At 46.1% G+C, this 57671-nt stretch carries 56 protein-coding genes (1 of these 56 running past the window's edge); 35 read left to right on the top strand and 21 right to left on the bottom strand.

The window, feature by feature from the left end; translation table 11 throughout:
• Together AC1DYT_RS04850 and AC1DYT_RS04845 are read left to right on the top strand one after the other, a co-directional pair.
• Nucleotides 1–199 carry the 3' portion of a hypothetical protein gene (locus tag AC1DYT_RS04850; RefSeq protein ID WP_477468516.1) on the top strand. Its footprint begins 530 nt before the window's first position, so only the last 199 of its 729 coding nucleotides appear in the window; its start codon lies beyond the left edge, outside the window; it ends in the stop codon at nt 197–199.
• A gap of 9 nt (nt 200–208) precedes the next feature.
• A complete protein-coding gene (locus AC1DYT_RS04845) occupies nt 209–922 on the top strand; it encodes a hypothetical protein (protein WP_477468515.1) in 714 nt (237 codons plus the stop codon).
• Between the two features lie 48 nt (nt 923–970).
• Here the strand turns inward: AC1DYT_RS04845 and AC1DYT_RS04840 are convergent, their stop codons facing one another.
• Nucleotides 971–1471 (bottom strand): FKBP-type peptidyl-prolyl cis-trans isomerase, encoded by a 501-nt coding sequence (locus AC1DYT_RS04840; protein ID WP_477468514.1) that lies wholly within the window; start codon nt 1469–1471, stop codon nt 971–973.
• A gap of 84 nt (nt 1472–1555) precedes the next feature.
• Nucleotides 1556–3589 (bottom strand): thioredoxin domain-containing protein, encoded by a 2034-nt coding sequence (locus tag AC1DYT_RS04835; RefSeq protein ID WP_477468513.1) that lies wholly within the window; start codon nt 3587–3589, stop codon nt 1556–1558.
• A 109-nt stretch (nt 3590–3698) separates the two neighbouring features.
• On the opposite strand from AC1DYT_RS04835, the gene AC1DYT_RS04830 reads away from it, so the two are divergent.
• Together AC1DYT_RS04830 and AC1DYT_RS04825 are read left to right on the top strand one after the other, a co-directional pair.
• Complete coding sequence (locus AC1DYT_RS04830) at nt 3699–4571, top strand: Rpn family recombination-promoting nuclease/putative transposase (protein WP_477468512.1); 873 nt, start codon at nt 3699–3701, stop codon at nt 4569–4571.
• An 18-nt stretch (nt 4572–4589) separates the two neighbouring features.
• Nucleotides 4590–4769: a hypothetical protein gene (locus AC1DYT_RS04825; protein ID WP_477468511.1), complete on the top strand. Its 180-nt coding sequence runs from the start codon at nt 4590–4592 to the stop codon at nt 4767–4769.
• 32 nt (nt 4770–4801) lie between these two features.
• Here AC1DYT_RS04825 and AC1DYT_RS04820 read toward each other — a convergent pair whose 3' ends face one another.
• Nucleotides 4802–6274 (bottom strand): phytoene desaturase family protein, encoded by a 1473-nt coding sequence (locus tag AC1DYT_RS04820; protein ID WP_477468510.1) that lies wholly within the window; start codon nt 6272–6274, stop codon nt 4802–4804.
• Nucleotides 6275–6397: 123 nt separating this feature from the next.
• On the opposite strand from AC1DYT_RS04820, the gene AC1DYT_RS04815 reads away from it, so the two are divergent.
• The 6 genes from AC1DYT_RS04815 to AC1DYT_RS04790 all read left to right on the top strand — a co-directional run bounded on the left by AC1DYT_RS04815 (nt 6398) and on the right by AC1DYT_RS04790 (nt 13231).
• Nucleotides 6398–6793, top strand: a complete 396-nt coding sequence (locus AC1DYT_RS04815; RefSeq protein ID WP_477468509.1) for a hypothetical protein — start codon at nt 6398–6400, stop codon at nt 6791–6793.
• Nucleotides 6794–6974: 181 nt separating this feature from the next.
• The gene (locus tag AC1DYT_RS04810; RefSeq protein WP_477468508.1) at nt 6975–7289 is read left to right on the top strand and encodes a DUF6660 family protein; all 315 of its coding nucleotides are present in this window, start codon (nt 6975–6977) and stop codon (nt 7287–7289) included.
• Between the two features lie 60 nt (nt 7290–7349).
• A complete protein-coding gene (locus AC1DYT_RS04805) occupies nt 7350–9536 on the top strand; it encodes a TonB-dependent receptor (RefSeq protein WP_477468507.1) in 2187 nt (728 codons plus the stop codon).
• A 281-nt stretch (nt 9537–9817) separates the two neighbouring features.
• Nucleotides 9818–12112, top strand: coding sequence for an ATP-dependent helicase (locus tag AC1DYT_RS04800; protein WP_477468506.1), 2295 nt, complete (start codon nt 9818–9820; stop codon nt 12110–12112).
• Nucleotides 12113–12268: 156 nt separating this feature from the next.
• Nucleotides 12269–12640, top strand: a complete 372-nt coding sequence (locus tag AC1DYT_RS04795) for a helix-turn-helix domain-containing protein (protein WP_477468505.1) — start codon at nt 12269–12271, stop codon at nt 12638–12640.
• Between the two features lie 297 nt (nt 12641–12937).
• Nucleotides 12938–13231, top strand: coding sequence for a hypothetical protein (locus AC1DYT_RS04790; protein WP_477468504.1), 294 nt, complete (start codon nt 12938–12940; stop codon nt 13229–13231).
• A gap of 10 nt (nt 13232–13241) precedes the next feature.
• Here AC1DYT_RS04790 and AC1DYT_RS04785 read toward each other — a convergent pair whose 3' ends face one another.
• Nucleotides 13242–14681, bottom strand: a complete 1440-nt coding sequence (locus AC1DYT_RS04785; RefSeq protein WP_477468503.1) for a tetratricopeptide repeat protein — start codon at nt 14679–14681, stop codon at nt 13242–13244.
• 330 nt (nt 14682–15011) lie between these two features.
• Between AC1DYT_RS04785 and AC1DYT_RS04780 the strand changes: the two genes are divergently transcribed.
• The 7 genes from AC1DYT_RS04780 to AC1DYT_RS04750 all read left to right on the top strand — a co-directional run bounded on the left by AC1DYT_RS04780 (nt 15012) and on the right by AC1DYT_RS04750 (nt 16585).
• On the top strand, nt 15012–15152 hold the full coding sequence (locus tag AC1DYT_RS04780) for a hypothetical protein (RefSeq protein WP_477459191.1): 141 nt from the start codon (nt 15012–15014) through the stop codon (nt 15150–15152).
• 21 nt (nt 15153–15173) lie between these two features.
• The gene (locus AC1DYT_RS04775; RefSeq protein ID WP_477468502.1) at nt 15174–15317 is read left to right on the top strand and encodes a hypothetical protein; all 144 of its coding nucleotides are present in this window, start codon (nt 15174–15176) and stop codon (nt 15315–15317) included.
• Nucleotides 15318–15397: 80 nt separating this feature from the next.
• Nucleotides 15398–15586 (top strand): hypothetical protein, encoded by a 189-nt coding sequence (locus AC1DYT_RS04770; RefSeq protein ID WP_477459193.1) that lies wholly within the window; start codon nt 15398–15400, stop codon nt 15584–15586.
• A 54-nt stretch (nt 15587–15640) separates the two neighbouring features.
• On the top strand, nt 15641–15832 hold the full coding sequence (locus tag AC1DYT_RS04765; protein ID WP_477468501.1) for a hypothetical protein: 192 nt from the start codon (nt 15641–15643) through the stop codon (nt 15830–15832).
• 61 nt (nt 15833–15893) lie between these two features.
• Nucleotides 15894–16085, top strand: a complete 192-nt coding sequence (locus AC1DYT_RS04760) for a hypothetical protein (protein WP_477468500.1) — start codon at nt 15894–15896, stop codon at nt 16083–16085.
• Between the two features lie 59 nt (nt 16086–16144).
• Nucleotides 16145–16336: a hypothetical protein gene (locus tag AC1DYT_RS04755; protein WP_477468499.1), complete on the top strand. Its 192-nt coding sequence runs from the start codon at nt 16145–16147 to the stop codon at nt 16334–16336.
• Between the two features lie 57 nt (nt 16337–16393).
• Nucleotides 16394–16585, top strand: a complete 192-nt coding sequence (locus AC1DYT_RS04750) for a hypothetical protein (RefSeq protein ID WP_477468498.1) — start codon at nt 16394–16396, stop codon at nt 16583–16585.
• Nucleotides 16586–16752: 167 nt separating this feature from the next.
• Here the strand turns inward: AC1DYT_RS04750 and AC1DYT_RS04745 are convergent, their stop codons facing one another.
• The gene (locus AC1DYT_RS04745) at nt 16753–17265 is read right to left on the bottom strand and encodes a hypothetical protein (RefSeq protein WP_477468497.1); all 513 of its coding nucleotides are present in this window, start codon (nt 17263–17265) and stop codon (nt 16753–16755) included.
• A 98-nt stretch (nt 17266–17363) separates the two neighbouring features.
• Between AC1DYT_RS04745 and AC1DYT_RS04740 the strand changes: the two genes are divergently transcribed.
• On the top strand, nt 17364–17918 hold the full coding sequence (locus AC1DYT_RS04740; protein WP_477468496.1) for a GNAT family N-acetyltransferase: 555 nt from the start codon (nt 17364–17366) through the stop codon (nt 17916–17918).
• A gap of 146 nt (nt 17919–18064) precedes the next feature.
• Entirely contained in the window at nt 18065–18277 is a 213-nt protein-coding gene (locus tag AC1DYT_RS04735) for a hypothetical protein (protein ID WP_133235335.1), read from the top strand.
• A 69-nt stretch (nt 18278–18346) separates the two neighbouring features.
• On the opposite strand, the gene AC1DYT_RS04730 is transcribed toward AC1DYT_RS04735, so the two are convergent.
• The gene (locus AC1DYT_RS04730) at nt 18347–18829 is read right to left on the bottom strand and encodes a CYTH domain-containing protein (RefSeq protein ID WP_477459201.1); all 483 of its coding nucleotides are present in this window, start codon (nt 18827–18829) and stop codon (nt 18347–18349) included.
• Nucleotides 18830–18931: 102 nt separating this feature from the next.
• Here AC1DYT_RS04730 and AC1DYT_RS04725 point away from each other — a divergent pair, with 102 nt between their 5' ends.
• From AC1DYT_RS04725 to AC1DYT_RS04710, 4 genes are all read left to right on the top strand, one after another.
• Entirely contained in the window at nt 18932–21658 is a 2727-nt protein-coding gene (locus AC1DYT_RS04725) for a carboxypeptidase regulatory-like domain-containing protein (RefSeq protein ID WP_477468495.1), read from the top strand.
• Nucleotides 21659–21775: 117 nt separating this feature from the next.
• Nucleotides 21776–22336, top strand: coding sequence for a hypothetical protein (locus AC1DYT_RS04720; RefSeq protein ID WP_477468494.1), 561 nt, complete (start codon nt 21776–21778; stop codon nt 22334–22336).
• Nucleotides 22337–22423: 87 nt separating this feature from the next.
• Nucleotides 22424–23035: a hypothetical protein gene (locus AC1DYT_RS04715; RefSeq protein WP_477468493.1), complete on the top strand. Its 612-nt coding sequence runs from the start codon at nt 22424–22426 to the stop codon at nt 23033–23035.
• 40 nt (nt 23036–23075) lie between these two features.
• Nucleotides 23076–24029, top strand: a complete 954-nt coding sequence (locus tag AC1DYT_RS04710) for a lipid A deacylase LpxR family protein (RefSeq protein ID WP_477468492.1) — start codon at nt 23076–23078, stop codon at nt 24027–24029.
• A 141-nt stretch (nt 24030–24170) separates the two neighbouring features.
• On the opposite strand, the gene arfB is transcribed toward AC1DYT_RS04710, so the two are convergent.
• Nucleotides 24171–24581: an alternative ribosome rescue aminoacyl-tRNA hydrolase ArfB gene (gene arfB, locus AC1DYT_RS04705; protein ID WP_477459205.1), complete on the bottom strand. Its 411-nt coding sequence runs from the start codon at nt 24579–24581 to the stop codon at nt 24171–24173.
• A 289-nt stretch (nt 24582–24870) separates the two neighbouring features.
• Here arfB and cmk point away from each other — a divergent pair, with 289 nt between their 5' ends.
• A complete protein-coding gene (gene cmk / locus AC1DYT_RS04700) occupies nt 24871–25545 on the top strand; it encodes a (d)CMP kinase (RefSeq protein ID WP_477459206.1) in 675 nt (224 codons plus the stop codon).
• Between the two features lie 101 nt (nt 25546–25646).
• Here cmk and AC1DYT_RS04695 read toward each other — a convergent pair whose 3' ends face one another.
• Together AC1DYT_RS04695 and AC1DYT_RS04690 are read right to left on the bottom strand one after the other, a co-directional pair.
• Nucleotides 25647–26096, bottom strand: coding sequence for a deoxycytidylate deaminase (locus AC1DYT_RS04695; RefSeq protein WP_477468491.1), 450 nt, complete (start codon nt 26094–26096; stop codon nt 25647–25649).
• 119 nt (nt 26097–26215) lie between these two features.
• Nucleotides 26216–27679 (bottom strand): MFS transporter, encoded by a 1464-nt coding sequence (locus AC1DYT_RS04690; RefSeq protein ID WP_477468490.1) that lies wholly within the window; start codon nt 27677–27679, stop codon nt 26216–26218.
• 191 nt (nt 27680–27870) lie between these two features.
• Here AC1DYT_RS04690 and AC1DYT_RS04685 point away from each other — a divergent pair, with 191 nt between their 5' ends.
• Complete coding sequence (locus AC1DYT_RS04685) at nt 27871–28536, top strand: LysE family translocator (RefSeq protein WP_477468489.1); 666 nt, start codon at nt 27871–27873, stop codon at nt 28534–28536.
• Nucleotides 28537–28628: 92 nt separating this feature from the next.
• Complete coding sequence (locus AC1DYT_RS04680; RefSeq protein ID WP_477468488.1) at nt 28629–29078, top strand: DUF1569 domain-containing protein; 450 nt, start codon at nt 28629–28631, stop codon at nt 29076–29078.
• Between the two features lie 89 nt (nt 29079–29167).
• On the opposite strand, the gene AC1DYT_RS04675 is transcribed toward AC1DYT_RS04680, so the two are convergent.
• Together AC1DYT_RS04675 and AC1DYT_RS04670 are read right to left on the bottom strand one after the other, a co-directional pair.
• A complete protein-coding gene (locus AC1DYT_RS04675; protein WP_477468487.1) occupies nt 29168–29620 on the bottom strand; it encodes a hypothetical protein in 453 nt (150 codons plus the stop codon).
• Between the two features lie 172 nt (nt 29621–29792).
• Nucleotides 29793–31697, bottom strand: coding sequence for an amidophosphoribosyltransferase (locus AC1DYT_RS04670; protein ID WP_477459212.1), 1905 nt, complete (start codon nt 31695–31697; stop codon nt 29793–29795).
• Between the two features lie 194 nt (nt 31698–31891).
• On the opposite strand from AC1DYT_RS04670, the gene AC1DYT_RS04665 reads away from it, so the two are divergent.
• The 3 genes from AC1DYT_RS04665 (at nt 31892) to AC1DYT_RS04655 (ending at nt 34627) form a co-directional block, all read left to right on the top strand.
• Entirely contained in the window at nt 31892–32758 is an 867-nt protein-coding gene (locus AC1DYT_RS04665; protein ID WP_477468486.1) for a sugar phosphate isomerase/epimerase family protein, read from the top strand.
• Nucleotides 32759–32966: 208 nt separating this feature from the next.
• A complete protein-coding gene (locus AC1DYT_RS04660; RefSeq protein ID WP_477468485.1) occupies nt 32967–33746 on the top strand; it encodes a carbon-nitrogen hydrolase family protein in 780 nt (259 codons plus the stop codon).
• A gap of 50 nt (nt 33747–33796) precedes the next feature.
• The gene (locus AC1DYT_RS04655) at nt 33797–34627 is read left to right on the top strand and encodes an endonuclease V (RefSeq protein WP_477468484.1); all 831 of its coding nucleotides are present in this window, start codon (nt 33797–33799) and stop codon (nt 34625–34627) included.
• Between the two features lie 10 nt (nt 34628–34637).
• On the opposite strand, the gene AC1DYT_RS04650 is transcribed toward AC1DYT_RS04655, so the two are convergent.
• The 4 genes from AC1DYT_RS04650 to AC1DYT_RS04635 all read right to left on the bottom strand — a co-directional run bounded on the left by AC1DYT_RS04650 (nt 34638) and on the right by AC1DYT_RS04635 (nt 41122).
• Entirely contained in the window at nt 34638–34988 is a 351-nt protein-coding gene (locus tag AC1DYT_RS04650) for a hypothetical protein (protein WP_477468483.1), read from the bottom strand.
• A 56-nt stretch (nt 34989–35044) separates the two neighbouring features.
• Entirely contained in the window at nt 35045–37027 is a 1983-nt protein-coding gene (locus tag AC1DYT_RS04645) for an amidohydrolase family protein (protein ID WP_477468482.1), read from the bottom strand.
• A gap of 76 nt (nt 37028–37103) precedes the next feature.
• Entirely contained in the window at nt 37104–39599 is a 2496-nt protein-coding gene (locus tag AC1DYT_RS04640; protein WP_477468481.1) for a glycosyl hydrolase family 95 catalytic domain-containing protein, read from the bottom strand.
• A gap of 215 nt (nt 39600–39814) precedes the next feature.
• Nucleotides 39815–41122 (bottom strand): ammonium transporter, encoded by a 1308-nt coding sequence (locus tag AC1DYT_RS04635; RefSeq protein ID WP_477468480.1) that lies wholly within the window; start codon nt 41120–41122, stop codon nt 39815–39817.
• 323 nt (nt 41123–41445) lie between these two features.
• On the opposite strand from AC1DYT_RS04635, the gene AC1DYT_RS04630 reads away from it, so the two are divergent.
• Nucleotides 41446–47277 carry a carboxypeptidase-like regulatory domain-containing protein gene (locus AC1DYT_RS04630; protein ID WP_477468479.1) on the top strand — a complete coding sequence of 1944 codons (5832 nt, stop codon included), beginning with the start codon at nt 41446–41448 and terminating at the stop codon, nt 47275–47277.
• A 137-nt stretch (nt 47278–47414) separates the two neighbouring features.
• On the opposite strand, the gene AC1DYT_RS04625 is transcribed toward AC1DYT_RS04630, so the two are convergent.
• From AC1DYT_RS04625 to AC1DYT_RS04600, 6 genes are all read right to left on the bottom strand, one after another.
• Nucleotides 47415–48275: an AMP nucleosidase gene (locus tag AC1DYT_RS04625; protein ID WP_477459223.1), complete on the bottom strand. Its 861-nt coding sequence runs from the start codon at nt 48273–48275 to the stop codon at nt 47415–47417.
• A 144-nt stretch (nt 48276–48419) separates the two neighbouring features.
• The gene (clpX, locus tag AC1DYT_RS04620) at nt 48420–49658 is read right to left on the bottom strand and encodes an ATP-dependent Clp protease ATP-binding subunit ClpX (RefSeq protein WP_477468478.1); all 1239 of its coding nucleotides are present in this window, start codon (nt 49656–49658) and stop codon (nt 48420–48422) included.
• A gap of 86 nt (nt 49659–49744) precedes the next feature.
• Nucleotides 49745–50473, bottom strand: coding sequence for an ATP-dependent Clp endopeptidase proteolytic subunit ClpP (gene clpP, locus AC1DYT_RS04615; protein ID WP_477459225.1), 729 nt, complete (start codon nt 50471–50473; stop codon nt 49745–49747).
• A gap of 497 nt (nt 50474–50970) precedes the next feature.
• A complete protein-coding gene (tig, locus tag AC1DYT_RS04610) occupies nt 50971–52323 on the bottom strand; it encodes a trigger factor (protein WP_477468477.1) in 1353 nt (450 codons plus the stop codon).
• Between the two features lie 535 nt (nt 52324–52858).
• Complete coding sequence (locus AC1DYT_RS04605; protein WP_477468476.1) at nt 52859–53584, bottom strand: head GIN domain-containing protein; 726 nt, start codon at nt 53582–53584, stop codon at nt 52859–52861.
• Between the two features lie 125 nt (nt 53585–53709).
• Complete coding sequence (locus AC1DYT_RS04600; protein ID WP_477468475.1) at nt 53710–54303, bottom strand: GIN domain-containing protein; 594 nt, start codon at nt 54301–54303, stop codon at nt 53710–53712.
• A 282-nt stretch (nt 54304–54585) separates the two neighbouring features.
• On the opposite strand from AC1DYT_RS04600, the gene AC1DYT_RS04595 reads away from it, so the two are divergent.
• From AC1DYT_RS04595 to AC1DYT_RS04575, 5 genes are all read left to right on the top strand, one after another.
• Complete coding sequence (locus AC1DYT_RS04595) at nt 54586–54990, top strand: hypothetical protein (protein ID WP_477468474.1); 405 nt, start codon at nt 54586–54588, stop codon at nt 54988–54990.
• A gap of 227 nt (nt 54991–55217) precedes the next feature.
• Complete coding sequence (locus AC1DYT_RS04590; protein ID WP_477468473.1) at nt 55218–55934, top strand: hypothetical protein; 717 nt, start codon at nt 55218–55220, stop codon at nt 55932–55934.
• 3 nt (nt 55935–55937) lie between these two features.
• Complete coding sequence (locus AC1DYT_RS04585; RefSeq protein ID WP_477468472.1) at nt 55938–56525, top strand: class I SAM-dependent methyltransferase; 588 nt, start codon at nt 55938–55940, stop codon at nt 56523–56525.
• Nucleotides 56525–57028, top strand: a complete 504-nt coding sequence (locus tag AC1DYT_RS04580) for a hypothetical protein (protein ID WP_477468471.1) — start codon at nt 56525–56527, stop codon at nt 57026–57028. The genes AC1DYT_RS04585 and AC1DYT_RS04580 overlap by 1 nt, the downstream gene beginning before the upstream one ends.
• A gap of 19 nt (nt 57029–57047) precedes the next feature.
• The gene (locus tag AC1DYT_RS04575) at nt 57048–57404 is read left to right on the top strand and encodes a diacylglycerol kinase family protein (RefSeq protein WP_477468470.1); all 357 of its coding nucleotides are present in this window, start codon (nt 57048–57050) and stop codon (nt 57402–57404) included.
• Nucleotides 57405–57671 lie beyond the last annotated feature (267 nt).

Below are 57671 nucleotides of genomic sequence, written 5' to 3'. Positions count from 1 at the left end.
GAGTCCCGGCGGCAGACTAGCGGACATCAAGGTGAACATCAATAACGGGGCGGAAGATCACTATATCCGGCTGAAAGCCGACCTGCTGCCACCCGAAGACAAGGTATTTACGCCGGCCACCCTCAACGGCGAGCCTGTGGCCTGCCGCATCATCATCAGGGTGTATATAACAGAAGATGGCGGGATAGATTTTTACTAAAGATATTTTATGCTGAAAAATTGCTTATTGATAGCCGTGGCGATACTTGTGGCAAATATTGCCCTTGCGCAGGACACCAAACAAAAAACCGTTCGGTTAACCGATTCGGTTTACGAGGTTTACCACGTGCTCAAAACCAACAAAGCCATAAAGCATGGGCTTTACCACGCGCGTTACGGGGAAACAATACCTGTGGCATCGGGTAATTTCGATAATGACGTAAAATTAGGTACCTGGCGTTTTTTCGACACACGGGGGCATTTGCTGCAGGTATATAATTATGACGCCAAAAAGCTGGAATACGAAGCACCCGAAGTAGCGGGCAGCGACCTGCATTATTTTGTGGACCAGACTATCGACAGTACAGACGTGGTTACCAAGCCAATAAAAATCGGCGGCAGATATTATGGGTATATACCCTACCTTAACTTGTTCAGGCTACCGGAAGACATTTGGGATATAAATCGTATAAAATACACGGCGGTAGTAGAATTATTGATAAGCCCCCTGGGGAGGCTGGCTTACTATAAAGTTACTATTTTGGGTAAGGATGGTTATGAGCGGGTAATCAATATGAACTTAAACCTGCCCAACCAGGAGGATAAAATATTTTTTCCTGCAAAAAAGAATGGTGAGCCGGTGGCCTGCCGCATCATGATAAATGCCCGCATTACTGATATCGGCCGGCTTGATTTTGCCACAAACAACACAGGCGCACCGTAAACATACGATGCGCCTGTTGTGTTTTCTTTCAGACTTCCGTCTTCCGGCTTAGTGATGGTGATGGCCATCGGGGCCGTGTGCGTGGCCGTGAGAAAGTTCCTCTGGCGTAGCAGGGCGAACGTTCAATATCTCGCCTTTAAAGTGCAGTTCCTGGCCGGCCATAGGGTGGTTAAGGTCTACAATTACCGAATCTTCGGTAACCGATACTACCTGGCCCTGGAAACGGTTGCCGTTGTTATCCTGCAAAGGCAATACTTCGCCAATTTGCGGTATCTCGGTACCCTGGAACATTTCTTTCGGCAAATTAGCTACTGCTTCTTCGTCGAATTCGCCGTAGCCTTCTGCTGCGGATATACGGAAATCATAGGTATCACCTGTTGAAAGGGTGCTTAAGTTCTCTTCGAATCTTGGTATCATTTGGCCCGCGCCGAACAAAAAGGTTAAGGGCTGCTCCTGCGTTGCGCTTTCTGCCAGGCCTTCGCTGCCGTCTTCTTGTTTAACATACAAATCGTATGTTAATGATACTACGTGTTGTGGTTCAATTTTCATTATGATGATTATTCGTTAACGATTGGATTAACGGAAATTCATTGCCGGTTGTTGTTTAAGGCAATGGTTTCGCTTGCTGTTTATTTATATAATGGAATCTTTATTTATTTGTTTTAAAGCATCCGCCGTATTATCAACCGGCAGGCTGCAGGTTTTGTCCCTGCAAACATAAATCCGGCTCATATCCCCCGGCTTATCTGCCAGCAAAGGTAACGTTCCTTTTTTACCGCCCAACATTATTTTATTGGGGATGTAGTTTTGTTCCATCTGTTTACGCAGCGCAGCGGCGTTATCGCCGGTAATGGCTACTTCGTAGGTGCCGTGCAATTCATCCAGCAGAAAGGCCGTCCAATTACTGTAGCCGGTACTGTATTTAGCCAGATGCGGCACAATGTTGCGCAGCATTTGCGCCGCGATTTCATGATAGGCTTCGTGGTCGAAGAACAGCCCAAGCTTTTTAAGGTTGCGCGCCATTACCGAGTTGGACGCAGGTATCACGCCATCCATCATCTCGTATTTGCGGGCTATGAGGTGCTCGTCATCGTCGGCGGTGTAAAAGAACATGCCGCTGGGCTCATCGTAATAATGCAGAATGGCGTAATCGGCAATGCCTTTGGCGGTAGTAAGCCAGGCTTCATCAAAGGTTACTTCATACAGGGCGATAAAGGCATCAACAATGTTGGCGTAATCATCTAAAAAGGTAGCTATGGGCTCGTGATCGCCATTGGGGAGCAGTACGGGTTCTTTGAATATCCGTAGCAATTTATCGCCCGATAGCATGTTGTTGCTCAGGAATTCTGCATTCCGCAGGGCGAGGTCAAGGTAAGCCGGCTCATCGAAAGCACGGTAGGCATCGCACAGCCCTTTTAGCATCAAGCCGTTCCACGAGGCTAATATTTTATTATCCAGTCCCGGCCTGATGCGCTTATCCCTGGCATCGAAAACCTTTTGACGCGCAAGGTCTATACGACTCCGCAACTCGCCGACCGGCAAACCTAAAGTGGCCGCCAACGCCTCATCATCTTCCCTGCGGAAGAACACGTTAGAATGTTCTTCTTCCCAATTACCGGCATCGGTAGCATGGTAATAAATGCAGAAGAGTTCTGTCTCATCGGCTAATATCTCCTCCAACTCGACTTTGGTAAAAATATAGTATTTGCCCTCCTTGCCCTCGCTATCGGCATCAAGCGCCGAATAAAAACCATATTCGGGCGAGGTTAGCTCGCGTTCTACGAAACTGATAATTTCATCGGCGATGGTTTTATAAAGCGGGTCGGAGTTCCAGGTGTAGGCTTCAGCGTAAAGGCTGAGGAGCTGGCCGTTATCGTACAGCATCTTCTCGAAATGGGGCACATGCCAAACGCCATCCACCGCGTAACGGGCAAAGCCCCCGCCGATATGGTCATAAATACCACCGTAAGCCATTTTCTTTAACGTGAGTTTTGCCACTTGGGCAATCTGCTCATCCTGCATTAAATGGGCGTAACGTATCAAAAACAGCCAGTTGTTGGGCATGGGGAATTTCGGCGCGCCGCCGAGGCCGCCCTCCTCTTCGTCGATATAACGCTTCCAGTTTTTGAGGATAGGCGCAAGGTCGGCTTTGGTATATTCGGGCTGTTCGTGCACAAAGGCTACCGATTCGTATTGTTTGATGCCATCGGTAAGGCGTACGGCGTATTCTTCGGCCTCCAGGGGCTTGGTTTTATAGAAATCGGCGAGGTTGAAGAGCAGGCTCGTCCAGTCGTTTTTGCGGAAGTAGGTGCCGCCGTAGATAGGGCGTTGATCGGGCAGGCAGATGCAGTTGAGCGGCCAGCCTCCCCTGCCGCTCATTAGCTGAACGGCGCTCATGTATATCTGGTCAACATCGGGGCGTTCTTCACGGTCTACTTTGATGCATACGAAATACTCGTTCATTACGGCTGCCACGGCGTCGTCCTCAAAACTCTCATGCTCCATTACGTGGCACCAGTGGCATGCGGAGTAGCCGATGCTCACCAGTATCAGCTTGTTCTCTTCCTTGGCCTTATGCAAAGCCTCAGGTCCCCAGGGGTACCAGTTAACCGGGTTATTGGCATGCTGCAGTAAATATGGGGAGGTGGAGGTGGCGAGGCGATTCATGAGGAGGATGTTTTCAGAATAAACGGCTAAAGTGTTAATTGTTTTTACAATGTGCAAATCAAAAACGAAAGGTAATTTGCACGTGGCTGACAAAGCATTATATTTGAATATGCCCGAAACTAAGCCGCCAGCAGCCGGAAGATATATCGACCCATTAGTTGACTTCGCTTTCAAGAAGATATTTGGCAGTGAGCCTAACAAAGACCTGCTGATTGCCTTTTTAAACGTGGTGTTCCGCGGGCGTAAACATATTGCGGATCTTGTTTACAATAAAACCGAACACCACGGAGATATAAAACAAGAGGGCACTGCAATATTTGACCTGCTTTGTACCGGCGATAAAGGCGAGCGTTTTTTGATAGAAGTACAACGAGCCAGGCAAGGATACTTCAAGGAAAGGGCACTGTTTTATACATCCAGATTGATCAGCGAACAAGCGCCCAAAGGCAAGCGAAATGCTTGGGGATACAACATTGACGAAGTATATCTGGTAGCACTATTAGAGGATTTTAGTTTAGAGGGTAGCCCCGCCAACGCTTACCTGCACGATATTTGCTTATGTAACCGCGAAACAGGCGAAATATTTTACGATAAATTGGGTTATACATACATAGAATTAGGTAAATTTGTGAAAGAGGAAGCTGAGTTAATGAGTGACCTTGACAAATGGCTTTATGTTTTAAAAAACATGAGCCGTATGGACAAGATACCGCTTTACTTGCGCAAACCCATTTTCGAAAAACTATTCAGTATTGCTGAATATACAAATCTTACAAAGGAGGAAAAAGACATGTACGATAGTAGTTTAAAACATAAATGGGATAACCAAAATGTGTTGGAGTATGCTGTTTCGACAGCGGAAGCAAGAGGTGAACACAATAAAGCCATTGCAATTGCCCGTGAGCTTAAAAAAGAAGGCTTGGCGGTTGACTTTATTGCCAAGACAACTAAACTATCTATCGAAGAAATCGAAAAACTCTAATCGATTCCCCCACCGAGCATGTACGATAGCAGCTTAAAATATAAATGGGATAACCAAAATGTATTAGAATATGCGGTGAAAGAAGCTAAACACAATAAAGCATTAGACATTGCCCGTGAGCTAAAAAGAGAAGGGTTAGCGATTGATTTCATAGCTAAAACGACGAAATTGGCTATTGGAGAAATAGAAAAACTGTAGTAACCTCTGTAACTCTTATTTTCTCTTATAAATCATCTCTTCAACAGTTGCTCTGCCACTATCCTACTCCCGAGGATGCAGGCCACAGTCCCCAATCCCGGCCAGGTGGTATCGCCCACCATCCTGAAATTTTTAATACCGATATCATGCGGCATAGCCTTGAAGTTTGAATTGCTAAGATTTTGCCTTGCCCCACCCACTGCGCCGCCTACCCTGTTGGTGAATTTCTCATAGCTGCGGGGCGTACCGATTTCGTAAACCAAGGCGTTCTTGCCAAGCTCCGGGTAAACACGCCTGGCTAAATTCAGGAGGTGGCACCCAATTTCGTTTTTCTTGAGTTGATACGCATCTTCGGTAAGATTTTGCCAACCGGCCAGTTTGCAATGCGTTGATATCATTACCGACCGGTACCCTGTGGGGGCGCTTGCCTCATCGCCGGGTGCAGATACAGAAATGAACATATTATTGCCATCGCCCAAAGGCGAATCGTAATCGTGGAATAGTTGATGGTGCCTAAGCTCCGGGCAGGCCACCTCCGCTTCGGGCACGCCCAAAAACATGACCAGGGCGCTTTCGTAGCGGGGCCTGTCGCGCTTTACATAGCGGCCCAATGCTGTCTGTATATCGGCGGGAGCAATCTTCATCGTATTTTCGGCGGGTATCGCACTCACTACCTGCCGGGCAATAAAAGTACCTTTACGGGTAATAACCCTGAATGCATCACCGGCCCGTTCAAGCTTTTCAACCCGTTGTCCAACCATCAATACGCCGCCGAGCGTTTTGTAACGGGCGGTTAAATGCTGCCAGAAACCCCTCATGCCGCCCACAGCCCTCCGCAAACCGGCACCGCGGATAGTTATGCCCAAGGCAGCATTTATTGCCGGGGCCTCATCTAAAGTGCTGTTAACGGTATCTTCTACCAGCATGCTCAATACGGCTTTCAATTCGATATCAGCATCCAGTTTGTACTTCCTTAAAACATCCATCATGGTGTAATTTGCAAAGCGGGCCAGGGGCAAATTGCTTATACCGATAGCCTTCACTGCGTTATAACCATCCCTTAAATTTTGCAGCGGAAGTTTAATACCGGCGCGACTCGCTTTCCAGAACACATAGGCCAACTTATCCATCAACGCCCAGAAAGCGCGGTGTGCCGGCGTATTGCCCAGTTTTTCGGCCCGTTCGCGGTGCCATTTATCTTTGTCGCAAGGCAGGTATATTGATTTGTCGGGCAGCCAGAGCCGATAATCCAGCACCTCCGATGGCGGCATGGTCAAGCCAACGCTTTTAAAAAATTCGCCCCCTACTCCATCAGGTCCAAAATCCACCAGGGTAGTTGCACCCACATCGAAACTGAAACCCTTTTTTGAGAAATACCCGGCACATCCGCCCGGCTGCCCGTGCGATTCTAATATCAGGGTAGACCGCCCCGCAGCCTGTAGCCGCATTGCCGTTGCCATGCCTGCAATACCGCCTCCAATTATTGCTACATCGTATTTGTGCATTTGCTTAAGATTAGGTTAACTAAAGTTCTACTCCGCAAATGTAATTTAATTTTCAATATTATTTGAAAGTTTAGTATTTTCATTAAATTTGTATCGGAAAATATTCACCAAACCTCTTGTCAGATGCAAGCTATTACCAAACTTCGTTACGCCAAGGCCATCATGTTTTTGGCGGCCCTGTACAATATCTTCTGGGGATTAGTCATCTCGGCTTATCCGCAGATACTGCTGTTCGGCAACCCGCCTACAGATTTCCTGCTGATTATCCTCCGCTGCGTGGGCATGCTGGTTGGGGTTTACGGCATAGCCTACTACTTCGCCTCCCGCGACCCGAACGCCTACTGGCCGCTTATTTTGGTAGGCTGGATAGGCAAACTACTTGGGCCTATTGGGTCGGTTTATTACATCTTACTGGGCAAACTAACCCCATCATTCTTTTGGGTGAATGTTTTCAACGACGTGATTTGGTTGGTGCCGTTTGGTTGGGTGATTTATGTGGCAGTGAGGAAAAGGTTGTAGTGCATATTTTTAACCACAAAGAGCGCAAAGAAAAAAACACAAAGCTTTTTAAACCGGCTAAGAATAAAGTTGCCAAATAAGCCTACAATTTTTATTCTTTGTGCTTCTTTGTGTATCATCTTATTGCAAATCTTTGTGATCTTTGTGGTTAATCGTACCATCGTTCTCCTATATTTGCCCCGTGAAATTCCTTTGCATCCTTTTTTCGGTATATGTGCTGCTGCTTTCGGTAAGGCCATGCTGCGCCGACGACTGCATCGCGAAGCCTATCACCAAAAAAGAAACAGCGAGCCAAAAACAGCAAAAAGAAAAGAACTGTGAAGGCTGCTCTCCGTTTTTCTCCTGCGGTACCTGTGCCGGTTTCACCCTTGCAAAACCGGTTCTGACTGTAGAACGCATCGCAACCGAAATTAGCGTTGAACACAATTCCACCTACAAACAACCGGCCCTAACGCCCGTTACCCTATCCATTTGGCAACCGCCACGGTTAGGTTAATACTATTCAATAAGCCCTTTGGGCAATTCTATCGTATTAATTTAACACCCATTCATTTCAATGAAAAAACTTATCGTGCTGATAACGGCACTGCTTTATACTGCTATAGCTTATTCGCAAAATACTTTCAGGGCCACCATTAAAGATGCCAAAACCAACCTGCCACTCATTGGTGCTACGGCGCTGCTGCAAGGCAGCGGCAAAGGCGCATCGTCAGATACCGCCGGACTGGTTACTATAACCAATATCCCCAACGGGCAACAGGTGATTGTGTTTAGATATGTAGGTTACCAAACGCTTACTGATACTTTAGATTTCCCGCTTGCGCAAACAGAACCCATGCTAATCCAGCTCCTGCCCGAAGGCAAAGGCGATGGTGAAGAACTGGAAGAAGTGGTTGTAGGCGCTACCCGCAGCAGCCGCACTATTGCCGGCATCCCCACCCGCGTAGAGGTAATTGCCGGGGAGGAGATAGACGAGAAAGGCAATATGAAACCCGGCGACATCCGCATGATACTGGCCGAAAGTACCGGCATACAAACCCAGCAAACATCGGCCACCAGCGGCAATGCCAGCATACGCATACAAGGGCTGGATGGCAAATACACCCAAATCATCCGCGATGGCTTCCCGTTATACTCCGGATTTTCGGGTGGATTAGGCCTGCTGCAAATTGCCCCGCTGGACCTAAAGCAGGTGGAAGTAATTAAAGGCTCCTCCTCTACCCTGTATGGCGGCGGCGCTATTGCGGGCCTGGTAAACCTGGTTTCAAAAGTGCCAACTACAGAAAGGCAACTCAGCATCCTGCTAAACGGCACGTCTGCTTTAGGCTTAGATGTAAGCGGTTTTTACGCCCAAAAGTTCAGGAAAACAGGGCTTACCATTTACGCCGCATACAATCATGGCTCGCCTTACGACCCGGCAAATATCGACCTCACCGCTATCCCCAAATACAACCGCTTTACGCTCAACCCAAAATTGTTCCTCTACCTCAACGATAAAACCGACCTCAGCATCGGCATCAACAGCACCATAGAAAACCGCATCGGCGGCGATTTGCATTACATTGAAGGCAATGGAGATGCACAGCATACCTATTTCGAGCAAAATAAAACCAGCCGCCACAGCACGCAAGCCATGCTCAACACCCGACTGAACGATAAGGAAACGCTGCAATTCAAAAACAGCGTAAGCTATTTTAACCGTACCATCAACCTGCCCGATTATACCTTCCGGGGCGTTCAGCTTTCCACCTACAGCGAAGCCAATTACACCTACAAAAGCGCCAAAACCGATTGGGTGGCCGGCATCAATTACCTGGGCGACGACTTCAGCGAGGATAAAACCAGCAGCTTCGCCCTACGCAGCTATAACTATAAAACCATCGGCGCATTCGTGCAAAACACCTGGGATATCAGCGATAAATTCATCCTGGAATCGGGCCTTCGGGGCGACCATCATAACAAATACGGCTTCTTCTTCCTGCCGCGCATTTCGGGTTTGTGGAAGATAAGTCCGCAGATTTCGACCCGCCTTGGCGGAGGCCTGGGCTATAAGGCGCCCAACGTTTTCACTGAAGATGCCGAGCGCATCCAGTTCCGTAACGTATTGCCCATAGATGTTGCCAACACCCGGGCCGAACGCTCTTATGGTGCCAGTTATGATATCAATTACCGTACAGGTTTATTTGATAACAAGGTAAGCTTCAGCCTCAACCAGTTATTTTTCTACACGCGCGTAGAGCACCCCATCCTGCTCACCGCATTGCCAAACGGAAACCTGCAATACCAGCAGCCGCCAGGCGACCTGAACACCAAAGGCACCGAAACCAACGTTAAGCTCACCTATAACAACTTTAAGCTTTTTGTGGGTTATACTTTTGCCCACGTTACGCAACATACGGGCAATAGCATCAACACATACCCATTGGTATCAAAACACAGGCTTAACAATGTGTTGCTGTACGAAATACCTGATAAACTGAAGATAGGTTTGGAGGCTTATTATTTTAGTCCACAGTTATTGAACGACGGCAAAACCGGCAAAAGCTACTGGACCACCGGATTGATGGCGGAGCGGATATGGGCTCGGTTTTCCCTGTTCATCAATTTCGAAAACCTGACGGATACACGGCAAACCAAATTCGATACTATTTACACAGGCAGCATAACTAACCCCGTTTTCCGGGATATATACGCGCCGCTGGATGGTTTTGTAGTGAATGGGGGGATTAAGGTGCGGTTGTGATTCTGGTGCTCATCGTTATTTAACCGCAAAGAACGCAAAAGAAAAACCGCAAAGAACGCAAAGCCTTTGAAGCTGATTTGTGAGGTATAATTTTATAAGGCGTTACCTGTTTAATCTTTGCGTTCTTTGCGAATAAACGCATTGAAAATCCTTTGCGTTCTTTGCGGTTACTAACCAACGTTGCAAGCTGTATCAATACTGTTAGCATTTTTTACCCGCCTTTATCTTCCCCTTTCGCCCTAAAACCTTAATTTCGCTTTTTAAGAAAAGAGGAAAAGGATTTGGATTATTTAGCTGGGTTAAACCCCGAACAAAAGGCCGCCGTACTGCAAATTAAAGGCCCGGTGATGATTATCGCTGGCGCAGGATCGGGCAAAACACGCGTTATTACTTACCGGGTTGCCCACCTCATCCGCAGCGGGGTAGATTCGTTTAACATACTGGTACTTACCTTTACGAACAAGGCCGCCCGCGAAATGCGCGAGCGTATAAACCACATCTGCGGCCCCGAAGCCAAGAACATCTGGATGGGTACCTTCCACTCGGTGTTTGCCAAATTGCTGCGCGTGGAGGCCGATAAAATTGGCTACCCCAGCAACTTCACCATTTACGATACCGACGACAGCAAGAGCGTTCTGCGTGCCATCCTGAAGGAAATGAACCTGGATGATAAGCTGTACGCCGTTAATTTTGTACTCAACCGCATATCCGCTGCCAAAAACAACCTGGTTGGCTGGCAGGAATACCAGCAGAACGATCAGATACAGGCCGATGACCAGGGCGGCGGCCGTGGCAAACTGGGCGTTATCTATCAAACCTACGTACAACGTTGCTACCGCGCCGGTGCCATGGATTTTGACGACCTGTTGTTTAAAACAAACGAGCTTTTAAAACTGCATCCCGATGTACTGAACAAATACCAGCACAAGTTTAAATACCTGATGGTAGATGAGTACCAGGATACCAACTTTTCGCAGTACCTCATTGTAAAGCGCCTGGCGGCGGTTAATGAGAACATATGCGTGGTGGGCGATGATGCGCAGAGCATTTACGCTTTCCGCGGAGCCAACATCCAGAACATCCTCAACTTTGAAAAGGATTACCCGGACCTGAAGATATTTAAGCTGGAACAGAACTACCGCTCTACCCAAAATATCGTAAACGTTGCTAACAGCATCATTGCCAACAACAAAGAGCAGTTGAAGAAAAATGTTTTCTCCGAAAAAGAAACCGGCGACAAGATAAAAGTGATGCGTGCCTTTAGCGACAACGAGGAGGGCAAAACGGTTGCCGAAGCCATTATGCAAGACCGCAGCAGCATGGGAATGAAATGGCACGATTTCGCCATCCTGTACCGCACCAATGCGCAATCCCGATCGATGGAGGAGGCTTTGCGAAAGCTGAATATCCCATACAAGATATACGGAGGCCTGTCTTTCTATCAGCGTAAAGAAATAAAAGACCTTATCGCCTACTTTCGCCTTACGTTTAACCCAAATGATGAGGAAGCGCTGAAACGCGTTATCAATTACCCAAAACGCGGTATCGGCGACACAACCGTAGATAGGATTATCGTCGCGGCAGATAAGAACAGTATTACCCCTTTCGAGGTAATATTGCAACCCAACCGTTATATTGAAAAGGCCCCTGCTTCCTTATCGGCCTTTGCGGCTATGATACAGAGCTTCCAGGTGCTGGCCAAAAACCAAAGCGCCTACGAAGCCGCCCTTTACATCGCCCAGCATTCGGGCCTGTTGAAGGACCTTTACGAGGATAAATCCGTAGAAGGCCTCAACCGCTACGAAAACATACAGGAGTTGTTGAACGGTATCAAGGAATTCTCTGAAAGGGAAGATATCGAAGAAAAAGGCCTCGACGTTTTTATGCAGGATATTGCCCTGCTCACCAACGACGATAAGGACAAGAATAAGGATGCCGATACGGTATCGCTCATGACTATCCACTCCTCCAAAGGATTGGAGTTCCCGCAGGTATTTGTGGTTGGGCTTGAAGAGAACCTGTTCCCCTCGCAAATGTCGCTCAACTCGCGCAGCGATCTTGAAGAAGAGCGCCGCTTGTTTTACGTGGCGGTTACTCGTGCCGAGCGCAAGCTGACCATCAGCTATGCTACTTCGCGCTTTAAATTCGGTACGCTGATCAATTGTGAGCCCAGCCGCTTTCTGGATGAGATAGACGCGCGCTACCTCGAGTTAGATTATTCGGCCAAGCCGGCGCAAAGCTCGTTTTTTGATGATGAACGCAACGCCTGGAGCCGCAAGCCCGATACCAAGGGCGATACCTTTTCTAAGCCAAAAGCCGCCACAACACCTCCGCCGGTTAAAACCACATCTATACTGGCCAAGGCGCATGTGGTATCAAAAGATTTTAAAATATCTGATACCAGCAACCTACAGGTAGGTATGCAGGTAGAGCACGAACGCTTTGGTTTTGGCAAGGTACTTACCCTGGAAGGCAATAAACCGGATATTAAGGCAACTATTTTCTTTAAGGAAATCGGGCAGAAGCAATTGTTGCTCAAGTTTGCCAAGCTGAGCATTATAGGCGGGGCAGAGTAACAATTTAACCCCATTTGTTGAGGAACTAATTCCCCAGTTTTTTCATGTATGTTTAACGTTGTGTTAATATAACGCAATAGGGGCACATTTTGATTAATGGCATTCCATTTGGATAGGTATTAATACCCTATTTCCCATTAATTAATTTTTATGTACATGATGAGCGAAACTATCAAAAAGAAGACCAACAAATCGGCCGGTAAAAACATCCGTACGCTCCGCCACGATCGCGGCTGGAGCCAGGAAGACGTTGCCAGCCGCTTAGGTATTTCTATCCCTGCATTTTCTAAAATCGAAACTGGCGTTACCGATATTAATTTATCGAGGCTTGAGCAGATAGCCAACATTTTTGAAGTAAGCGTGGTTAACCTGCTTTCGCTTGAATACGTAGAAGAACCCAGCACGCAAGATGTGAGCCTTAACATCATCCAAAAGAAATTACTGGATAGGGAAACCGAAATAACCAACCTGCAGCGCAAAGTAATTTTGCTGTACGAAGAGTTGCTGAACAAAAATCATCTTTCGTAATAAACCAGCGCCAACTGTTTAGTAAACAAAACAGTTGGCTTTTTACGATTAAATCCAAAATTTCATACTGTGTAAATAACTTGAGTAAAACTTAACAGAATTACACTGGATGAAATCATTGGTTTTTTTTATGCGTTTTGGCGCTGTTTGGCATATCTATGGCTTACAGGTACATAACCAGGGGGAATCGCTTTTGGACAATACGGGCCACGGCCTGTGCAATTCCTATCCACGGAGGGAAACAAAAACAATACCCTTGGAGTGTAAACCCATTGTTTAAACATAAACAAAGCCTACATGAGCAACTACATGATATCTATAGCCAATGATGATGCAGTAAAAAACGGCACCATACACGATCCGGCAACTAAGTTGAAAGTGAAGGCGTTCGACTTGCTGAAATCGAGGTTTAAGCCGCGTAAAGGCGAGGTACGCTTTTTTGTAACCGCGGGCAAAGAAACGCTGGCTTTTGAAACACAGGGCTACCGCAGGCACAAGCAACTGCTTATTCTGCATATGATATCCATATACTGCCTGTATTTGGGTTTGTTGGAGGCGCAGATACACGCTACCTGGCCTGCGCTAAGCTAAGGTTAGGGATTTAATAAACGGTTTTGCCGCTGTCGTTCAGCATATCGCTCATTTCGATGATTTTCTGATCGATGTCTGATACGCATTTATCCATCATTTTGATGCATTCTTTCTCATCAACCAACCCTTCCTTCTCCAGATTCATGAGGCCGCGCAGGGTGGCGATTGGCCCGCGTATCTGGTGCGAAAGGTAAGAGGAGTATTCTGATAATTTCCTATTCTTCACCTGCAAATCCTTCGTTCGTTCATCGATGATTTCTTCCAGGTGATGGTTCACCCTATTCAGGTTATCTTTTTGCTTAGATACCTCGCCGTTCAGCTCGGTTAGTTTGGCGTTGGTATTTGCCTTGCGTTTTACGTTGGTTACCAGTAAAGCGATCACTACAAGCAAAAGGCCGGCAACTATTGTTACGGCCCAAAATTTAATCCTATCATTTTGCTGTTGCAGTATAATGGCATCCTTCTCTCGCTGCATGGCTGCCTGCTTGTACTGCTCCTGCAACATCGTTATCTGCGTAGATTCGTTAGAGCTGTGTATCACGCTATCCTGCCTGAAGATCAGCTGCAGGTAATACAGCGCCTTCTCGTAATTCTTACGCTTCGATTCCAGCTGGTAAATGATGTAATTATAATCATTGGTCAGCTTCTCATCTTTCAGCACCTTGGCATAGGCCTGCCCTTCGGTTACCATGCGGCTGGCATCATCAAATTTCCCCTGCGCTATGTAAAGCGTAGCAAGGGTAAGGTTGGTACTGGCAACAGGCTTGTTCAGATCGAGCTCTTTGCCGGCTTTATTGGCTGCGAGCAGCAGTGTTTCGGCTTTATCAAATTCGTGCAGGTTGTAGTAGATAACGCCTCTGTTTTGCTGCACCTGCACCAGGTTTATCGAGTCGCCCAGGGCAGAGAACATCACATTGCTTTTATCGTAATAAGTAAGGGCCTGGTTATAGCTTTTGTTGCGGTAATACACGTTGCCAATGTTCATCATAATGGATGCTTTTACCGATTGGTCGTTGATGTTTTGGGCTATACCCAAAGCCTGGTTAAGGTATTCCAGCGCCTTGTCTTTATTATTGTCCAGGTACAGGTTACCAATGTTGTTGAGCACTTTAGCCTGGTTGCGGAGGTCGTTAGTGGCCTTGAAAACATCAAGTGCCTTAAGGTAATTATCAATGGCTTTGCCGGCCTGGTTAAGGTAATAATTACCTATGCCTATTACCCTGTAAGCCTCCCCTATCCCCCGGTTATAATTCAACTCCCGCGCAAGCGCCAGGGCTTTGTTGGCTACCTCTATGGTTTGCTCGGGGCTGGTATAACGGTTATCTAATGCCTGTTTATTCAGTTTGATTACCTCTGATGTATCCCTTGAGTTAATATCTGCATAAACATTATTAACTTTAACAGAACAACAAATAAACAACAGAATTATCAGGGGATAAATTTTAGTCATCGGGGCTCTATACATTGAAATGCCGTGAAAGTTATAAAATAAATACTAAGTATGGATGTTTGTATTAAATTTAGAAAAAAAATGAAGAAAAAAAAATGAAATAGTTACTCGAAAATTAAAAAACATATTTATATTTGTGTTGCTTAAATAACTGAATAACAATAAGTTATAAGCTATTTATTACGTTATTTTTGCGCCAAAAAAAATACATTTTCTGCTGATTGAAATTATAAACTATTGATTACAAAAGCCCAAAAAGCCCCGTAATATCGCTAATAACAGATGCAGCAAGCGAATTAATTTTTAATAAAATTTAAACTATTAAACAACATGAAAAAAATTTGCATGGCAGCGTTGATTTTACTTTCGGGCATAATGGCATCCTGCATTACAAAAAGCAGCGGCACCGCGCTCGGCGTAATACTGAAACCGTCTATCGGCTTCCGTAAAGACATTGGCATTGCAGATTAATCACCGTTAAAAACCCCTGATATGAAAAAGATATTTATCGCAGCATTATTCGCAGGTACCGGCATACTGCTCTCTTGTACAAAAGAGGTAAACCCGCAGCCAACCGCATCGGCCATTGAACATAGCACAACCCCATTCCGCAAGGATATTGGCACCGCCGATTAATTAAAACTTCGATCAGGAAACACCAAAGACATACCACAAATAATAATATAAACAAAAAACTACCCCTAACAACACGTAACATGAAAAAGACCATCATCGCAGCAGCATTAATCTTAACAACCGGCATCGTTTCGGCATTCACCATCGTACCTGCAAAACGCGATACAACTACCACCAAGCCTTCAACCAAAAAAGATATCGGACAGGCAGATACCAAGAAAGATATCGGACAAGCAGATACTAAAAAAGACATTGGCCAGGCCGACTAATTAAATCATACAACAAAAAATCTCACAATAACATCCCCCCAATCAAAAGCAATCATGAAAAAAGTAATCATAGCAGCAGCACTTATATTAACCACAGGCATCGTTTCGGCATTCACCACTATAGCACCTGCAAAACGCGATACCACTACTACCAAACCATCAACCAAAAAAGACATTGGCCAGGCAGACACCAAGAAAGATATCGGACAAGCAGATACCAAAAAAGACATTGGTCAGGCCGACTAATTAAATTACCACGACAAAAAAATCTCACAATAACATACAAAACGCTCTAACAATAACAATCATGAAAAAAGTAATCATAGCAGCAGCACTTATATTAACCACAGGCATCGTTTCGGCATTCACCACTATAGCACCCACAAAACGCGATACCACTACTACCAAGCCATCAACTAAGAAAGATATCGGCCAGGCAGACACCAAGAAAGACATTGGACAAGCAGATACTAAAAAAGACATCGGTCAGGCAGACTAATTAAATCATACAACAAAAAATCTCACAATAACATACAAAACCCCAAAACAAAAGCAATCATGAAAAAAGCAATAATAGCAGCAGCACTTATATTAACCACAGGCATCGTTTCAGCATTCACCACTATGGCACCTGCAAAACGCGATACCACTACTACCAAGCCATCAACCAAAAAAGACATCGGCCAGGCAGATACCAAGAAAGATATCGGACAAGCAGATACTAAAAAAGACATCGGTCAGGCAGACTAATTATACTTCTACCCACAAATAAAAGCAGCGCATAATAACCCCTAACAAAAAGCAATCGTGAAAAAAACAATCATAGCAGCAGCACTTATATTAACCACAGGCGTAGTTTCGGCATTCACCACTACAGCACCTATAAAACGCGATACAACTACCACCAAGCCTTCAACTAAGAAAGATATCGGCCAGGCAGATACCAAGAAAGATATCGGGCAAGCAGATACTAAAAAAGACATCGGTCAGGCCGACTAATCATAACACTACCGCCCTGTTTTGTATCCACCGCAAGCAATACCTGTTGCGGTAGTTACCGGCAAGAGCTACAACCCACAAAACGGGCTAAAATAAAAATGCACCACAAGCATAGCGCATTCAATCAGTATCAGTAAACCGGGCAAGCTGCCTTGCCCTAAATAGCTTTACTTTTTAAACTTTCCGCAGGTATCCATATTATATATGGTGATATAATCGGCTTTCGGGTCTACAACTTCGCGGCCGGTTTTTGCATCGAGCATCGAAGATTTCTGCGCCAGCTGTTGCGACGACAGCTTAAACTCCACCGCAACCGAATCTCTTTGCCCCTCCTGCATAAAATGCCATTGCGCTTTTATAATATTCCCATCTGTAGTGCCTGTAAGGGTACCTTTTCGCTTATCCTTTTCTTTTGGCAGCCAATACATGTCGCCGGTTACCTTTCCGCCGTTTATGATTAAATGTACAGCCGTGGTATCCTCCGCATTCATGCCATCGGTATGCAAAAAGCAATATTCCATATTTTGAGCCGGTGCTTTCAGTTTAGCGTTCGCGCTATCGGCTTTACCACTGTCGGTTTTTAGCGTATCCGCAGTTTTGTTGTTATTGCCTGTGCATGATGCCAGCGCCAGGCCAACTATCAAAATATAGGGTTTCATATTGTTCATCAGTGTTTGCATAATTATACAACAATTATAGCGGCAAATGGTTAGATTTTTATTCGGATTATGCTTCCGATAGCTATTATCAGTTATATTTATCCATCTCAAACAAGCCTATGCTCCAGGTAAACCTGCACCCCTTCCCGGTACTGCAAACCCCACGCTTAACGCTGCGCGCCATTAATTTTGGAGATGCGGAAGCCTTTTTTACGCTGCGAAGCAGTCCCGAAGTGATGAAATATATCGACCGGCCGCCTGCAAAAACCATTGAAGAGGTAACAGAATGGATAAAAGTGGTACAAACGCAGCACGAAAAAAATGACGGCATTATGTGGGGTATATGCCTTAATGGCAACCCCCTCGCCATAGGCAACATATGCTTTTGGCGGCTGGATAAGGAAAACCACCGGGCCGAAATTGGCTATATGCTTAGCCCCGCCTACCAGGGCAGGGGCATAATGCAGGAAGCTATGAATGAGGCAATTAAATATGCTTTCGAAGTAATGCACATGCATTCCATTGAAGCAAACGTAAACCCCTCAAACCGGGCATCAATCAGTACGCTGGAACGCTACGGTTTCGTGCGCGAGGCCTATTTCAGGGAGAACTATTTTTACGACGGCCGCTTCCTCGATTCGGCCATTTATAGCTTAATTACCAACAAAAAATAACAAAGCTGCATAAAATTTGTTAGTTAATTATTATTACATAACTTGCCTGCTTTAACCAATAACGCCCGTAGCAAACCTAAATTATTACGGCGGGCAACAAAACAAATTTCAATTAATACAGTTTACACTAAAAAAACTTAAAAAACATGGCAGCACAATCAGGAGGCATTACCGCCTATTCAGTAAAAACCAAAACCAAGAATGTTCCAATGATAGATCCTGTTATCGATATCAAATCGGGTCGTTACATTGCAACAGGTAAAGATGCAGACGGAAACAAAATGGCAGCTATAATGGGTAAAGCTACCGCAGAAGGACACATCGCATCAGGCGCAGCTACAAAAGGCAGCGGCTGGTAAATAGCACTATACCAAAAACAACAAAACCTGCCATTTGAGCAGGTTTTGTTGTTTTAACAGCAAGGCCGTTTACAGGCTTTTGCCGCCCCAGTCTTTATAAGGGCTTACCGATAGGCTGGCGTTGCTGTAGCGGTGGTCGTCGCTCACCTCGGTAGTAACCCATTCGGGCTTTTCGAAGGCTTCGTCCTCGCTACTCAATTCTATCTCGGCCACTATCAGGCCCTCATTATCGCCGCTGAACACGTCCACTTCCCACAGGTGATTACCAAAAGGTATAAAATACCGCATCTTTTCTATGGCCGATATCGTTAGGCCGGCCAGTATCTCGTTGCCATCGGCAATGGGGATTACGTATTCATATTCGTTGCGGCTGATGCCCGTGGTGCTGCCCTTAAGGGTAAGGTAGGCAGCCTCATCAGTTACGCGCACGCGTACGGTGCGCTTATCATCGCTAAGGATATAACCCTGCTTAAACAGTTTACCCGCCGGTTTGCCCAAGGACGCCCACAAGTCCCCATCAACCAAAAACTTCCGTTCTATTTCTATTGCCATACTATTTATCTAACAATACTGTTATAAAATGTTAAATCGCCCATGCTTTCAACACGCCGTAAAGCTAAATGTTTATCTTAGCCCGGCCACATTTCAACACAAATGAACTTTAAAAGATTTGCTTTTTTTATACTATTCCTCGTAGCCTGCACCCCTGTATTTGCCCAACGCGATACAATTGGCCTCAACACCATAGTTGCCAAAACAACAAAGCTTGTTACCTCCTACCCTTTCGAGAAGGTTTACCTGCATTTAGATAAGCCCTACTATGCCGCCGGCGATACCATTTGGTTTAAAGCCTACGTAACTATTGACCAGCACTCGCCAACCATATTAAGCAATATTGTTTATGTGGATATTGCTAACAGCCAGGATTCTATGATGCGGTATCTTAAGCTGCCCGTGGTAAATGGCGTGGCCAATGGCAATATTGGGCTTACCACTGCAGAATTTAAGCAGGGCAACTACCACCTGCGCGCCTATACCGCCTATATGCGCAATTACGACGCGGACTACTTCTTCAATAAAAACCTGGTAATTGGCAACGCCGTAGATAAAACCGTAGCCACCAACATCGCCTTTACCTCAACTGCCGCAGCGGCGGGCCTTACCAAAGTAAACGCAGGCATTACCTATTTCGACCCTAAGGAGGGCCTTGCCCTGGCCGGGAAAAAGGTAAGCTGGACGGTGGTGGCCAATAACGAGGAACTAAGCAAAGGCAAAGGCACTACCGACCAGAACGGCTTGCTGAACGCCGAATTCAGCGGCGCGGCTACAGCGTTAAAAGGGGCCAATTTGGTTGCGATAATTGATATGGGCAACCGCACAACCGTAACGCGCACCTTCCCGCTTAAAGCAGCGGCTTCTGATAAAGATATCCAGTTTTTCCCCGAAGGCGGCGAGTTGATCACCGGCGTGCGCTCTAAAGTAGCTTTTAAAGCCATCAACAGCAATGGGCTGGGCATTAATATAAAAGGCACCGTAACCGATAATGATGGCAATGTAGTGGCCAACCTGGCCTCGCAGCACCTGGGCATGGGTATATTTGCGCTGATGCCTGAAACCGGCAAGACTTATAAAGCCAATATAGAATATGCCGATGGCAGCAAAGGCACTTATGATTTGCCGCGCATCAGGGCATCGGGCATAAACCTTTCGGTTTTCAATAACGATGGCGATAACCTCAACATCAAAATATCCGCCAACCCTACCTATTTCCCGCTTAACCAGGGCAAGCTGTATTATATTATTGCCCAAAACGGCGGCGCGGTTTATTTTGCCGCGCAAACTAAGTTAGATGCGCCTATTTACAGCGCCAGCATCCCCAAAAATAAGTTCCCTACCGGTATTGTACAGCTTACCTTGCTCACAGACCATGGCGTTGCCCTTTGCGAGCGTGTGGTTTTCATCCAGCATAACGATGCTCTTACCCTCAACATCAACTCGGCCAGCAAATCGTACGCCATCAGGCAAAAGGTGAGGTTGGCCATAACCGCCAAAAACAAGGCGCTGCCGGTTGCGGGCACCTTCTCGGTGTCGGTTATAGACGAAACGAAAGTACCGTTCGACGATGACGCCGAAACCACTATACTAACCAGTACCCTGCTCACGTCTGACCTGAAGGGCTACATCGAAAAGCCAAACTATTACTTCATTAGCAAGGATGCCAACGCCGCCGAAAACCTGGATATTTTGATGCTTACGCAGGGCTACCGCCGCCTGAGTTACCGCAACGTAATAACGGATAAAGTGCCGCAGATTACCGTTTTCCCCGAGCAGAACGGGCTGGAGATAAGTGGCGTGCTGCGCAACAACACCGGCATGACGATAGCCAAAGGCTACCTGCGCCTGCAAATACCATCGCGTAATTTTTATGCCGAAACCGTTACCGATATGGTGGGCAACTACCATTTCTCTAAACTCAACTTCAACGATTCATCTAAGGTTATTATCACCGCCCGGGCCAATGCAAACGGCAAAAATCTGGTGGTAACCGCCAACCCCGAAACCTACCAATTGCCAACCAGGAATAATATGGCTTTTGATGAAGTGGCCAATATAGATACCACGATGAAGAACTTCCTGCTGAATAGCTTAAAGCAATTCAACAACCTGCACCAGTTGAAAGAGGTAGTGATAAAGGCCGCCCCTGCAAAAAAAGTGGGTCATAACGACTTCCCCGCTTTTACAGGCCTGCCCATGCTGGCCGATCAGCAGATCGCCGGTTCGTCGCTACGCAACTGCACCAACCTGGCACTGTGCCTGCAAAGCTATATATTGGGCACTACGATAGATCAGAATAAGATTTATTTCATGAAGAACTACAACAGCCAGGATAAAAAGCCGTTACAAATCTTCGTGAACGGCATGCCGGTTGACTTGTTGTACCTGAATGGCGTAGCCACCAGCAATGTAGAATCGGTAGAGGTATTTAAAACGCCTGGCCTCAGCGGTATCGACGATTTGTATGGCACCTCGGGCATCGTGGAGATAAATCTTAAAAAGCAGGAAAAAGGCACCAAGATTTCTTTTGCCGATTTGCAGGAATTGATACCGCCACCAAATATCCTAACCATAATGCCAACAGGCTATGCCGTTGCACGAGAGTTTTATTCGCCCAAGTATGATGTGCCCAAACCAGGCACCTTTGGCGGCGATTTACGCAGCACCGTTTTCTGGAGCCCAAAAGTGCTTACCGATAAGGTAACCGGTGCCACCTTTGTAGAGTTTTACAATGCCGATGGCCGCGGCACCTACAAAGCCATTATAGAAGGTATGGATACCGAAGGTAACCTGGGCAGGTATGTGTACCGCTATACAGTAAAGTAATACCGGTTTTAAGCCCCACAAAATATAAAGTGCAGATACCCGTGCTGTATATTTGTGGAGCTATTTTAACCAAATCATAATATTTCAAATTATATTCCCTTAACTTAAATCCTTATCATGTTTAAACTACTACCTATTATTGCCTTGTTTACCACACTTGCTTCCACGGCATTTGCGCAAAAAATTTCCCCGGCAGATTCTACTCAAAACAGTTACGCCGTCAAAAAGGCGCAAAGTATTTATTTTGAATTATTGGGCCCGGGCGCGGTTTATTCCGCCAACTACGATACTCGTTTTAAAAACCGGCAGGATGGCCTTGGTGGCCGCATAGGCATAAGCTATTTTGCCGATGGCGGCGATCACCTTTTTACCGTGCCCCTTGTTATAAATTACTTATTAGGGAAAAAAGGCAAGTATTTTGAAGTAGGTGCCGGTATAACGTATTATAACGTAAACTCTAATACCGTGTTTTTTAATGCCTCGTATAATTACGAGGACGGCACAAACGATATCTACTATGGCCGCAATAACGAAAGCGGGATTTTTGGCAGCTTAAACTTTGGCTACCGCTACCAGCCTGCCGATGGCGGATTTATGTTCAGGGGGGGCGTTAGCCCGATTATCAATTCGGAGCAGTTTGTACCATGGCCCTATGTGAGCTTCGGGTATTGTTTTTAATAAACACGTTGCGGCTTTGGCACCTTTTTAAACCCTGAAGTTTGCGCCAAAATCCTTTTATCTTCAAAAATAAACCACCTATTTAAAATGAGGAAATTATTACTTGCTGCTACGCTGGTATTTACATCGTTTTCCTATGGCTTACATGCCCAGCAAGCAAGCCCGGCAAAATTAACACAACAAGACTCCCTCAAAAAAGACTCGCTTAACAAACTGCTGAACCAACGGGCCAAAAGCGTTTATTTTGAGGCCGCCGGACCGGGTTCTTTTTACTCGTTTAATTACGACACCCGCTTTAAGAAACAGCGGAACGGCTGGGGTGCACGCATTGGTTTAACTTACGTATTTATAGATAACGAAAAAGCCCTGGCCGTGCCTTTTTTGCTTAATTACCTCTTCGGCAAAAAGGATAAATTTTTTGAAATTGGTGCCGGGGCAACCTATTATTATGATTTTAAAACCGACTATACCCCTCTATTTGGCAACCCCTCGCTTCCGGAGTCAACAAAATTTAAGCAGTATGGGTCCGGGGTAATAGGTTCCGTAACCGTTGGTTACCGCTACCAGCCTTTAAAGGGCGGTATTAACTTCCGTGTGGGTAACAGTTTTATTATTAAAAATGAACCCCTCCCCTTTTGGCCATACGTAGGTGTTGGCTATACCTTCAAAAATAAAACAAAGCCTACCAAAGTTAAATGATATTGATTTTCTATTTTAGCGAAGCTTTTATAACCCTTTGATGAAAATTAAACTATTAGCTTTTGCCGCCTGCCTGTTTGCAGCAAGCAGCACGTTTGCGCAAACCCGTGGCCACGAATTCGGCCTGCAATCTGATAATGATTCGTTTTTGGCACAGGGCAGCGATAGGTACTATACCAACGGTATATTTGCCTATTACCGCGCCGCGTTAGATGCAAGCAAGAATGATAAACTAGCCAATAAGGTGTTCGGCCTGGAAGTCGGGCAAAAGCTATTCAACCCGCAATCTGCCGCCATACCATCGGTCGACTATCTGGATAGGCCTTTTGCGGGCTACCTATACGCAGGCGCATCCTTAAACCTACTATACAAAAACGAAAGTAATTTAAAACTGAGTGCCAAAGTTGGCGTTATCGGCCCCGCAGCAGGCGGCCAGGGCATACAGGAGTCCATTCACCGCACCTTCGGCTTTTACCCGCCCGAGGGCTGGGAATACCAGGTACGCAACAGCTTTGTTTTAAACATAGGTGGCGAGTACAATAAGCTCATCGGCCGCGATGGCTGGATAGATGTCACCAGCGCTTCGTACGCCAACCTGGGCACCGGCTTTGTTGGTGCAGGCACGGGCTTACTGTTCCGTTTCGGCAACTTAAACCAGTTGTTCCAGTCGGCCAGCACGCAAAGCACAGTTTCTAAAGGTAAGAACAGCCTGCTGCATGAGCACGAATTTTTCTTGTATTACAAGCCCCAGGCCAATGTGGTAGGTTATGATGCCACTATACAAGGCAGCATGTTTAAAGACCACCCTGTGCCCGGCACCATGGAAGTGACCAAAGACATCCGCCATTTTGTTTTCAGCAATGAGGTGGGCGTAAATTACGTAAGCGGCAGGTTTGTGTACGGCTTAGCAGCCATATTTAACACGCGCGACGTAAAATATATGGCGCATGCCCATCAATGGGGTTCGGCCACGCTATTGTACAGGTTTAATTAAAAGTCGAAATTCACGGAAATTCACGGCTAAACAGACCCCTTTTTTACAAAAAAGGGGCATAAAAAACCTGGAATTTCAGCTATTTTCTTCGGGAGAAAGGGTTGGGATTAGCCTTCTTAAAGCTAATGCGTACAGGTTTAATTAAAAATCGAAATCCCTTTTGCGGGTAGCTTTTTTGTCGGCCTGGGCTTTTTTGTTGTCCAGCCGGGCCAGTTTGGCGGCTTTGCTTACTTTAAGTTTCTTGCGCACTTTGGGTTTAACCAACGCATTGGCAAGCAACACCATTAGGCGTTCGAGGGCTATCTCTTTATTGAGGTACTGGCTGCGTTCCTCGTCGCAAACCACCTGCACCAGCCCGTCTTTATTGAAACGGCTTTGCAGCTTTTGGCTAAGCAATAGTTTCTCCTCGTCGGTAAACAGCACCGAGTTTTCTATATCGAACAACAGCTCTACCTTGCTGGATACCTTATTTACGTTTTGCCCGCCTTTTCCGCCGCTGCGCGATGTTTTATAGCTGATTGTTTTCTGCAGCCCGGCCTTATCAAAATTCATAGCGCGAATTTAATAAATTAGTTGATGAGCGTGGCGGAGGTATTCCAAAGGGTGTTCCACCTCAAAAAATCGGACGAAGCAGCATTTGCTTAACCTATTAATAATAAACAAATTACAAGGTTTATATCAACAGCAGGGATGTTCCAAAGTGTTCCACAAAAAACTATAACTGTTTGACTATCAATACTAAGTTAAAAATAAGTGCTCCACATTAAAAGTGGAACAGCTGCGCCCGGTCGAATACTATGCAATTGCAAAAGGCGGGCAAAAAAACGTAACTTCGCACCCGATGAGCAATAACATTATAGTAGCGATAGATGGCTACTCATCATGCGGCAAAAGCACGCTGGCCAAGGCACTGGCCAAAAAACTCCATTTTATTTATGTTGATAGCGGTGCCATGTACCGTGCCGTTGCGCTGTATTTCCTGCGGAACAACGTAGATATGGCCGATCATGCGCAGATAGAGCAGGCGTTGAAAAACATCCACCTCAACTTCCACTCGCGCGATTACGAATCGCACATCCTGCTAAACGATGAAGAGGTATCTGAAGAGATACGCCAGATGCCGGTATCTGAAAAGGTGAGTGCGGTATCGGCCCTTAAAGAGGTGCGCCGCGAAATGGTAAAGCAGCAGCAGCGCATGGGCAAATCAAAAAACATCGTGATGGATGGCCGCGATATAGGCACCGCCGTTTTTCCACATGCGCCCGTAAAGTTATTCATGACCGCCGACCCAAAAGTACGCGCCGAACGCCGTTATAAAGAGATACACCCGAAAAACCCGGAGGTTACGCTGGAAGAGGTATTCGAGAATCTGGCCCACCGCGATTACGCTGATACCACCCGCGCCGAAAGCCCCCTGGTACGCGCCGAAGATGCCATTATATTAGATAACACCAACCTCACTCCCGAGCAGCAACTGCAGTTTGCACTGGATAAGGTGGAGCCGTTGATTGTCTGAACCGTTGATTTTATTGATTAAATGATTCCGTTGATTAGAGATTGTGTTACTACACTGGTTCTCCTAACCTTTCAACATTGCAACTTTCCAACGTTTCAACTTCAAACAACCTTCACCGCGCTCACCCCAAACTTATTCAGAAAATCAACGCCCTCATCACTGGCAAGGCCTTTGTATTGCGCGTAAGATTTATCGAAGTAAACCTGCTTTATGCCGGCAGAAAAGATAAGCCTTGCGCACGGCAGGCATGGCGATAGCGTGGTGTATAAGGTAGCGCCTTCCAGGTTGGCACCATTCTTTACGGCGTATAGTATGGCGTTCTCCTCGGCATGCAGGGCAAGCGAGCAGCTGCCTTTACTATCGCGCGCGCAACCGTGCTCGGGGAACTCCTCATCGCAGTTGTGGGTGCCTGCAGGTGGGCCGTTATAGCCAATGGAGATGATGCGCGTATCCTTAGCCAACACTGCACCTACCTGGGCCTTAACGCAATGCGAGCGTTTGGCGAGGTCGGTAGCCAGGTTCATAAAAATATGGTCGAAAGTGGGTTTCATGTTAGTTGATTAGAGATCGGAAGTTAGCGATTGGTTAAACTTAGATGTTTATGAATACAAAGAAAAGAGGTTAGCCGGAAAAACCAACTAACCTCTGATCAGGAAATTCTAATCTCTAATTAGTGTGCCCCTTGTAATTCTACTTTATCAAAATCAACACCCTGTGATTTCAGCGTGGCTTTTGCTTTCACTGCATAAAACGCTAAGTAAGCAAAACAGCCTACACCTACAAGGTACGACCACTGAATACCCAAAACGTTGTCTGCAAGATAACCTTGCAATAAGCTTATAAAGCCGCCACCCATAATCATCATGATCAAAAAGCTGGAACCTTGATTAGTATGCCTGCCTAAACCTGTTACGCCAAGCGTATAAACGCACGGCCATAAAGTTGAGCAGAACAAACCAACACTGGTAAATGCAAACACACTAACCATGCCCGAAGAAAACATACCGATAAATAATGCAGTAATACCGCATAACGAAAATATAAGCAATTGGCGCGCAGGGTTGCCGCGACTCAAAAGGTCTGCAATGATTAAAACAATGATAACAAAAGCATAAATATAAAATGGTGTCAGATCGTGCTGAGCCAGTTTATTAACTGCTAAAAATACCGCGAACGCAATGTAAGGCATAACGAAACGTAATATTTTCTTAGTGCTGTCCGCAAAATTAAAGGCACCTATTGATGCGGTCCAGCGGCCTATCATTAAACTTGCCCAGTACAAAGAGATGAAGGGGGCTATATTACCGGTAGGGGTGTGCAGCTTCTGTTTCATAAACTCCGGCAGGTTGCTTGCCGTTGATACTTCAACACCCACATAAACAAATATTGCTATCATACCCAAAGTTAGTTGCGAGTAGCTAAAAGGGCCTTTTCTATCCGGTACAACGGTAACAGCGGTGTCTGTTGGTGAGGCAATCGGGTCTGTAACAGCCTCTATTTTATTTGGAACCTTTGAGAATTTGAAAATGATGGCAACCAAAATAAATAACGCGCCTAAAATAAGGTATGGGAACTTTACAGCGCTAATGCTGGCTACTTGCGTATTGGCAGATACCGAACCAAATATAGCAAGACTTACCAAAAGTGGGCCAATGGTGGTACCAAAGTTATTTACGCCACCGGTTAAGCTTAAACGCTGGGCACCAGTTTTAGGGTCGCCCAATGCGACCACCAATGCGTTAGCCGCAATTTGCTGCAACGAGAAGCCAAGCCCCACAATGAACAAACCGGTTATCATTAAATTAAATGAAGCGCTTTCGGCAGCTGGATAAAACAATAATGTACCCAATGCTGAAAGTATCAAACCAAGCGCTATACCGTTTTTATATCCTATCCTGTTCAGGATATCGCCGCCAATTGCCTTCGATGCAAAGAAGTAAATAATAGCGCCAACTGTATACGCAACATAAAACGCAAACGATATCATTTGCGATTGCCACTGCTCTAAATTAAGTTTCTCTTTGAATACTGGTATCAGAATATCGTTACTTGCCGCCACGAATCCCCAGAAAAAGAATACCGTAATAAGCGTAAGCAGTGCCGACCCATAATTTTTTGAGTTGTTTTGTTCCATTTTTTAAATTAGGTTATAGTAATAACTTGGTAAGTTTGAAGCACTAAACTTAATTCATTTTTTATAATTAGGCATTAATTTTTTCAAAATATAAATCACAACGTTATGTTTTGTGTTTAACAGATAAAAGTTTGCATATTAGTGTCCTGATTTTTTTAACTGGATAGAAAGCAATATATACGCCTAACTTAATGATAGAAGCCATTATTTCGGGGATTGGGTTTGGATTGGTATTAACATTTTTAACCGGCCCGGTTTTTTTCGCTTTAATTAAAACCAGTATCGAAAAAGGCTTCCATGCAGGCGTAGCTTTGGCTCTTGGGGTGGTATGCAGCGATGTGGTGTTTGTGGGGGCTATACTCTTTGGTTCGCAGTTGTTTACCGTAGCGCCGCATACCAAGACCCTTATAGGCGTTTTAGGCAGCCTGATACTTTTTGCCGTAGGCGTTTATTATCTTTTCAAGAAAAGCGACGTTAACTACTCCAACACTGTACCCTCGGCCGTAGACCGTGCCGGGTATTTCTTCAAAGGCTTTTTGATGTGCATTTTCAACCCTACCATCCTATTTCATTGGACGGTAGTAATAGGCGCGGCCAGTACGGTTTACCATGGCGGCGTGCATAATCGCACGCTCAAAATAGCCATTATGTTCATCACCATACTCGTGGTGCAGTTCGGGCTGGATACCACCAAGGCCTTTTATGCCGATAAGCTGCGCGACAAGATATCGGTAAGACTGGTGCACCGCCTAAACCAGGTGGCCGGCATTGCCTTAATCATCGCATCGCTGGTATTGGTGGATAGGCTGGTTACCCACTATGTTTTCTCGCCACCAGGAACAGAGACCCATAGCTAAATCTGATAGAATTTTTAGAAGGCCCCCGTAACATTTCATCTTTTCTGCGCATCTTCCGGGTATATTTGTATAAAACCACCTAATCGCGCACAATGAAAAGTTTATACAACATAACTGATAACCAGGAGCTCCTTGCCCGGCTCGATAAGTTAACACCTACCTCCCCTGCTCTTTGGGGTAAAATGAATGCCTCGCAAATGGTGGCGCACTGCCAGGTACCCATCAAATTAGGTTTCGAAGAGCTGGTAGTTAAACGCGGCATCATCGGTTTCCTGTTCGGCAAAATGGCCAAGAAGAAGTTATTGAGCGATGCGCCTTTCGACAAGAATTTGCCCACCTTTAAAGAGGCCCGCATAAAGCACCAGCCGGATTTCGGTACAGAGAAAGAGAAACTTGCCGCTTACATCAGTCGCATGGCAGCCGGCGGCCCCGAAGCCATCACCAAAAGGCCGCACCCATTTTTTGGCCCTTTAACTACTCATGAATGGGACCAGCTACAATACAAGCATTTGGACCACCATTTTAAGCAATTTGGGCTATAAGCCCGAGATTGGAGGCGGAGACCAGAGGTTAGGAAACCGAATAGGCGAAGGAATGTCATTCGCCTATTACATAATTTCGCAGGAAGCTCTTATTTGAACATATCCTTTAATTCGTTCAAATAACTAAAACTTTCAAACCCCAGGTTTTTAAACCGCCTGTTAACTAGAATTCGCTTTAACTCTTTATAATTTTCGTGATAAAACTCCGAAAGCTTAATCACTCTCTTGCCGTTGGCTATCAAGTATAGGTACTCATAGCTCCCTGATTTGGACGACAAAATAGAGGTTTTATATCCATCGAACGCATCAATAGGAAACGTCTTTTTAAATGACAAACCAAGATACCTTCTAACGGTTATTTCATGCGAATTGATTTCGACAGCAATAACCTTTGTTCGTAACTCGCCAAAAAAAAACCAGGTCCATGTAAATAAAAAGAATAAACAGGCAACCAAAAAAGCTGCCAACGACATATTTGGGTTAAGGGCATGGCCTGTTACAACCATTAACGTTATCGCTGTAAGTGCTAATACTAACGCCAAAATTATCAAAATGTACGGCCAAAATTTGAATTTCGTTTTCACAAACGCAATGTAGTCAATTGCATCACAACCTAATAAGCACAAAAAAAGGCGAAAATCAAAATCTTCGCCTTTCTTTTATTATATCGATGAGCAACTAATCTCTACGCACCATTCTCTGCTCACTAAATCCTTAATACGCCCTCTCGTTCTTTCCTTCCATCCAGTTAACGAAGGCGCGGTTCACTACTTTATTGCCGCCCGGGGTTGGGTAATCGCCGCTGAAGTACCAATCGCCGGCGTGGCCGGGGCAGGCAATATGCAGGTTATCCAGGGTTTGGTAAAGCACCTTTACTTCACATTTTACACCTTTTGGAGTGATGATTTGCGCAATACGGTCTGATATCTCCTGATCGGTAAATGGCTCGTATATGGCTTGTACGTAATTGGTAACCTGCTCTTTACGCAGTTTCAAGCTATCTTTACATTTTTGGTAAACGCCCAGTATCACATCGTCGCGGCCTGCATCTTTCAACAGGCTGATCGCTGCCTCGAAGGCAACGAATTCGCCCATGCGCGACATATCTATACCGTAACAATCCGGGTAGCGAATCTGCGGGGCAGAAGAAACCACCACCACCTTTTTAGGGCCAAGGCGGTCCAATATCTTCAGGATGCTTTGTTTAAGCGTAGTGCCGCGTACGATGGAATCGTCTAAAACAACCAAAGTATCCAAATCATTTTTGATGAGGCCGTAAGTGGTATCGTAAACGTGGGCCACCATCTCGCTACGGTCGGCATCTTGTGTAATGAAGGTACGCAGCTTAACATCCTTAATCGCTATCTTCTCAACACGCGGCGCCATGCTCAGCACTTCGGTTAATTCTTCCTCGCTTATCTTATCCTCTCGGTTAAGCAACTTGTCGCGCTGGTATTGTTTAATGTATTTATGCACCCCTTCTACCATGCCATAAAAAGCCACTTCGGCTGTATTTGGGATGTAGGAGAACACAGTGTTTTTCATGTCGTTATCAACAGCGTTCAATATCTGCGGGCAAAGCAACCTGCCTAATTGCTTACGCTCGCGGTAAATAGAAGCATCGCTGCCGCGAGAGAAGTAAATCCGCTCGAACGAGCATGATTTCTGTTCCTTCGGCTCGCTAAACATCTCCTCGGTAATCTTACCGTTCTTTTTAACAATAAGCGCGTGGCCCGGGCGTATCTCCCTAACCTCGTCAATGGGGATATTAAAGGCGGTTTGTATAGCAGGTCGCTCGGAAGCGGCCACTACAATTTCGTCGTTATAATAATAGTAAGCGGGGCGTATGCCAACCGGGTCGCGCATTACAAAGGCGTCGCCGTGGCCCAAGATACCGGCTATGGTGTAACCACCATCCCAATTCTTGGCCGATTTCCGCAAAATCTTAGCCACATCCATATCATTGGCTATCAACTTGCTTATCTCGCGGTTGTCGTCCAACCCTTCGCGTTTGTATTGGTCAAAAAGGCCCTGGTTCTCGGTATCGATGAAGTGACCCATTTTTTCCAGCACAGTAATCGTGTCGGCTTGTTCTTTAGGGTGCTGACCAAGATCGTACAGTTGCTGCAGCAACTCATCAACATTAGTCATGTTGAAGTTACCGGCAATAACCAAGTTACGCGTCATCCAGTTGTTTTGGCGCAGGAAGGGGTGGCAGCTTTCGATGCTGTTTTTGCCGTGCGTACCATAACGCAAATGGCCCAAGAGAACTTCGCCGGTAAAGCTTACATGTTCTTTGAGCCATTCAGCATCCTTCATTTTTTCAGGCTGCTCTTTCTCTATCTCGGCAAATTTCTTCTGTATATACTCGAAGATATCGGCCACCGCGTTCGACGCCATCGACCGATGCCGACTGATGTATCGCTTGCCTGGTTCAATATCCAGTTTAATGGTTGCAACGCCCGCGCCATCTTGCCCGCGGTTATGCTGTTTTTCCATTAAAAGGTATAATTTGTTTATGCCGTACAACGCCGTGCCGTACTTTTTTTGGTAAAAGGATAACGGCTTTAACAGGCGGATAAATGCTACTCCGCACTCATGCTTTATCGAATCGCTCATGCACTTGTATTGAGCCGCAAAGGTAAGGTTTTATCTTAATTGTGTTTAAACATATTGTCATTATAATGCATTAATATTTGCTTAATGGTTGTGTTGGGACAGGCGGCATTTAAACCGCTGATTTAATGCGTTCGAACAGGGAACGGGATAAGCCGTTAAAACAAAAAACCTTAATTTTGATTATCAAATACATCATGAAGAAAACATCTTTCCTCTATATTACAGCGACGCTTGCTCTTGCGGGCTGCTCGGTACCCCAATCGGCAAAGGTTGCTCAAACGAGCCAAAGTTTATTCACTGCCCCCATAGGCATACAGGCTTATACCTATCGCGCGAGTTTTTCTGCCCGGCCCGAGGCTGTTTTAGATAGCGTAAAAGCACTGGGCATTACCCAAATGGAAGGCCCAAACCCAAAGGGCGTAGATATTTACAAGTTCAGGCAGATGCTGGATAAGCGCGGCATCAGCATGCCATCCATCGGTGTAGATTATGATCTGCTGGTAAAAGAACCCTTGGAAGCCGTGCGTATGGCAGGTATATTGGGTTCGCAATTTGTGATGGTGGCCTGGCTGCCTCATGGCAAAACTTTCACTATCGACGATGCCAAAAAAGCCGTGGCCGGCCTCAACAAAGCGGGGCGTACGCTTAAAGCTAACAGCCTAACGCTATGCTACCATATACATGGCTACGAATTCGGGCAATACGAAGATGGCACTCTGTTCGATTATATCGTGAAGAACACTAACCCTGAATACGTAAAATTTGAGATGGACGTGCTATGGGCTTTCCACGGCGGTGCCGACCCGGCTAAACTGATGCTGAAATACCCTACCCGTTGGAGGCTTATGCACCTGAAAGACATCCGCAAAGGCATAGCCAATGACCTTACCGGCGGCACCGACATCAAAAACGACGTGGCCTTGGGAACCGGACAAATCAATATCCCCGAAGTGCTGAAAGCCGCCAAAGCGGTAGGCATCCGGCACTACTTCATCGAAGACGAAAGCCCCGACCATGCTAAGCAAATACCGGAGACGATAAAATATTTGAAGAGCTTGTAGGGTTGATTTAACTGCAAAGGTCGCAAAGAAAAAAACGCAAAGAGGACAAAGCTTATTGAGCTTCATAAAAGATCTGAAGACTTTTTTGCAAACTCGCAAGGCTTTGCGCTCTTTGCGCTCATCCGTTCGCAAGACTTTAAGCTCTTTGCGGTAAAATCACCACCAAACTATTCGATATTTAAACCCGTTGGACTATCTTAGTATCACCATGAAGATAGCAGTCGCCTCCCCACCCTACCCAAAATCAATAGCCGATGGCATCAGTTGGATAGCAAAACTAGCCAAAGAAGCCTCGGACAAACAGGCCGTGGTAGTTTGCTTTCCCGAGACTCACCTGCCCGGTTACCCCGGTTTCGGCGCGGAAAAGGCCACGCCCGAAAACATGCAGGCTGCATTAGATAAGATTTGCGAGATAGCTGCTGAAAACAGCATCTGCATCATCATCCCGATGGATTGGTACAAGGATGGCAAATTGCTGAATGTTGCCTGGGTTGTATCAAAAACCGGCGAACCGTTAGGCTATCAAACCAAAAACCAACTAGACCCAAGCGAAGACAACATTTGGACGGCCGGCATAGAACGCAGCCTATTTGAAGCTGACGGCCTAAAATTCGGCATTACCATTTGCCACGAAGGTTTCCGCTACCCCGAATCTGTGCGATGGGCTGCGCGTAATGGTGCGCAAGTAGTGTTCCACCCGCATTTTACGGGCAGTGATACCGAGGGCGTGCAGCTAACTGAATGGGGCGACAAGCACAGCCCCTACTACGAAAAAGCCATTATGATGCGCGCCATGGAAAACACCATCTACTTCGCCAGCGTAGGCTACGCCACTAAATACCAGGAAGCAGCATCTTGCATTATTGCGCCGGATGGCGTTTGCCTTGCTTATCAGCCTTACGGCGAAGCGGGTGTAGCCGTTGCGGAGGTTGATTTGGATAAAGCCACGGGGTTATTGGCGAAGCGATTTAAGCCGGAGTTGGTGTAATTAAGCTACTAACATCGTTATTCAAAGTCAACACTGTGTAGATTAGCATAATGGAATTAAGAATATTATATGATGATTTGCAACACAACGGCTTTGACGTGGGTGGAGGCGAGTATTTGTTTTATGCGGGAATTCCGTTTAACGGTACTATAGTAGAGTATTACGATAACGGCGCCATAGTGGCAGAAGAAGAATTCAAAGATGGCCATCAAGATGGGGCTCGACGTGATTACTACCAGAATGGCCAAAAGAAAAAAGAACTTTTCCAGAGATATAACCGCTGGTACGGTTTTTCCAGTGAATGGGATGAAATAGGGGATTTAACTTTTCAGTATTATCATGGCCCAAAGCCTAATTTTAACTACGATTACCTTTTAAAGAAGGTCTTAGCCATAGATGTTTATTACCTCGAAGATACCGCTAAAGCCGTTGGGGCATTGTTTTATTGGGACGACCTTGTTGCAGCGCAAACCATCAGCTTGAGTGTTGAAAACATAGAACCCTACGTACCCGGAGAATTTTATAAGAGAGAATTGCCCTGCATCTTAAAAATAATAGAACAGGCGGGCCTCGAGCAGATAGACATTGTCATAGTCGATGGCAACGTTTATATCGACAATGAAGGCTCATTTGGTTTGGGCGGTAAGCTTTGGGAAGCGCTAGGCGGGAACATCCCGGTAATCGGCGTTGCCAAAACATCCTTTAAAAATACGGAGCAAAAAGTAATTCCTGTGGAACGCGGACAAAGCAAGAACCCTTTATTCGTATCCGCCATTGGCATGGACCCTGAGGAAGCCGCTGCGCTTATCAAAGGAATGAAGGGCGAACACAGGATGCCCGATATCCTGAAGTATGTGGATACGCTAACAAAGCAAGCGTAAATAGCTTATCTCACTGCGCAGGGTAAAAAGATTGTGTTACCACTATCTCTCCCACAATATGGTTGTTAAATTCTTCTAGTTCTTCCGCAGGCACCCATAGCTCATTGTGGATTCGCCCGCCAACATTTTGCACTTCGTATTTCTTCAGGTATTCGGCAGGCAAATCGAATTTGGTTACGAATCCCGAACCCGATGCCGGTACATTCCAATCACGGGCAATTTGCGCGGCGTATTCCTCGTTCATTACCGGATAAAATATCGGTTGCTCTATCAATCGCTTCGGAAACCGTTTCCAGCCCGATTCTTCTATCAGCTTAAGTTCTTTAGGGCCAACCGGCCTGTATAAAGTTGTAAGTTTCATTAACTCCTTTCAATCTAAAACTCGCGACAGCAGCAACAAAAAATCGTGTTAATCTATCAATCCTTTAATCGTGTACTGAAGCCCACCATCTTGTGCAACACGGTCGGGCTATAAACTTTGCCGCCTTTTATCACCACTTTCACATTACGGATATCGCTTATATTAGTTAGCGGGTTACCATCTACGATGATGATATCGGCGTTTTTGCCGATGGCTATGCTGCCCGTCTTTTTATCGAGGCCCATTACCTGCGCGGGGGTGATGGTAGCCGTTTTGAGCGCCTGTGCCGGTGTTAGGCCAGCAGCTACGTATATTTCCAGTTCGCGGTCAACACTAAAGCCAGGGAAGCCCATATCTGTACCGGCCACAATAGGCACACCCGCATCGTAAAGGCGTTTTACCAATTGTTTCAGGCTTTGGAGCAGCGGCTTAAAGCGGGCAGCAGTTGCCGAATCTTCTCCCGTGTTTTTAAATTGTATTTGCAGCGGCAATGGCAGCGTATAAAAAGCCGGTTCCATTTGGGTGATATCGTCCTTTACATTGCGGTAGGCCATATCATAAACACCAATTGTGGGGTCGATAACCACTTTACGGTCGACTAAAAATTTGATTCCTGCTATGCTGATGGAGTCTTCAAAATTTACCGAGCGGTCTTTGTTCCGTTTCATCATGCTGTACACGTATTGCATGTGGTTCACCATGTTCATACCCGAATCTACGCCTGCTTTCAGCGTCATGCCGTTGGGGATATGGCCGGTTACCGTGAGGCTAAGCTTATGTGCTTCGTCGCAAACGGCTTTTACTATAGCCGGTTTCATGGAGCTGTAAATCTTTATCTGGTCGAAGCCTCGGGCTTTGTAGGTATCCACCGCCCTGATAGCTTCCTCTTTGGTATCGGCCTGGATAATACCTAAGGCCATAGGACCTTTGCCGTCAATAATCCCCGCCATTAATATCTTTGGGCCTATGCCTTTGCCGCTATCTATCGCGCGTTGAATGGCATCTATAAAACCCAGTTCGTTGCCGCAATCGCGCACTGTGGTTACGCCGGCTGCCAGGTAGGCCGGCCCCCATTCGGTTTGCTCGAAGTGGGCGTGCATGTCCCAAAGGCCGGGCAATATGGTTTTACCCTTAGCATCTATCACCTGCGCACCTTTTGGTATAACTGTACCAGCCTTGCCTATCTTGGCGATGATGCCGTCTTTCAGTATCAATACCCCGTTGGGGATAGCAACACCGTTCACTACATCAACAATGTTGCCGCCGGTAATTGCCACTACCCCGAGTCCCTTTACAGGCACCGCCGTAGATCTGGCGAAAGCCGCCATGCCATAACCAGCAGCGCGTTTGATTAGTTCGGGCAATAGCGCCTCGTAGGGTTCGCTCATCATTTCGGTTTTATCACCCTCGGCATCAATGGTAAGGATGCACATCAGCTTGCCTGCATTGTCGGTCCACAGTGTTTCGTCGCCCCAAATCAAGCCGCTGATGGTGTAGCGTATAAGCGGCAGCGGCTTGCCGTTGAAGGTGAGCACATCCGCACCTGCCTTTTTTATCTGCAGGGAACCGAACGGCAGGGTATTGATGGTTGCGGGCTGCTTTTTATTGTTCCAGTATTTCAGCAGCAGCATTTGCACCGTAGCGGGCGAGTAACCCGTAATAGGGAACGAGTAAGGCAAAAGTTTTTTGCTGTAGGTAGAATCGTTTACGCGGATGACAACCGTGTTGCCGTTTACCTTGATAGAATCGTTCACGTCTGAAAAGCGCGAGGTTTTACCTTTTATCACCAACTCCAGCGGGTCGGTAACCGGGTTTACTTTTATGGTGGCCTTTAACGGCACCGGGCTACCCCTATCCACAAACTTAAAATCGATGACGTACTTTTTGGAGTCTTTGTAGTTATAAACTTTATAAGTTTCCTTGCCTATGCGCTGCTCAAACTTATGCAGCAAAAAAGTGCCGCTATCGGCGGGCATATCCTGGGCTTGAAGCGTTGCTGCGATAAAAGACAAAACGACTAATGACAGTAGATTTTTCATGGTAGATAAAGGGCTTGATACCACCAAATATAAGCTTATGCCATTCAGAAATTAAGGCCTTGCCAAAAAATATATCTTACTTCGGACTAATCACAATCCGCTGCCCAGGCAAAGTCTGCAGCACGATAAGCTTGCCGCTTACCCGCTTTTTTCCTGCGGATGTGGTGACTGTAGCCCCGTTGCCCCATGGCGAGATCAGCCGGAGGGTTTGCCCTTTTTCGCTCAGTATATTAACGGTGCTTACTTTCCCCTTAATCTGCGTTGCACTTACTAAGAATGCGCCTGCCGCACGCAGGTTTTCAAACCGGGCATCCTTGCTTTTTGGCCAGTTAGGGAACAGGCGAATGGTGCCGTTATAACTTTGCATCAGGCATTCGTCAATCACTGCGGGCAAGGCAAAATTCTCGAACCAAATACCCATGCCCGCCATGTAGCCATAATCGGTTTGGTCGCTGTAACGGCCTTTGGTTTGCATCACCATATCGGCAGCGGTACCATTGGGCAACAGGGAATAGTTTATCTGCCGCTTAAATTCATCGAGGTTTAACATGCCTATGCGCGCGGCCTGCAGGTTAATAAATACCAAATCGTTGCCGCCCTCGTTGACCTGATTTTGATAGCTATCTTTTAACAACTGCTGCGTTTTGCCATCCGAATGCAGGCCATAGTCCTCTCCCGGGAAAGCCGCAAAAAGGGGAATCGGAAGGTTATAGACCGTACCGGCTCCTTCGCCCGGTACAGCTACCATCACCTTGTTGCCTGCTGCCGACAAAGCAGTGGGGTATTCGGGGAAATGTGCCAGTATATCATCAACGTCGGCCAATAGGGCCTTCTCCTGCGCTTCGGTGCCCAATACTTCCGTGGCCTCTTTAAAAGCTTTGAAGATGAATTTGGTGAGGGCGAGGTCCACCCCGCAGTCGTAATTAAATTTGAATTCCGGCCTCAGGCCGTATAGTTCCGGCGGCACTGTGGGGAATATATGGTATTTGTCGTCCTTCCAGCGTTCGCCGCCATGCGCATCGGGGCGTATCATGTAAGCGGCAAGGAATTGTACAGCTGCTTTTATAGGCTCGTAGGCCTGCTCGCGCAGAAAAGCTTTATCGCCGTTGTACAGGTAATGCCACCAAAGCCCTTGCACGGCCCATGGCGTTTCGCTTACCTCCCAGCCCCAATCCGGCAGCGGGTATGGGTTTATACTCATTTCTACAGGGTATGCCGAGTGCGGGAAGTATGCACCCGGCAGGTTATAATATTCCTGCGCCCATTTGCGGCTCAGCGGCATCAGCTTTTGGATGAGGCTGACATATGGCAAATTCTTCTCCAGATGGTTGCTGCTGAAAGTTACCCAAAACGGCTGCTGGGTATTATAGTTCATGTGGTAATCGCCGTGCCAGGCGGTGCCGATGTTGTTATAGCTCCAGTTGGCAAACAAACCCGGGCAAGTAACGCCGGCCTTTGCCGCGCAATTGAAGAAGTACAAGTTACGATACCAGGTTTGCTCTAAAAACGTATCCGACAAACTCACTGCAGATTTTGCCCAATACGCTTTCCAAACAAGCTCGTTGTTCAGCCTAACGCTATCAAATTGGGTCATCCCCGGCTTGCTGATGGATGGAATATCCATACTTACTGATGTAGCCAGGCCCTCCTGCAGGCTTACCGAAACATAAAAGGGCGTAGCAGGCAGGGCAGCTTCAAGCGTTGCCATATTTTCAGTAATGCCGTTCCAGTTTATCCGGCTGGTTTTAGTTAACGGGCCATTTACTTTTACGGTAAGCCTAAAGGCTTTATCCTTTGGATGCGCTGTATCTGCCTTGCGTTTGGCGGGTTCTTCGAATGGTAATATTTGCCTGAAAGAGAGCGTGCCGGCGGCTAAATCTTCCTGGGTTTGAGGTTGAGGGATTTTGTTAGGCGTAGATGGATCGGGCATTACCTTTATCCTATCGAAAACGTTGTTTGCAGGGTTGCCTTTATCATCAACCAATTGCATCAACAGGCGGTCGGCAGCCATATCCGTAAATATCAAGAGGGATAGATGCTGCTTGTCGGCAGTCAGCAGTTTTACCGTGCACAGCCCGTTGGAGATATCGAGCACATGGCCCAGCACCTGCACCTTCCGCCTATCGAAACCCAGCAAAACCGAGCCACAAGGGAACGGCCGCGGGTATGGCTGCCGGTAATTTTCGCCGGCCATATTGCTGTACTGGTTGTACCAGGCATCGTCGCTCAGGTTGGCATAGCTTGCGGGTATATTCTTAACCTTGTCAAATATCTGAGCAAAGGTGCCAAGTTCATCTTTATGGTTTTCGGCAAGCCGGATATCCCATACGTTGTTGTGCCCGAAGTACAGCACAATGCCATCGGGACGGGTAGTTACGTTTACGCCCATACCGCCATTGCCCAGCAGGGCTCCTTCAAAAAAACCGGGGGCAGGTTTGTTGGAGACAATAGCATGCTTTTTTGCAATGGCAAAGCCCGACAAGGCCTTGCGTTGTGCCCGCGCGCCGGCCGCACAAGCGATAACGATAAAAAGAGAAACACCGATAATACGGTACAGCCTGATTTTGGGCATGGCGGTTTAAATTTGATGGGCTACCGCCTCAAATTTAGATACTACCCCTTGCTACCGAAATAAATTAAATGGCTATTTTGATGGATGATCTGATTGTAGCCCTCAAGATTTGTCAACTTTTTAAAAGTTGACAAATCTGATTACGCCATAAACATCAAACGCCAAAGGTTTCCCTCCGGCGTTTGATATTCGAATTTCATTATTTGATGTCAAGCCTACAGCTTCTCGCCGTGCTGGCTGATATCGAGGCCAAGTTCTTCTTCTTCCTTAGATACCCGCAGCGGCGATATCATATCGGTAATCTTCAACAATAATAACGAGCCAAAGAAAGAAAATATGGATGTGGCGACAAGCGCCAGCAACTGTACAAAAAACAAATGCGTATGGCCAAAGAACAGCCCGTCGCCGGTAACATTGGCAGCGTTAACGTTATGGTTAGCAAATACGCCCGTTAACAACATGCCGACCATACCGCCTACCCCATGGCAAGGGAATACATCCAGGGTATCATCAATACTGGTGCGGGTGCGCCATTCTACCACCAAATTGCTTACCACTGCCGATATGATGCCGATTGCCAGCGAATGCGGCACGCTAACGAAGCCTGCCGCCGGAGTAATGGCTACCAAACCAACAACCGCACCTATACAGGTACCCATGGCCGATGGCTTGCGCCCGCGCAGCATATCAAAAAATATCCAGGTAACGCCTGCTGCTGCGCTTGCCGTTGTGCTGGTTGCCAGCGCAGTAACCGCCAAATGATTGGCCCCGAACGCCGAACCTGCGTTAAAACCGAACCAGCCGAACCATAACAAACCCGTACCAATCATTACATAGGTAATACGCGCCGGCGAGTGATTGGCTTCGTTGCGGCTTTTTAAGTATAAAGCTGATGCCAATGCTGCCCAGCCTGCGCTCATGTGCACCACGGTACCTCCGGCAAAATCGAGCACGCCCAGTTTGGCCAACACGCCATCGGGATGCCAGGTGGCATGCGCCAATGGCGAGAAGATGAATATGGAGAACAGCACCAAAAAGATGATGTAGGAGTTGAAGCGGATACGCTCGGCAAAGGCGCCGGTGATGAGTGCCGGGGTAATGATGGCAAATTTTAGCTGATACATGGCAAATAGCAGCAGCGGGATAGTTGGTGCTAAGGGCCAGCTGGTGTTGCCCAGCATGCCCTTCATCATAAAATAGGTAGTTGGGTTGCCTATAAGGCCGCCTATGCTATCGCCGAAGGCCAGGCTGAAACCAAATATGCCCCACATTACCGTGATGATAACCATACACACGATGCTTTGCAGCATGGTAGATATCACGTTCTTTTTATTCACCATACCACCGTAAAAGAACGCCAAACCGGGTGTCATGATCAAAACCAGGGCCGTAGACATCAGCATCCAGGCGATATCGCCGGTATTGAAATTTGCCTTTACCGATTTATCGTATTCGATAGAGGGAAAAGCAAAAGTTAGAGCTAAAATTACAAGGATGATGAAGAAAGGAAGGTAACGTTTCATATATTATCAGCACTTTTTACAATAAACGGCTGAAATTATATATTTTCTGCAATATTTTTACGAAAAATGAAAAAATACTACAAATCAGCTATAGATTATCAAGGGTTTGCAACAGTTAGCTCGTGTTCCCAAATAATAAACTTAAATATTGGCAGCATAAGCTTGTGACATGAAAATATCGGCAACCACCTAACGAGTTTCCGGCATCATGCCGGAAAATCAGTTTCTCAAACATTTTTTATGGAATAGTAACTGAACCTGCATCTTAACAAGATAAGCAGAAAACGTATATTTAAAACCGCCCTCACACAAAAATCCCAGGTATGCCGCAATTATTACAAAAACTGTTCGCCTTTTTGATGATATCGTATCTTTTCACCTACAGCGCGTTTGCCCAGCGGCCCTTAACAACAAGCAGGCAAAGCAGCTACTATACTTATATTTATAAGCTGAGCGCACCCGATGTGCTGGCGTTTTACAAAGCGCCCCAAAAGCCGTTCGACGATAAACTCTTCCGCAACCCGGTGGATTCTTTCCGTACCGATGGGTATTGGGAGAACACGCTGCCCGCAGGCAACTACGTAAAAGTACATGCCGATGAGAACAAGCTGCAATACGCGGTCATCGAAAACCATTCGGCCTTTTTGAAACTCTTTACCGGCAAATACGAACACCGCTTTGCTTTAACGGATAAAAAAGGTGCATATATAACTAACGCCATGGTGCTGCTGGATGGTAAAAAAGTTGCATATGATGCCAATAGCGGCACATGGCACTTTAAACATGCCAAAACCGCCGGCATTTTACAGGTGGACCATGCCGGGGTGAGCAACTTTTACCAGGTTAGTCCGGCCGATTATTATAACTATGAAAAGGGTTGGTGGGCAAAGTTGTGGTTATCTGTAAAAAATATTTTCAAACATAAAAACAACTACTCTTATAGGCCCAAACCCTACACCGGCTTTATGGTATTTAACAAGCCTATTTACAAACCCCGCGATACCGTAAAATTCAAGGCGTTTATACTGAACGCAAAGAGCAAAAAGCCTATCACGTACAAAACACTGCTGGTAAAGCTGGTTACCGATGACGGCAACAAAAAATTGGGTACGGTAAGCAGCTACCGCGATGGCGGTTTCGAGTACAGTTTTGTATTGGCAGACAGCCTGGGCCTCGACCTGGACGAAACTTATAAAGTTTTACTTACCGACCCGGCCAAACAACTAAAGAAAAAAAGCGGAGAGGGTGATAACGACAGCAACAACCAGGAGGAAAACAGTAACGATGTTATTTACTCGGGCAGTTTTAAATACGAAGAATATGAATTAAAATCAGTCCGTTTTACGATGCGGGCCGATAAAAAAGAACATTGGCCGGGCAACGCGCAGGTGGTTTATTTAAAAGCCACCGACGAGAACGACCTACCGGTTGCGGATGGGCGGGTAGTTTTGAACATTATAACAACCGATGTAAACCAGCAGACAGCCAACCACCAGTTTGTACCGGATACGCTTTGGACACATCGGTTTGCGCTGGATGCTGTTGGCGAAACAAAAGTCAACATCCCCGATTCCATCTTCCCGAAGGCGGATGTTCAGTATAATATAAATGCGCAATTTTTAAACGCCAACAACGAGCAGCAGAACCGCGGAACAGAGGGTGAATTTAAATACCACCGGTTCCATACCATAACCGATGTGGTTAACGATTCATTAAAAATAAGCCACCAGGTATATGGCAAACCGGCTGCCGCGATGAGTATTGTGAGCGCTTTAAACGCCGATGGCGATACGCTTACCCGGCAAAAAATTGCGCTGCCCGGTTTTGTGTTGGTCAACCCGAACGCCAGCGAATACAATGTCAAGACCGATAGTACAGATACCGATGTGAACATGATAAATTTTGAAGGCAATATCTCCCTTTCAACTGAACGCACCTCCGATTCGGTATTTGTAAATGTGGCTAACCCGCGCAAGCTGCATTTTTTTTACTCGGTTTTCGCCGGTGGCAGATTGATAGATCAGGGGCAAGCCGACAAGCTTTTTTACCGCAAAGCCTGCAACCCGGGTACACCTTTTGCCATGGTAGTAAATTACATATGGGCAGGTTTTGTTAAAACAGCGAATGTATCTCCCGCTTACAGTCCCGGCCAGTTAAGCATAGCCATAAAGCAACCCGTATCGGTTTACCCGGGCCAAAAAGTACAAACCGTTGTAGTGGTTACTGATGCTGCAGGCAAACCCGTTGCCAATACGGATGTCACCGCATGGGCACTCACCAAAAAATTCAGTTACAGAATGCCCAATATACCTTTCCTGGGCAAACAGGACCGGTACATTAAACCCAAAAATGAGTTTAACCAGGGTACTCCCTACCTGCAGGGTTATTCAAAACTAAACTGGCAACGTTGGAGCCATGAGATTGGGCTGGACAGCATTGTTTATTACCGGTTTACGCACCCCCAACACAATATCTACCGCATAGAGGAACCGGGCATTGACACCGTTACGCAAATAGCCCCTTTTGTAGTGAACAACGGCGACATAGTACCTGTACACATCCTATACATAGATGGGCTGCCGGTTTATTTTAGCCAGGCACAGCAATTACAGCCATACAGTTTTAAAGTTTCTCCCGGCTACCATTCGCTGATGCTGCGTACCGCCGGGCAAATTATAGAGGTGGACAGCGTTAAGGTAGACCGTAATAAAAAACTCATCCTCGGCATAAACGCCAATACCTATGCCACTCAAAAAGCACCTGATACCTTATCCATCGCCGAGGCCAATAACATCAATAAATACCTGGTAAGCGTTATAAACAATTTCGACGGGCGGCGGGCGATGATAGCACAAACCGACAGGATCTTCTTTTTAAACCCTGCCGCTAATTCTGGCAGAGCCGTGCTTACGGGTCCGCTTGCACCAAATTTCACTTTATACGACCACCAGGGCGACAAACCTCAAGGTTTTTTGGCGGAGCCGAACTATAATTATCTTTTTGAGCCGGGGCTCATCCGGCAAAAAAGCATACCCGCAAGCTATCCGTTTTCCCGTTGGCTGGGCAATATCAGCGGCACAACCAATTACAAGCAATATGTATTAACCAACAACGCTGTGGACAGCCTCTGGCAGGATTACCTGGATAAACGCGCCAACACCACCCAATTATTTACCAATACACTGATAAACGGGCACGATGTGGGTAGGTTAACGATAGACCGCCTGCCGATAGAAAACGAAAAAATGGCCCTTATTAAAAACGTCATTCTTTACCGCTACAATAACCCCGATTACATTAGGGTGTACCCCGGTAATACTACCGACCTGGGCCAGCTGGAGCAAGGGAAATACAGGCTATTCTTTTTGCTGCAGGGCGACCGGTACGATATAAAAGATAGTATCGAAGTTAAAATGCACGGTTTGAATTATTACAGGTTCGGTATTTCGCCCACGCACGCCAGGGATTCGGTAAGTATAAAAATTGCGCGGGTAATTGATAACCGCAAGAGCGAGCCATACCGTAACGCGGATTATCAAATTGAAAATGACGCCCTGAAATTAAAAGAAGCATTTAACCAAAAATACTTCAGCACCGGCAACTTTAGCCAAACCTTAAGCGGTAAAATTATCGGCAGCGACGATAAACAGCCACTTATTGGCGCTATGGTGAAAATTAAAGGAACAACTGTCGGCACCGTTACCAATATTAACGGCGAATTTAGGTTGCAAGTTCCTCCGCGAGGCAAAATTATAGTATCGTACCTTGGCTACCTCACGCAAGAAATGGATTACGTGCAGGGCACAAACATTACCCTTAAATTAACATCTTTAAGCAACCAATTGCAGGAGGTTGTGGTAGTTGGTTACGGTACCACACGACGGAAGGATGTAACCGGTGCGGTCGGCACAGTTACGTTCGACCAACTCTTGGAAGGTCGGGTTGCGGGCCTTATAATAACCCAGGGCACAGGCACACCCGGTGGAGGTATTAGCATTCAGATAAGAGGGAACTCATCCATGGGCGCCAACAAGCCTTTATATGTAGTGGATGGTGAAATAGTAGCCGACCTGAACGGGATAAACCCAGGTATGATAAGCGAGATAAGTGTATTAAAAGACGCTGCCGCCACGGGCATATACGGCTCGCGAGGTGCCAACGGTGTGATACTAATTTCTACAAAGCCAAAAGCAAACGCAGTAGTTGCCCCGGGCAATGCACCACAAGGTGGCGATGCCCACACCCTCCGCAAAAACTTCTCTGATTACGCCTATTGGCAACCCAGGCTCATAACCGACGAAAACGGCAAAGCAAGCTTTACCACTGTTTTCCCGGATGATATCACCAACTGGCGCACCTTTGTGGTGGGCATAAACGGGCAGCGCCAAAGCGGTTTTGCAGAGAACCAAATCAAATCTTTTAAGCCACTTAGCGCCAACTTTATTGCGCCGCAGTTTGCTGTGGAAGGCGATGAGATGAGTTTAATAGGTAAAGTGATGAATTACAACTCCACCCCTGTTAGCGTCAACCGCACCTTCAGCTATAATGGTAAGGTATTAACCCAGAGTAACCTGCAGGTAAGCAATGCCAAAATAGATACGATGAATATCGTGGCCTCGGCTACCGACAGCCTGGAGTTTGAATACAGCATTAAACGCGACAATGGCTATTTCGATGGCGAACAACGAAAAATACCGGTAATCAAACAAGGCGTGCAGGAAACCAAAGGTGTTTTTGCAGCATTGGACAGGGATACCACCATCAGCCTTAAATTCGACCCTGCGATGGGGCCTGTTACCTTCAGGGCCGAGGCTTCTGCCCTGCCCGCACTTGCTGAAGAAGCTAAACATTTGCGCGAATACAAATACCTGTGCAACGAGCAATTAGCCTCAAAACTAAAAGGGCTGTTAGCAGAGAAACGCATCAAAACCTTTTTGGGTGAGCCATTTAAATACGAGCGGAATATTTTGGATGTGATAAAAAAACTACAGGGCAACCGCAAGCCATCCGGCATATGGGGCTGGTGGAACGATAGCAACGAAGAGCTATGGATAAGCCTGCACGCCGTAGAAGCTTTAACGGACGCACAAAACATGGGGTACGCCGTGCAATTAGACAAACAAAAACTGATCGATTATCTGGTATATCAAATGGAAAGTTACCACGGCGAGGAAAAACTGGCCTGCCTGCAATTACTTCATAAACTGGGCGCCAAAGTAGATTATGCCAAATACTTTGGTCTGATAGATAAAGAATACAAAGCGCAAAAGGAAGTATCGAATTATAACCGCTTGCAACTGTTACTATTGAAACAGCGATTTGGCTTAGCAATTAAAACCGACAGCCTTATCGGAGCCGCCCATAAAACGATGTTCGGAAATCTATATTGGGGCGAGGAAAATTACCGCTTCTTTGACAACTCTGTACAGTTAAGCCTTATTGCTTATAAAATCATCCGGGCCGAAGGCAAACACCCCGAACTGCTTGCGAAAATACGCGGGTACTTTTTAGAGCAACGCAAACTGGGCGAATGGCGCAACACCTACGAATCGGCATTGATACTGGAAACCATCCTGCTCGATCTGCTGCAAAACGGCAAGGCTTTAAAACCAGCGGTATTAACTATAAAAGGCGCAGCAACCGAAACGGTTACAGCTTTCCCGTACACCACAACGCTTAAAGATAACGCCATCAGCATCAACAAAACGGGCAGCCTGCCAATTTACATCACGGGCTACCAGCAGTTCTGGAACGGTAAGCCCCAAAAGGTAAGCAAAGACTTCACCGTGAATACCTGGTTTGAGCGTAATGGCGACAAAGTAGTTAGCTTAAAAGGCGGCGAAGCGGTACAGCTTAAAGCTGAAGTTACTGTACGCGGCGATGCCGATTTTGTAATGGTGGAGATACCTATCCCCGCCGGCTGCTCTTACGAAAGCAAGGACCAGCAATGGGGAAACAACGAGGTACATCGCGAATTCTTCAAAGAAAAGGTAAGCATCTTTTGCCGCAAGCTTAAACAAGGCACCTACACATTTACCGTAAACCTGATGCCCCGTTACAGCGGCAAATACAGCCTGAACCCTACCAAAGCAGAGCAGATGTATTTCCCGGTGTTTTATGGGAGAGAAGGCATGAAGAAGGTAGTGGTAAATTAGTGAGTGGTTGGATTAAAAAAAAGCGTCATTGCGAGGCACGAAGCAATCTCTACGTAGGCAGGTCCACTATGCAAAGTGGAAGTACTTATCGGGAGATTGCTTCGTGCCTCGCAATGACGCTTGGAGAAATTGTTTATTTAAAACTTCAGGTGCTTCACCGTCAAACCACCGTTGATCAATTGCTTCAACGATTCGATACCTACGTGAAGGTGCGTTTCTACGTATTGCTCGGTAACGCTCGAGTCGCTCTCGGCGGTTTTTACGCCCTCGGGTATCATCGGCTGATCTGATACCAGCAGCAGTGCGCCGGTTGGTATCTTGTTGGCGAAGCCCGTGGTGAAAATGGTTGCCGTTTCCATATCTATGGCCATGGCGCGCAAATCTTTCAGGTATTTCTTAAAGTCTTTATCGTGCTCCCATACGCGGCGGTTGGTGGTGTAGCAGGTACCGGTCCAGTAGTCGCGGCCGTAATCGCGTATGGTGGTAGAGATAGCTTTCTGCAGGGCAAAGGATGGCAGTGCGGGCACTTCGGCAGGCAGGTAATCGTTAGATGTGCCCTCGCCGCGGATGGCCGCTATGGGCAGTATAAGGTCGCCTACGTTGTTCTTCTTTTTAAGACCGCCACATTTCCCTAAAAATATCACTGCCTCAGGCTTTATGGCCGTAAGCAAATCCATTATGGTAGCGGCAACCGAGCTACCCATACCAAAGTTGATGATAGTGATGCCGTTGGCCGTTACGCTTTGCATCGGTTTATCGATGCCCATGATGGGTGCATTCTCGTGCCACTCTGAAAACAGCTGCAGATATTTAGAAAAATTGGTAAGGATGATGTACTTGCCGAAACCATCCAGCGGGCGGCCGGTGTAGCGCGGCAACCAGTTGGCAACAATGGCCTCCTTGGTTTTCAAGCCCGATTTGATGGGCGATTGTACTTCTTTAATCTTTTTTGCGTCTGATGTTGCTTCGTCTTTTTTAACATCTAATTGTTCGTTCATTTTTGAGTTCTCCTATTATTTATCCCATCGGCGAATTCCTTTGGGGGCGTTTAAAAACCTTTTTATACAGCAAACCCCGGCGGGTTATCGCCAGGGCTGCGTTGTATTGTAATACAAATATAGCTATTTAAAGCCAAATTATTGTTATGCTACCTTTAATTTTTTAAGATCCGATTTTTCGAACTTCTCCCTTGCATACTCTAAGTTTACGTTCAAACGCTTAATATCCTTTTGCGATGGGAACTCGAACATGGCATCTATCATGATGGCTTCGCAGATAGAACGCAGGCCACGGGCGCCTAATTTAAACTCCATTGCCTTATCAACAATAAAGTCGAGCACATCTACATCAAACTCCAGCTTTACGCCCTCGTACTCGAACAGTTTCTTGTACTGTTTCAGCAACGAGTTTTTAGGTTCGGTAAGTATATTGTGCAGCGCTTCCCTATCCAATGGGTTAAGGTAAGTGAGCACCGGCAAACGGCCAATCAGCTCGGGTATCAAACCAAACGATTTCAGATCCTGCGGGGTGATGTACTTGTACAGGTTCTTCATATCCACTTCGCCGTCGTCGCGTTTCATTTTATAACCTACGGTTTGGGTACGCAGCCTGTTGGCTATCTTCCTGTCGATGCCATCGAAAGCACCGCCGCAGATAAATAAGATGTTGCTGGTATTTACGGTAATCATCTTTTGGTCGGGGTGTTTGCGGCCACCCTGCGGTGGTACGTTCACCATAGTACCTTCCAGTATCTTCAGTAAAGCCTGCTGTACGCCTTCGCCGCTAACATCGCGGGTGATGGATGCGTTATCGCTTTTACGGGCAATTTTATCCACCTCATCTATGTAAACGATGCCGCGCTCAGCGGTATTCACGTCGTAATCCGCGCTTTGCAGCAAACGGGTAAGTATGCTTTCCACGTCCTCCCCAACATAGCCGGCTTCGGTAAGCACCGTAGCATCGCAAATACAGAAGGGCACGTTCAATATCTTGGCAAGTGTTTTAGCCAGTAATGTCTTGCCCGTACCGGTTTCGCCCACCATAATGATGTTAGATTTTTCTATCTCCACTTCATCCTTGTCCACACGCTGGTTAAGGCGTTTGTAGTGGTTGTAAACCGATACCGCCAGCACCTTCTTAGCGTCGTCCTGGCCGATGATGTATTGGTCGAGATGGCTCTTAATTTCTGCCGGTTTTAAAACAGCGGGCGATGATGGCGATGCCTTTACTTTTCGCACCTTAAGCTCTTCCGCCAGTATCTCGTTGGCCTGGTTAACGCACTTATCGCAAATATGCGCGTCGAGCCCGGCTATCAGCATCAGCGAATCCTGCTTACCTGCTCCGCAAAACGAGCACCTGATCTCCTTGCTGTTCTTGTTCATTTGTTAATTGGTTTATCAAAAATAATCAATTAAATATTTAATTGCAAAGCTTGCACAACGCTTAAACGTTGTACAAGCTTATTAGATTATTTCCCTTTGTTCGTATTCCCTCTCAAAATCTCATCTACCATACCAAATTCTTTGGCTTCTTCGGCAATCATCCAGTAATCGCGGTCTGATGCTTCCCAAACCTTTTCGTACGATGCGCCGCTATGATCGGCGATGATCTGGTACAGTTCTTTCTTCAGTTTAGTGATCTCGTGATACGTGATCTCGATATCGCTTTGCTGTCCCTGTGCACCACCCGATGGCTGGTGTATCATCACCCTCGAGTGCGGCAACGCTGCCCTTTTGCCTGCTGTGCCTGCGCATAATAACACCGCGCCCATTGATGCTGCCATACCTGTACAGATGGTGGCAACATCGTTAGAGATGAATTGCATGGTATCATAAATGCCCAAACCTGCATAAACCGAGCCGCCCGGCGAGTTGATGTAGATCTGGATATCGCGCTTAGCATCTGCCGACTGCAAGAAAAGCAATTGAGCCTGAATAATGTTTGCATTTTGATCATAAATAGCATCGCCCAGGAAAATGATGCGGTCCATCATCAGGCGCGAGAACACGTCCATCTGGGCCACGTTCATCTGGCGTTCTTCGATGATGTAGGGCGTCATGCCGGTTGGGTTGTAAATGCCGGCCGGCTGGTTGTTACGATCGAATGTGGAAAGGTATTTATCTACAGTGAGGCCATTTATGCGGTGATGCTTAACGGCATATTTACGGAATTCGTTCTTATCGATATTACTGCTCATGATATGTGTTTGTTATAATATAAATGCTTTTGGGTTATGGGGCTAATATAGTTTTTAGTTGAATAGATTTGGTGATATAAAGTTTGTGCAAAGTAAAAAAAAGAAGCCTCACCCCGACCCTCTCCAAAGGAGAGGGAGTTAGAATAAACTCCGGTTGTCATTTCGAACGAGCGATAGTGAGGAGAAACTATCTCTTGAGTGGCAGCGAAAAATCTTGTTGTTAATGCAAAGCCTCAATGCAGGGCAGAATTGCTTAGCTAACAAGTTCTCTCTTTCGCTCCTGCCCTTTTCCTCCCCGCCGCTCTATCGAGATGACATGGTGGTGATTGACTTCCATTACGCCCAGAAGCCTCACCTAAATCCTCTCCAAAGGAGAGGACTTCAAAAGCACTTCTTCCTCCCTCTCCTTTGGAGAGGGCCGGGGTGAGGCTCTTAAACGCCAAAAGCATCTGCTTTAGGCAAATGCTTTTGGTAAAGGATATTTTAAACGGAAGTACTTAGTCTTCCAGTTTGTTGAAATCTGTAAACAGTATCTCTTTTTTATCTAAGGTAATTACGCTTTTTACGTAATCGAAAACCTTAACGGCTTTTACTTCCTCAAATATTTTGTTGGCCTGTTCTTTGTTTTGCAGGTACTGCACAGTGTACTGCGACAGTTGCTCTTCTGGCAACGATTGCTGACTGTACGCGCGGAACTGCTGATCCAGGCTGGCTTTTGCGTAGTTGAACACTTCCTCGTATTTGATATCGATGTTTGCATCGCGTACCAATTTGTTGGCAATCAGCGTCCATTTCAGGTTTTTTGCGAAATCGTCATAACCGCCTTCCAGTTCTTCGGCGCTAAGCTTATCGTTAGTTGCCTGCAACCAGCGTTTCAGGAAATCGTCGGGCAGGTTAAACTGCACTTTGTTGAGGCTGTAGTTGTAGATGTCGTTCTGCAGTTTGCGTTCGCTATCCTGCTGCATCATGGTCTCCACTTCCTCGGTTATTTTTTCCCTAAAGCCCTCTTCGGTAGTTACGGTACCTTCACCAAATAATTTGTCAAAGAACTCCTGGTTCAAATCGGCTTCATCTAAACGGTTTACGTTTTTTACCGTTAATTTAAAGCTCGATTTCAGCTCGGCTGCTGTTTGCTCGTCAATCTTCAATAAACCTGCAATCTTAGCTGCATCGTTATTAAAGGCTGCCTGCAGGTCGATCACTACTTCGTCGCCTTTTTTCAAACCTATCAATGATGCTTTTATGGCTTCATCGGTAATCAGGTCTAAACGTACGGATGCGGTGTTGGTAATGCCATCCTCAAAAATGCTACCATCCGGAGAAAGCTGCACCAATTCGGAATAAAGCACGTCACCATCTGCCGATACGTCAGGATTTGTCATTTTGCCATAAGCACGACGGATGCTTTTCACCCTTTGGGCAAGGGTTTCTTCGTCGGCTTTGATGATGTATTGAGTTATCTGGTCTTTAGAAGTAAAGTCGATATCGAAGGCCGGGGCCAAACCAATTTCGTAGTTGAATTCAAAATCGTCGGCAAAGTCCCAGTTGTATTCTTTGCGGTCGTCTTCGCGTTTTGGCAAAGGCTGGCCCAATACTTCCAGTTTCTCCTCTTCGAGGTATTTGTTCAAAGTATCGCTCAGCAGGTTGTTTATCTCATCAACCAGGATGCTTTTGCCATACATTTTCTTGATATGCGCAGCAGGCACCATGCCCGGGCGGAAACCCGGTATCTTGGCTTTTTTGGCTTGTTCTTTAATAAGTTTTTCAACGCGTGGCTGATAATCAGCCGGCGCCAGGTTGATTTTTACGACCGTGTTCAGGCTATCGATTTTTTCCTGTGATATATTCATCTTTTTTACCGGATAGTTTTTTACAATAAATAAAGCTGCCCTGCCGGTATTACCGCATGGCAGCTTTTTAGAGGCGCAAAAGTATGAATTTATTTTAATTTATTTTGCGGCACTACGTTAACATACAGTGCAAATCCTTTAATTTATTTTGAAGATAGCATTCACATAGAGGCATCAAAGTTATAGTGCTATATTTGTTATACCTATTAGCAGAATTGCTGATACAGAACAGATAATAGAATATTATGAGCAAATCTTTGCAGGAACCAACTAACGGGAAAACCGGCGCGTCAAAGAGCGTATCCAAGGTTACTACCGCTCACACAGGCCAGTGGGTTGTTCGTTCTGCAAGCACCGGCCGCTTTACAGGAATGGCAAAAAACATTGAAATCGTTGAGGCACTTATCATACCAGGTTATAAGATAAGAGGGTAACCTTTGTGAAAACATTTTGGGTAAAATAGAAAAGCGACTTTTAATAAAGCCGCTTTTCTACTTTTACACCTCAGGTAAATTACCCCTGCATTCTTATTTGCCTACTCTATCTTAGTTATCGATGCCGATCCCGATTTATCGCTGCTTACGTTTGATGGGCTGCCTTTGTATTCAATTTCTGATGAACCGCTGCTGTGCACCTCCAGATCCTTAAGCACGTTGATGCGGCAATGGCTGGCACCCGATGTTTCGATATTATATTTGCCTACCACAAAGTCAAGCGCATCTATATCGCCGCTGCCACTTAGGGTTACGTGGTGCGACGCTGCCTGCCCCTTCAGCTTCAATTCGGTACTGCCGCTGCCATCGGTATGTACATCGGCAGCACTGATGTCCAGATCTACGTTGGTAGAGCCAGAGAAGGCCAGGTCGAGGTCTTTGGTGGTGATACGGCCCACGGATAATACTTCTACCGCGCCCGATGCTTCCAACGATTCGAGTTGTTTCAGGCCGATGGAAATCAACACCTGAGTTTGGCTCTGGATATTGCGGGTGGTGTAGACGTGCAGCTTGTTGCCTTCAATCTCGGTTTTGATGTATTTAAGCAGGTTATCGTCGGCTGTAACGGTTACGGTGGATGAGCTATCCTGCGTAAGGATAACCTTCAATCCGCCCGATACATCTATTTTGCTGAAGCTTACTACGGTACGCTTTTCGGTACCCGCCACGCCCGAGCCATGTACCGGCCTGAACCGCCTGCACGATGAGGTGAGCAAACTAACCGAAAGCACTGCTAAAATGAATATTTTGGTAAAGGTATTTTTCATGGTTTGTGAGTTTTTTGGTTTTGACGCCGATATACGGCTTGAAGTTACATCAAAAACCTAAAATAAAAAAAGCCGTTGCCAGGCAACAGCTTTTAAGATATATGTAGGGTTGTGAAAGATGCTCATTATAAGCCGGCGATATCTCTTTTTGAGTCGATTTGTATTTTGCTTTCGTTTACGGTGATGAAGTTATCGTTTACCACGGTGGCCGAGTCGGCGTATTTTAAACAGTACTCGGTAACGCTGCCGGTTAAGGTTACTTTTGCGTTGTCGTTTACCATTAAGGTTGCGCGGTAGGCTTCCAAATTTAACTGGGCGGTAGCGTTGTTGTAAAGGTTAACGTCGAGGTCTATCTTAGATAAACTGCCGAATGATTTTACGGCGGCGTTGTCGTAAGCGGCAATCTCGCGCAAATCGGCTGCGGTAACCCATACTACCAATTTTTCGGCTTTGTATGATGATATGCGCAACACGCCGTTTTGACTTTGTACCAAAGCGCTTTCGGCGTAGTACTGGTTGTAAACCTTCACCTGGTCGGCGCTGCCGTCTGATACGTAAAGCTCCACGTTTCCGTGTACTTCAATTTTGCTGATGTGGCTTACGTTTGTTAAGATAGTGCTTACTTCTTTGTTATCGTTTTTTACAGAAGCGAAGCTTGAATTTGTGTTACCAACTGCTAATGCTACGATAGCTAAGATGGTGAATATTGTAGTTTTCATGGTATTTAATATTTTGATGTTGAATGCTTTATGTTGTTTAGTAACTTAATACACCAATAAGACAAGCCCAACGCCGAATCGTTACAGCGTATTAGTGTAAATTAGACACAGTGCAGGTTTATATCGGTGAACGACAGGATTGGGTCGGCGAAGTTGGAGAGGGGAATTAGAAGCAAGAAGGCAAGGCAAAAGAAGTAAGAGGAAGATAAATAAAAAACAAGATGAGCGTGGGTTAATATCGCTGCTGCATCCTTATATTTGGCTTGAACCCTTCACTAAAAAATGAAAGCACTCTTAACGCTCGTTATCATTCTTATTTCAATTTGTTCAGTAAAAGCACAGGACCATACCCTCGGGAAAACCAGGGAACAGATCTGGAAACTTATTGAACCAAACACCGATATAAAGCTGTTTAAAGGCGAAAGCACCGACACGCTTACCATGCAGAGCGTCGGAAAAATAGTGATGTACTATAAAGATAATGTTTGTTATTCCTCCAAAAGTTATTTGTCAATGTCGATTTTGCCCATGATAGATGATAAGATAAAAAGCGGCAATTATAAAAAGCTAAAAGAAAACGTATGGCTAAGCCCGAGTGGCCTGGTAAAAATGGAAGTGATAATCCTTAAAGACACCGATCAATTTACGGTGGAGACTTCCCAGGTTTCCGGCCAGGAAAAAAATTAAAAACGGAGTACAATTCCCTCTTCCCCCTCTCCTTTTTGCACAATGGCCCAAACTAAAAGGCCAATTCGGTAATTCCGAACAAAAGGCAGGCTTTACTGCTTGATGGCTCCTAAGAATATATATCAAACTTTTGCAAAAGTATTGCTTATTGGGTGCTAAGTATTCTGAAAAAACAGTTTGCATTTATCGCTGCAACAATTAACTTTGTACTTCAAAGAACTTTCAAAATGAAATTATCAGCAAGACTTGACACCTTACACGCCGAAGTAAGGCGCAATAAATGGATGCGTTATTTTACAACATTCACGCGCCTGGCGCTTGCCGCAGGTTTTTTACCTGCCGGCTATGTTAAGATCATTGGCGAACGCTTTACCGATCTGCATAATAACCAACCCATGGGCCACTACCTGGAGGCGCTGCACCATACGGGTTATTATTACACTTTTATAGGTTACGCGCAGATCCTCGCCGCCCTTTTGCTGCTCATTCCGCGCACGGTGGTATTAGGCACCTTGCTTTACCTGCCTATTATCCTCAATATTTGCATCTTATCGCTGGCGGTTAGGTTTGAAGGTTCGTTGCTTACTGCGCCGCTCATGGTGATTGCCTGTATTTACCTCCTATGCTGGCATTATGACCGGATCAGGTACATATTTCCGTTTAACACCCCGCCGGCTACTCCTTTGGTACAGGACAACCGCTTTCCTAAATGGTTTTTCGCCGGCGTGTTGGCCATCTTTTTAGCCGTAGGCTTTACCGTTACCCATTTATATACCCTGATGCCCCGCAACACTTTAACAGGTTGCGAAAGCCAATGCGGTAGCAGCGAAAACCCAAAAGCCTGCAAGGTATTTTGCGAAAGCATACACAACCAGGGGCAGGATTTGGATAAGTCTTTGAACGAATACAAACGGGCCATAAAAGCTGATAAAAAAAACAGATAGCTAATGAGCAAACAAACTACCGCCTTTTATAACAATTTCTCATTGTTCTATCCCCTGGTAGATGTAATTCTAAAACCACAAAAACAACGGTTGTTTAATGAGGTAAATAAACTGCCTCAAGGTAAGCTGCTGGAAATCGGCGTTGGGAACGGCGCGCATTTGGGGCAATATAAAAAACACAAAGTTACCGGCATCGATACCTCTGCTGCTATGCTGGAGGCTGCGCGCAAAAACAGCGTGCGGGATACCGTGCTGATGGAGATGGACGGTGAAGCGCTCTTGTTTGACGACCAGACGTTTGATTATGTTGTACTCTCCCACGTTATTGCGGTGGTAGACAACCCCGAGCAATTATTACACGAAGTGCACCGTGTGCTGAAACCGCAGGGCCAGGTATTTATCCTAAATCATTTTACACCCGCCAACTGGCTCAGGCATGTCGACCGCGGCTTTGAAACTGTCGCCAGATTGCTTCGTTTCAAATCTTTTTTCCGGCTGGAGGATTTGCAGGCCCTCGGGAAATTCGAGTTGCAAAAGGAGGTTAGCCTTGGCCTGGCATCTTATTTCAAACTCATGATTTATCGCAAATAATGAGAAAAAATTATTTGTTGATCGGCATAGCATTGCTCATCAGCCTTTTTATTTACTTGTTTTACCGTACAGAAAAGACCCTGGTGAACCAGCTGCTCAGCCGGCTCATCTCTGCCGGTAGCTATTCAAGTTTAAGGGCAAGCATCGCCCATGCCCTGCCATTGCACGATATTGTGGTTTATTCCTTGCCCGAAGGCCTCTGGATATTTTGCGTCACGCTCACCTCAAAACCCTACTATATCCGTCTGAATGGATGGCATCTCGATTGCGTATATATCCCGCTCATCTTTTGCTTTTCGCTCGAACTGATGCAGCTGGTTCATGTTACCAATGGGCGGTTTGACCTGATGGATATAGCTGTATTTGTATTATTTTGGCTAATAGGCCGTTATGGCCTGCAATACAGGGACAAAAAGCGGCATATACTAACCAGTGTAAACTTAAAAACACTTGTTTGTTTGCTCAGTTACGGCATTGTTTACCTGGCACACGTTGTTAAATAATGAACCCACAGATAAAGACATGAAGATAATCAGGAAACATTTCACAAGCTACCGCTATTCCTTGCGTGGGATATGGCTGGCATTCCGCTATGAACCCAACATGATTTTCCACCTGGCGGCGGCTATAGCTGTTGTGCTGATGAACAGTATGCTGCATATTACTAAAACCGAGTGGCTGATAACGCTTATACTGATTGGCCTGGCCTGGATGGCAGAGATCTTTAATACAGCCATCGAAAAATTGGCAGACCGCGTTACAAAAGAGCATGACACGCTGATCGGCCAGGTTAAAGACCTCGCCTCGGGAGCAGTCCTGGTCATTTGCGCTTTTGCGGTCATCTGCGCCGGCATTATCTACCTGCCTTATTTATTTTAGTAAACCTGAAGCTCCCTCCTTTTAGCGCGATAACCAAAAAAAGGTCGCTTTTAATTTTCCCCGGAAAAACGTGCTAAACTTTACGATTTCCAAAGAAAAACACAGGTTTCCTGAAAAGAGCTGATTCCATCGAGTAGGAAAGTAGGGATTAGTTCCCTACTTGTCCTCTCACACCACCGTACGTGCCGTTCGGCATACGGCGGTTCATTAAACAGTAACAGTCTTAAGTGGGGTTGAGATGTCTTTGAGACTTACAAAGCCCATTTT

The organism is Mucilaginibacter sp. P1_D10 (genome assembly GCF_056406215.1).
The sequence above is the reverse complement of the archived record's forward strand: the minus strand, read 5'-3'. Positions and strand labels throughout refer to the sequence as shown.

Excerpts from the sequence above, each read along its gene's own strand:
- AC1DYT_RS04845 (WP_477468515.1), top strand. The coding sequence starts at position 209 with ATGCTGAAAAATTGCTTATTGATAGCCGTGGCGATACTTGTGGCAAAT.
- AC1DYT_RS04840 (WP_477468514.1), bottom strand. The coding sequence starts at position 1,471 with ATGAAAATTGAACCACAACACGTAGTATCATTAACATACGATTTGTAT.
- AC1DYT_RS04835 (WP_477468513.1), bottom strand. The coding sequence starts at position 3,589 with ATGAATCGCCTCGCCACCTCCACCTCCCCATATTTACTGCAGCATGCC.
- AC1DYT_RS04830 (WP_477468512.1), top strand. The coding sequence starts at position 3,699 with ATGCCCGAAACTAAGCCGCCAGCAGCCGGAAGATATATCGACCCATTA.
- AC1DYT_RS04825 (WP_477468511.1), top strand. The coding sequence starts at position 4,590 with ATGTACGATAGCAGCTTAAAATATAAATGGGATAACCAAAATGTATTA.
- AC1DYT_RS04820 (WP_477468510.1), bottom strand. The coding sequence starts at position 6,274 with ATGCACAAATACGATGTAGCAATAATTGGAGGCGGTATTGCAGGCATG.
- AC1DYT_RS04815 (WP_477468509.1), top strand. The coding sequence starts at position 6,398 with ATGCAAGCTATTACCAAACTTCGTTACGCCAAGGCCATCATGTTTTTG.
- AC1DYT_RS04805 (WP_477468507.1), top strand. The coding sequence starts at position 7,350 with ATGAAAAAACTTATCGTGCTGATAACGGCACTGCTTTATACTGCTATA.
- AC1DYT_RS04795 (WP_477468505.1), top strand. The coding sequence starts at position 12,269 with ATGATGAGCGAAACTATCAAAAAGAAGACCAACAAATCGGCCGGTAAA.
- AC1DYT_RS04790 (WP_477468504.1), top strand. The coding sequence starts at position 12,938 with ATGAGCAACTACATGATATCTATAGCCAATGATGATGCAGTAAAAAAC.
- AC1DYT_RS04785 (WP_477468503.1), bottom strand. The coding sequence starts at position 14,681 with ATGACTAAAATTTATCCCCTGATAATTCTGTTGTTTATTTGTTGTTCT.
- AC1DYT_RS04780 (WP_477459191.1), top strand. The coding sequence starts at position 15,012 with ATGAAAAAAATTTGCATGGCAGCGTTGATTTTACTTTCGGGCATAATG.
- AC1DYT_RS04775 (WP_477468502.1), top strand. The coding sequence starts at position 15,174 with ATGAAAAAGATATTTATCGCAGCATTATTCGCAGGTACCGGCATACTG.
- AC1DYT_RS04770 (WP_477459193.1), top strand. The coding sequence starts at position 15,398 with ATGAAAAAGACCATCATCGCAGCAGCATTAATCTTAACAACCGGCATC.
- AC1DYT_RS04765 (WP_477468501.1), top strand. The coding sequence starts at position 15,641 with ATGAAAAAAGTAATCATAGCAGCAGCACTTATATTAACCACAGGCATC.
- AC1DYT_RS04760 (WP_477468500.1), top strand. The coding sequence starts at position 15,894 with ATGAAAAAAGTAATCATAGCAGCAGCACTTATATTAACCACAGGCATC.
- AC1DYT_RS04755 (WP_477468499.1), top strand. The coding sequence starts at position 16,145 with ATGAAAAAAGCAATAATAGCAGCAGCACTTATATTAACCACAGGCATC.
- AC1DYT_RS04745 (WP_477468497.1), bottom strand. The coding sequence starts at position 17,265 with ATGCAAACACTGATGAACAATATGAAACCCTATATTTTGATAGTTGGC.
- AC1DYT_RS04740 (WP_477468496.1), top strand. The coding sequence starts at position 17,364 with ATGCTCCAGGTAAACCTGCACCCCTTCCCGGTACTGCAAACCCCACGC.
- AC1DYT_RS04735 (WP_133235335.1), top strand. The coding sequence starts at position 18,065 with ATGGCAGCACAATCAGGAGGCATTACCGCCTATTCAGTAAAAACCAAA.
- AC1DYT_RS04730 (WP_477459201.1), bottom strand. The coding sequence starts at position 18,829 with ATGGCAATAGAAATAGAACGGAAGTTTTTGGTTGATGGGGACTTGTGG.
- AC1DYT_RS04725 (WP_477468495.1), top strand. The coding sequence starts at position 18,932 with ATGAACTTTAAAAGATTTGCTTTTTTTATACTATTCCTCGTAGCCTGC.
- AC1DYT_RS04720 (WP_477468494.1), top strand. The coding sequence starts at position 21,776 with ATGTTTAAACTACTACCTATTATTGCCTTGTTTACCACACTTGCTTCC.
- AC1DYT_RS04715 (WP_477468493.1), top strand. The coding sequence starts at position 22,424 with ATGAGGAAATTATTACTTGCTGCTACGCTGGTATTTACATCGTTTTCC.
- AC1DYT_RS04710 (WP_477468492.1), top strand. The coding sequence starts at position 23,076 with ATGAAAATTAAACTATTAGCTTTTGCCGCCTGCCTGTTTGCAGCAAGC.
- arfB (WP_477459205.1), bottom strand. The coding sequence starts at position 24,581 with ATGAATTTTGATAAGGCCGGGCTGCAGAAAACAATCAGCTATAAAACA.
- cmk (WP_477459206.1), top strand. The coding sequence starts at position 24,871 with ATGAGCAATAACATTATAGTAGCGATAGATGGCTACTCATCATGCGGC.
- AC1DYT_RS04695 (WP_477468491.1), bottom strand. The coding sequence starts at position 26,096 with ATGAAACCCACTTTCGACCATATTTTTATGAACCTGGCTACCGACCTC.
- AC1DYT_RS04690 (WP_477468490.1), bottom strand. The coding sequence starts at position 27,679 with ATGGAACAAAACAACTCAAAAAATTATGGGTCGGCACTGCTTACGCTT.
- AC1DYT_RS04685 (WP_477468489.1), top strand. The coding sequence starts at position 27,871 with ATGATAGAAGCCATTATTTCGGGGATTGGGTTTGGATTGGTATTAACA.
- AC1DYT_RS04680 (WP_477468488.1), top strand. The coding sequence starts at position 28,629 with ATGAAAAGTTTATACAACATAACTGATAACCAGGAGCTCCTTGCCCGG.
- AC1DYT_RS04670 (WP_477459212.1), bottom strand. The coding sequence starts at position 31,697 with ATGAGCGATTCGATAAAGCATGAGTGCGGAGTAGCATTTATCCGCCTG.
- AC1DYT_RS04665 (WP_477468486.1), top strand. The coding sequence starts at position 31,892 with ATGAAGAAAACATCTTTCCTCTATATTACAGCGACGCTTGCTCTTGCG.
- AC1DYT_RS04660 (WP_477468485.1), top strand. The coding sequence starts at position 32,967 with ATGAAGATAGCAGTCGCCTCCCCACCCTACCCAAAATCAATAGCCGAT.
- AC1DYT_RS04655 (WP_477468484.1), top strand. The coding sequence starts at position 33,797 with ATGGAATTAAGAATATTATATGATGATTTGCAACACAACGGCTTTGAC.
- AC1DYT_RS04650 (WP_477468483.1), bottom strand. The coding sequence starts at position 34,988 with ATGAAACTTACAACTTTATACAGGCCGGTTGGCCCTAAAGAACTTAAG.
- AC1DYT_RS04645 (WP_477468482.1), bottom strand. The coding sequence starts at position 37,027 with ATGAAAAATCTACTGTCATTAGTCGTTTTGTCTTTTATCGCAGCAACG.
- AC1DYT_RS04640 (WP_477468481.1), bottom strand. The coding sequence starts at position 39,599 with ATGCCCAAAATCAGGCTGTACCGTATTATCGGTGTTTCTCTTTTTATC.
- AC1DYT_RS04635 (WP_477468480.1), bottom strand. The coding sequence starts at position 41,122 with ATGAAACGTTACCTTCCTTTCTTCATCATCCTTGTAATTTTAGCTCTA.
- AC1DYT_RS04630 (WP_477468479.1), top strand. The coding sequence starts at position 41,446 with ATGCCGCAATTATTACAAAAACTGTTCGCCTTTTTGATGATATCGTAT.
- AC1DYT_RS04625 (WP_477459223.1), bottom strand. The coding sequence starts at position 48,275 with ATGAACGAACAATTAGATGTTAAAAAAGACGAAGCAACATCAGACGCA.
- clpX (WP_477468478.1), bottom strand. The coding sequence starts at position 49,658 with ATGAACAAGAACAGCAAGGAGATCAGGTGCTCGTTTTGCGGAGCAGGT.
- clpP (WP_477459225.1), bottom strand. The coding sequence starts at position 50,473 with ATGAGCAGTAATATCGATAAGAACGAATTCCGTAAATATGCCGTTAAG.
- tig (WP_477468477.1), bottom strand. The coding sequence starts at position 52,323 with ATGAATATATCACAGGAAAAAATCGATAGCCTGAACACGGTCGTAAAA.
- AC1DYT_RS04605 (WP_477468476.1), bottom strand. The coding sequence starts at position 53,584 with ATGAAAAATACCTTTACCAAAATATTCATTTTAGCAGTGCTTTCGGTT.
- AC1DYT_RS04600 (WP_477468475.1), bottom strand. The coding sequence starts at position 54,303 with ATGAAAACTACAATATTCACCATCTTAGCTATCGTAGCATTAGCAGTT.
- AC1DYT_RS04595 (WP_477468474.1), top strand. The coding sequence starts at position 54,586 with ATGAAAGCACTCTTAACGCTCGTTATCATTCTTATTTCAATTTGTTCA.
- AC1DYT_RS04590 (WP_477468473.1), top strand. The coding sequence starts at position 55,218 with ATGAAATTATCAGCAAGACTTGACACCTTACACGCCGAAGTAAGGCGC.
- AC1DYT_RS04585 (WP_477468472.1), top strand. The coding sequence starts at position 55,938 with ATGAGCAAACAAACTACCGCCTTTTATAACAATTTCTCATTGTTCTAT.
- AC1DYT_RS04580 (WP_477468471.1), top strand. The coding sequence starts at position 56,525 with ATGAGAAAAAATTATTTGTTGATCGGCATAGCATTGCTCATCAGCCTT.
- AC1DYT_RS04575 (WP_477468470.1), top strand. The coding sequence starts at position 57,048 with ATGAAGATAATCAGGAAACATTTCACAAGCTACCGCTATTCCTTGCGT.